Raw genomic sequence first — 55,577 nt, forward strand, 5'->3', positions numbered from 1 at the left:
CGGCGGACCCCGCCTTCGCGCGCGACCCCCACCCGTACTACGCGCGGCTGCGCGCCCGCGGCCCCGCCGCGCGGGTGGAGCTCGCCAACGGCACGCACGCCTGGCTCGTCACCGGCTACCGGGAGGCCCGGGCCGTCCTCGCCGACCCCCGCTTCTCCAACGTCCCGCCGCGGCGCGCCGGACGGCCCAAACCGGACTCGCCCGCCGAACGCGCCCGGGCCTGCCTCGCCCGCCACATGCTCAACTCCGACGCCCCCGACCACACCCGGCTGCGCCGCCTGACCACGGCCGCGTTCACCCCCCGCCGCGTGGACGCGCTGCGCCCGCGCATCGAGCGCCTTGCGGCCGGGCTGGTGGCCGGCCTGGCCGCAGAGCTGGAGCGCCACGGAACAGCCGACCTCGTCGACGCCTTCGCCTTCCCCCTGCCCGTCCTCGTGATCGGCGAAGTGCTGGGAGTGCCCGAAGCCGACCGGGCCGACCTGCGCGAGTGGACCTACCGCGTCGGATCGCCCGCCGACGCGCTCGCGCCCGGCGCCGTGGACGAGGCGTGGTCCGCCCTCCACGCCTACTTCACCGCCCTCATCGCGGAGAAGCGGCGCGCCCCGGGCGGCGACCTCTTCAGCGCCCTGGTGCACGACACCGACGAGGGCGGGCTCGACGACGCCGAACTCCTCGCGATGGCCTTCCTGTTGCTGTTCGCCGGCTACGAGACCACCATGAACCTCCTGGCGTCCGCCGCGCTCCTGCTGCTCACCCACCCCGGCGAGCGCGCCGCGGCCCTGCGCGGCGGGCCCCGGCGCTGGGCCGCCGTCGTCGAGGAGACGCTGCGGCACGCCAGCCCCCTGGAGGGCACCACATGGCGGCGCACGACCGAGCCGGTGGACCTCGGCGGGGGAGCGGTGCTGCCCGCCGGCGCGTCCGTCCTCGTCGTCCTCGCGGCCGCCAACCGCGACCCGCGGCACTTCCCCGACCCCGACGCCTTCCGCCCCGGCCGCCAGCTCCTCGGCGGTGAACGCCCGGCGCCGCACGCCGCGTTCGGCCACGGGCCGCACTTCTGCCCCGGCGCCCGGCTGGCCCGGCTGGAGGCGGCGATCGCCCTGCCGCTGCTCTTCGAGACCTTCCCGCACCTGACCCTCGCCGCGGATCCGGACGAACTCCCTTACCGGCCCGGTCTGTTGGTGCGGGGCCCGCGCCGGGTTCCGGTCACGCCGGGCCCGCGGGGCGGGGTGACCGGATTGCCGGGCCGGCCCTAACCTCGGGAAGTATGACCGCCGCCGCCCACGGCCGTTCCAGCATGGCCGAGGATCTGATGCTGCTCGCCCTCGAACCCGGGTCCGGCCGCGTGCGCGGCCGGCTGCGGACCCGCTACGCGCTGGCCGCCGCGGAACTGATGGAGAGGGAGCTCACCGGGAGCGTCCGGCCGGAGGCCGACGGCCGCAGGGTCGCGGTCACCGGATCCTCCGGCACGGCCGGCCGGGCCCTCACCCGCAGGTGGCTGGCCCGCCACGCCCGGGGCGGCGCGATCGCGCGGTACGGCGACCACCTGGCCGCGCGCGGACTGGTGCGGGCCCGGCGCCGCCGCCTCGCGGGCGTCCTGCCCGTCACCCGCTACCCGCTCCTCGGGCACGACGCCGTCGCGGAACTGCGGTCGCGGATCGAGGCGGCGGCACAGGGGGACGCCGACGCCACCGCCGACCTCCGGGCCCTGCGGCTCGGCGCCCTGCTGGCGGCCGTCGGGCTCGACGGCCCGGTCTTCCCCGGCCCGGCCTTCCGCGGTCTGCGCCGCCGGCTCGCCGAACGGGCCGCCGCGGACTGGGCGGCCCGCGAGGCGCGGCGCGCGCTGCGCGCGGCCATGGCGGCGGCCTCCGGCGGCGGGTGACCGCGCGGGACGCCCCGGGCGTGCCGGTTCACATCGGCCGCGGACGTCCCCTCGTGTCCTCCGCCTCGCTCTTGCGGTCGCCGCGCTCGCGCAGCCGGCGCGCCCGCTCCTGGAGGCGCTCGCGTTCGCCCGGATCCTCGGTCCGCCGCGCCCGCTCGTCCAACTGCCGGGCCTTGTCGCGGATCTGCTGAGCCTTCTCGGCGCTCTCGTCGGCGTCGCCCATGGTCACTCCCGGTGATGCGGAACGTGCGATAGAGACCTCCCGACAGCCAAGCACGAACCGGGCGGGCCCGCACGCCCAGGGCGCGACGGCGCTCACCGGGAGTGCGACGAGCCGTGCCGCCCGCTCCGCCCGGGCCCGTGCGCGGCCTCCCGCACGGCCCGGCCCCCCGACGCCAGCCGGCCCGCCGGCTCCCCCTCCAGCGCGCCCTCGACGGCGTCGCGCCACACCGGCCCGGCCAGGGTGCCGCCGAACGCCCGGTCCACCACCTCGCCGCCCACGCTCTGCCCGTCGAGGTCCCGGGGCCGGGCCGGGTCGCCGACGACCACCGCGCCGGACAGTTCGGGGGTGTAGGCGGCGAACCAGACCTGCCTGCTCGATTCGGTGGTGCCCGTCTTGCCCGCGCTGTCGCGGTCGGTGAGCGCGGCGGGCCGCCCGGTGCCGTCCTCGACGACGCCGCGCAGCATGCCGGTCACCGCGTCCGCCGTGCCGGCGGACATCGCCCGCCGGCAGCGGGACGGCGGCCCCGGCAGGGTGCGGCCCCCGGGGGTGCGCACCGAGAGGACGGCGACGGGGGAGCAGTACGTGCCGTGGGCGGCGAAGGCCGCGTAGGCGCCCGCGACGTCCAGCGGCGTGAGGTCGTTGCTGCCCAGGGTGAGCGAGGGCACCACCTGCAGGGGGCTGCCGTCGGCCCGGGCCGTGACGCCGAGCCGGCCCGCCATGGCGGCCACGTCGCACAGCCCGGTGTCGGCCTCCAGCCGGGCGAAGTAGGTGTTGACGGACTGGGCCATGGCCTCCGGCATGGTGTACGGGCCGGTCAGCGACCGGCTGTCGTTGTGGACCTCGCCGGCCTCGGGGAAGTCCCGCCCCCGGCAGTCCCTCATGGCCGGCCACGGCATGGCGTACGGCGAGGGGTACGTGCGCGAGGGCCGGATGCCGTTCTCCAGGGCCGCGGCCGCGACGACCGGTTTGAAGACCGAGCCCGTCGGGAAGCCCAGGCCGCCGCCCATCCGCCTGCCGACGGCGAGGTTGATGTGCGTCCGGTGGGCCCCCAGGCCGTAGTCACGGCTCTGGCCCATCGCCAGGATCCGCCCGGTGCCCGGCTGGACCACGGCCATCGCGGCGGCCGCGTCGTCGGTGGGCAGGACGTGCGAGGTGACGGACCGGTGCAGGGCCCGCTGGGCCTTCGGCGACAGCGTGGTGCGGATCTCCAGGCCGCCCCGCTGCCACAGGGCCTGCCGCTGCTCCGCCGTGCCGCCGAACGCCGGGTCGGCGAGGACGGCCCGGCGCACGTAGTCGCAGAAGAACCCGGCGCCGTCGGCGGCCGCGGCGCAGCCCTGGCGCGGCGCGCTGACGCGCAGGCCCAGGGGCGTGCCGATCGCCCGCCGCGCCTCCGCCCCGGTGACGGTGCCGTAGCGGGCCATCGTCCGCAGGACGGTGTCGCGGCGTTCCCGGGCCTCGCGGGGATGGGTGACGGGGTCGTACGCGGTCGGCGCCTGGACCAGTCCGGCCAGCAGCGCGGCCTGCGGCAGGGACAGGTCGGCGGCGTGCACGCCGAAGTACCGTTCCGCCGCGGCCTCGACGCCGTACGCCTGCTCGCCGAAGAAGGCGATGTTGAGGTAGTCGGTGAGGATGTCGTCCTTGGAGCGGGTCTTCTCCAGGCCGATGGCGTACCGCAGTTCGCGGATCTTGCGGTCGAGGGTCTGGCGGCGGGCCCGGCGCACGGCCGCGGCGTCGTCGCCCGCGGCCTCCACGAAGACGTTCTTCACATACTGCTGGGTCAGGGTGGACGCGCCCTGGGTGACGCGGCCGCGGCCCGCGTTGGTGCCGAGGGCGCGCAGGACGGCCCGGGAGTCGAGGGCGCCGTGCCGGTAGAAGCGGTGGTCCTCGATGTCGACGATCGCCCGGCGCATGACCGGGGCGATCCGGTCGCCGGGCACGACGGTGCGGTCGCGGGCGTACACCGTCGCGACGAGGCCGCCGTCGGCGTCGTAGATCCGGGAGGACTGGGTGAGGGCGGACGTCCGCAGGGCGGCGGGCAGGGCCTCGAAGTCCTCCGCGGCGGTTCTGGCGTACGCCCCCAGGGGGCCCACGACGGGCAGGGCGGCACCGGCGGCGAGGAGCCCCGCGAGGAGGGCGGTCGCCACGAACTGGCAGACCCGGAGCGGGCGTGCGACGGAGGGCATGACAGGACCGTACACGGAAAGTCTGAGAATTCCCTCAACTGCCGTTCTATATCCGGCAATTCCCGTCACCCGCGGCCGCTTCCCGGTCCCGCCCAGGCACCGCTTCCGGCCGTTCTGGCGCCCGGCGGCCTCCCGACGGCTGACGGAGGAGGGTCCGTCTTGTACACACGGAGCCACTCGGTGTGCGTCGGCGCACTCCCGACCCTCTGCCACGAGGTGACAACATGGCCGAGTTATCCCGGAGACGGCTCCTCGGATCGGCGCTGGGCGCGAGCGGTCTGGCCGCGGTGTCCTCCCTCTTCCCGTACCACCTCGGACGCGCGGTGGCCCGGCCGGCCAAGCGGCTGAGAAGCCTGGACGAGATCGAGCACGTCGTGATCCTCATGCAGGAGAACCGTTCGTTCGACCACTACTTCGGCACCCTGCACGGGGTCCGCGGCTTCGACGACCCGGACGCGGTGACCCTGCCGGACGGCCGCTCCGTCTTCCACCAGCCCGACCCCGCCAACCCGGAGGGCTACCTGCTGCCCTTCCACCTCGACACCCGCACCACCAGCTCGCAGGCCATCCCCTCCACCAGCCACGCCTGGACCGTCCAGCACGCCGCCGTCAACGGCGGGAAGATGGACAACTGGGTGCCCGCGCACCGCAAGGCCGACGGCGAGAAGCGCGGCCCCTACACGATGGGGTACTACGAGCGCGACGACATCCCCTTCCACTTCGCGCTCGCCGAGGCCTTCACCCTGTGCGACGCCTACCACTGCTCCGTACTCGGCCCGACCTGGCCGAACCGGCTCTACCTGTGGACGGGGACCATCGACCCGGGCGGCCGCCACGGCGGACCGGTCACCAGCAACGACATCCCCCGGCCCTTCCGCTGGACCACCTACGCGGAACGGCTCACCGCCGCCGGCGTCTCCTGGCACGTCTACCAGGAGGAGGACGACTACGGCTGCAACCCGCTGGAGTTCTTCCAGGCCTTCCAGGACGCCGGGCCCGGCGACCCGCTGTACGAGCACGGCCTGACCATCACCTCGGGGGAGGGCTTCGCCGACGACGCGCGTGCCGGCCGGCTGCCGACCGTCTCCTGGATCGTCCCGGCCTCCCCCCAGTGCGAACACCCCGACTACCTGCCCGCGGCCGGCGCCGACTTCCTGGCCCGGCAGCTCGACGCGGTCGCCGCCAACCCGGCGGTGTGGGACAAGACCGTCTTCATCATCAACTACGACGAGAACGACGGCCTGTTCGACCACGTCGTCCCGCCGATGCCGCCCCCGGGCACCCCCGACGAGTTCGCCCGCGGCGCGCCCATCGGCGCCGGGATACGGGTGCCCTGCTTCGTCGTCTCGCCCTGGAGCCAGGGCGGCTACGTGGCGGGCGAACCCTTCGACCACACCTCCGTCCTGCGGTTCCTGGAACGCGTCACCGGGGTGCGCGAACCGAACATCAGCGACTGGCGCCGGCGCACCTTCGGCGACCTCACCTCGGCGCTCGGCCTCCCGGCGGGCCGGCCCTTCCCCCGGCTCCCGGAGACCCGGGGTCCGCTCTGGCGCGCGGAGCACGACGTCGCCACGCTGCCGCCGGCGGCCTTCCCCGGCGAGGACCAGGAACCGCCGCACCAGGAGGAGGGCGTCGCGGCCGCCCGGCCCCCGGCGGCGTCCGGCGAGGCCGGGAAGCTGCGCGGTGCCCGCCCGTACGGCAGGAGCCGGCTCCTCGACGGCAGCAGCGGCGGCACGGGGGCCGTCTTCCCCCGCATCCAGGAGTCCGTGCCGAAACGCGCCCCGGCCAAGGGAGTTCACGTCTACGCGGCCGGCATCGTCAGCAACACCGTCTCCGTCGTCGACGCGACGACCCACAAGCTCGTCGCCGCCGTCGACGCCGGCATCAACCCGTACGGCATCGCCCGGACCCCCGACGGGCGCAAGCTCTACATCACCAACTCCGGTGCCGCCGACGTCTCCGTGCTCGACACCGCGCAGGGCCGCATCGTCTCCACCGTCACGGTCGGCCTCTACCCGCACGGGATCGCCGTCTCGCCGGACGGCGCGTACGCCTACGTGGCCGACACCGGGCCCGACGGCCCCGGCGGTTCCACGTCGGTCTCCGTGATCCGCACCGCCACCGACAAGGTGACCGCGACCTGGCACACCGGCCCCGGCCCCCGCGCCGTCGCCCTCGCCCCCGACGGCCGGACGCTCTACGTGGCCTGCGCCGACGGGCTGTTCGTCGTCGACACCGGCCACGGCGCCGTCCGGACCCGGCACCCCGGGCAGGCCCGCGCGGGCGGCCTCGCCGTCCATCCGGACGGCAGCCGGGTGTACGTCGCCAACACCTGGGACGACACCCTGTCCGTGCTCGACGCCCGGGGCGGCGGGGTGCGCGCGGCCCTGCGCGTCGGCCGCAACCCCTGGCAGGTCGTGCCCGCCCCGGACGGCGGCCGGGTCTACGTCACGAGTGCGAACGACGACACGGTGACCGCCGTGGACGCCGACGGCCGTCGCGTGCTCGGCACCGTACGCGTCGGGCACGTGCCGACGGGCATCACCGTCGCCGGCGGCACCCTCTGGGTGGCGACGAACGCCTCCAGCACGCTCGACGCGGTGGACGCCGCATCCCTCGCCGTGGTGGCCCGTACGCCGCTGGGGCTGGCGACGTCGCCCAGCGGGGTGGCGGTCGTCTGACGGGCCGCCGGTGATCCCTCGGCGCCGGGGCGGGGGTGTGACCCCGGCGCCGAGGGCCTCCGCGCCGCGATGTCCGCCACGGCGGACCGGCGGGGCATGGCCCGGAGCATGGTTCTCTGACTAAAGTCAGAGAATGAATGCTGAACGGGAAGCCGGGCAGATCGCCCGGGTCCGGCGGTTCAACCGCACCGTCACCGAGCGCGTCGGCGTGCTCCACGACCACTACCTCGGCCGCGACCGGCCCGTCGGAGAGGCCCGCCTCCTCTGGGAGATCGGCGACGAGGGCCGCGACGTCCGGGGCCTGCGCGACCGCCTCGGCCTCGACTCCGGCTACGTCAGCCGGCTCCTCCGCTCCCTGGAGGCCGACGGACTGGTCACCGTCGGCACGGCGCCCGGGGACCGGCGCGTGCGCACCGTCCGCCTCACCGAGGCCGGCCGCGCCGAGCGCGCCGCGCTCGACACCCGCAGCGACGCCCTCGCCGGCTCCCTCCTGCGGCCGCTCAACCCCGCCCAGCGCGCCCGCCTCGTCACCGCCATGGCCGAGGTGGAGCGGCTGCTGACCGCCGCGACGGTCGTCCTGGACACCCTCGACCCCGGCCACCCCGACGCCGTCCACTGCCTGCGCGCCTACGCCGCCGAACTCGGGGAGCGCCTCGACACCGGCTTCGACCCCGCCCGCAGCCTGCTGCCCGACCCCGGCGAACTCCGGCCCCCGCACGGCCTGTTCCTCGTCGCCCGGCTGCACGGCGACCCCGTCGGCTGCGCCGGCCTCAAACTCCCGCCCGGCGCCCCGGCGGAGGTCAAACGCATGTGGGTCGCGCCGGACGTCCGCGGCCTCGGCCTGGCCCGCCGCCTCCTCGCCGAACTGGAATCCCGCGCCGCCCGGCACGGCAGCACCCTCCTGCGCCTGGACACCAACAAGGCCCTCACCGCCGCCCTCGGCCTGTACCGCGCCTACGGCTTCGAGGAGGTCGAGGCGTTCAACGACGAGCCGTACGCCCACCACTGGTTCGAGAAGCGCGTCGCCCCGCCCGGGGCGGGGCCGGACGTCAGCGTCCCCGCGCGGTGAACGCCTCGTACGCCCGCTCGTCGAAGAGCACGAACCGCACCTCCTCGACCTCCGTCCGGGTGCCGCGCACCGTCTCCACCGCGATCCGCGCGGCGTCGTCCAGCGGCCAGCCGTAGGCGCCCGCCGACACGGCCGGGAACGCGACCGTACGGGCGCCGAGTTCGTCGGCCGCCCTCAGCGACTCGCGGTAGCAGGAGGCCAGGAGGGCGGAACGGTCCTCGGCCGCCGACCAGCGGGGCCCCACCGTGTGGATCACCCAGCGGGCCGGCAGACGGCCCGCCGTCGTGGCGACCGCGCGGCCGGCCGGCAGACCCCGGCCGTAGCGGGACGCGCGCAGGTCGCGGCAGGCCGCGAGGATCTCCGGGCCGCCCTTGCGGTGGACGGCGCCGTCCACGCCACCGCCGCCGAGCAGCGAGGAGTTGGCGGCGTTGACGATGGCGTCCACGGCCTGTTCGGTGATGTCGCCCCGGACGAACGTGATGTCGGTCATGGGGACATCATCGGGCAGCGGGCGGACGCGTCGTACGCTACCCGCCGGTGAAGGCGTCGACGTCGGGGAGAGACGGGCAGTGCTGATCGACACGGTGGCCTGGGTGCTGATCGACGGAGGGAGGATCCTGTGCGCCCGACCGCGCGGCAAGGACGTCTTCTTCGTTCCCGGGGGCAAACGGGAAGGCGCGGAGAGCGACCTGGACACCCTGGTGCGGGAGATCCGCGAGGAGTTGGACGTCGTCCTCGACCCGGCCTCGGCCGTGCACGTCGGCACCTACGAGTCCGGCGCCCCGGACCTCCCGGAGGGGGCGGTCGTGCGCATGGCCTGCTACACCGCCGCCCACCGGGGGGTGCCGGTGCCGAGCGCCGAGATCGAGGAGACGGAGTGGTTCTCGTACGGCGACCGCGAACGGGTGCCGCCCGTCGACCGGTTGCTCTTCGACGACCTCGTGGCAGCCGGGCGGCTCACCTGATCCGCTGGCGCAACAACGGCACGGAAGACGCCGGCGCCCCGCCGCCCGGCCGTGGCTGTGACGAGGAGCACAACGACCGTCAGGGGCCGGGTTCTTCACCCGCGTGACATCCTTCCGTCGCCTCCGCGCCCACCGGCCGTGCTGATCTTGCCGGAGGCACGCCCCCCACCGGAAGGAACCAGGCGATGTCCCTCACGAAGTACCGCCGTACCGCTCCTCTCGCCGCGCTGGCCGCGCTCGCGCTCGCGGCCGCGACGCCGCTCACCGCCGCCGCGGCGGAGGACGGGTCGTCCAAGGGCGTCCCCGCCTACGGCACCTGGCAGGCGGACGTGAAGAAGGCCGTCGGCCCCGCCGTTCCGTGGCTGCGCGACCGCGTCGGCCGCGGCGGCGGGAAGCAGGCCGTGGTGCTGGACATCGACAACACCGCGCTGGAGACCTCCTACCACCCCGGGCAGGCGAACAAGCCCGTGCTGGAGGTGGCCCGGTGGGCGCACGAGCACGACGTGGCCGTCCTCTTCGTCACGGCCCGCACGTCCTCCTCGTCCGCGCGCAAGCAGCTCCGCGCCGCCGGCTACCCGGTGGACGGCATGTGCACCCGCGACCACGGCGAGGACAAGGGCGAGGGCAAGGAGCGCTGCCGGCAGGAGCTCACCGAGGAGGGCTGGACGATCACCGCCAACATCGGCAACCGCTCCACCGACTTCGAGGGCGGCTTCTACGAGAAGGGGTTCAAGCTCCCGGACTACGGCGGCCGGCTCTCCTGACCCGCCGGTGGTCATGGATCGCCCCTGACCGGGTACCCACCACCTCGTCGGCAGACGGCACGAACGGGACGACCGCGAGCGAGGAGCCAGGGTGAGGGACACGAACGGTGCTCCGCTGACGGGCTGCGCGGCACTGGTGACGGGCGCGTCGAGCGGCATCGGGGCGGCCACCGCCCGCGCCCTGGCCCGCGAGGGCGCCTCCCTGGCGCTGACGGCCCGCCGCGCCGGACGGCTGGAGGAGCTCGCCGCCGCGATCGGCGCGGACGGCGGCACCTGCGTCGTCGTCCCGGCGGACCTGACCGCCCCGGAGGGCGCCCGCGCGGCCGTCGACGAGGCGGCGCGGCGGCTCGGCCGGCTGGACGTCCTGGTGAACAACGCCGGGTACGTGGTCCGGGGCGCCGTCGAGGAGGGCGACTCCGAGGAGTGGCGGCGGATGGTCGACCTCAACCTCATCGCCGTCCTGCGCACGTCACAGGCGGCGCTGTCGCACCTGCTCGCCGCGGCGGCGGACGGGCCGCGCGGCGTGGCCGACCTGGTGAACGTCAGCTCCGTCGCGGGCCGCATCCCGCGCAGGAACAACAGCGTCTACTCCGCGACCAAGCACGCCGTGTGCGCCTTCAGCGAGGCGATGCGCCAGGAGGTGACCCGCAGGGGTGTCCGGGTGGGCCTGGTCGAGCCGGGCATGACGGCGACGGAGATGACCGCCGGCGACGCGTGGGCGTCCCTCGACCAGGACATGCCGCCGGAGACCTGGCTGAGGGCCGGCGACATCGCCCGCGCCGTCGTCTTCATGGTGACGCAGCCGCCGCACGCGGCCGTCAACGAGATCGCGGTGCGGCCGGTCTCGCAGGAGGTCTGAACGGGCGGGCCGGGCCGCCCGCTCACCCGCCGTGCTCCTCAGCCGTCCTCGATGTCCGAGATGAGCCGGGTGCTCAGGTCGCTCTGCACGGCCAGCCGCGTGCGACCGGCGTCCGGGCCGGTGCCCCACGTCAGCGTGACCGTCGTGAACAGGTGCCCCGCCCCCGAGTCGTGGTAGCGGACCTCCCAGTGCGTCGGCACGTCCTGGGCGCGCAGGACGCCGTCCGCGTGGTTCGCCTCCTCCCAGGCGGCCAGGCGCTGCCGCAGGTCCTCGGTGAGGTAGTGCGCGCGCAGCTCGGTCGAGAGGTCGTCCGTGCCGTCGGAGACGGCGTCGATGTACGCCCCGTAGAAGTCCGCCACCCGGTCCACCGCGGAATCGGGACTGCCCTCCCGCACCACGCTTCCCGTGTTCCCCTGCCCGTCGTCCGGCATGAAGTCCCCCCTGATATCCGGAAGTTCCCTCAATCAGGGACATTCTGCCCGGAAGGGCGGACACGACACCGGTGGGCCCCCTCCGGTTGTCCCCAGGAAGGATCTGGTGCCGGCACCAGTGCCGGACGGCAACATGCGGACGATCATCTTCCTTGTCCTTGCGGCCAACGAGAAGGAGTGATCGGTATGACGGCCGGGCGGAAGTGGCTGGTGCTCGCCGGGGCGATGGGGGCCCTGTTGTCCCCGACGGCGGCCCGGGCCGCCCCGGAGCACGCGGCGGTGCGGCAGGCCATGGACGAAGCCGTCGAGCGGGGCGTGCCGGGGGTGACGGCGCAGGTGCGCGACGCGCACGGCCGCTGGGACGGCACGGCGGGCGTCGCGGACATCACGACGGGCCGTCCGCGCGGCGCGGACGAGCGGTACCGGATCGGCAGCATCACCAAGTCGTTCGTCGCCACCGTGATGCTGCAGCTCGAGGCCGAGGGGAAGCTCGGCCTCGACGACACCGTGGAGCGCTGGCTGCCCGGCGCTGTCCGGGGCCACGGTCACGACGGCCGCCGTGTGACGCTGCGTCAGCTGCTCGACCACACCAGCGGCATCCGCAACTACCTCGAGGACCCCGTCGTCCAGAAGAGGCTGACGACGAAGGAGTTCCTGGACCACCGGTACGAAACCTGGCCGCGGGAGCGGCTGTTGGCCGCCGCCCTGAACGGCCCGCCGGACTTCGCCCCGGGCACCGGCTGGCACTACTCCAACACCAACTACCTCCTGGCCGGACTGGTCGTCGAACGGGCCACGGGGCACCCGTACGCGGAGGAGATCGACCGGCGCATCATCAAGCGCCTGGGGCTGCGCTCGACCTCGCTGCCGGGCACCGACAGCCGCCTGCCGGGCCCCGGCGCCCGGGCGTACACGCGGTTCGGCGGGGGAGCGGGCGACACGATGTACGACATCACCGAGTTCAACCCCTCCTGGGCGGGCGCGGCCGGCGAGATGATCTCCACCTCCGCCGACCTCAACCGCTTCATCACCGCCCTGCTCGGCGGCGAGCTGCTCCCGCCGCGGCAGCTGAAGGAGATGAAGACCACCGTCTCGGCCGAGAACGAGTTCCCCGGTGAACGCCACGGCCCCGGCCTGATCCGCAAGCGGCTCTCCTGCGGCACCGTCGTCTGGGGCCACGACGGCGGCCTCCACGGCTCGCTCAGCCAGGTCGCCGCCACGGAGGACGGCCGCCACTCCATCGCGTTCAACTTCAACACGGACCGGGCGGGGGACGTCGGGGCCGTCCTGGACGCGGAGTTCTGCGGGCGCCGGTGACGGACGGCGCCGGCCCGACGTGCTCGGCCGGGTTGTGGGCGCGGCCCGGCCGACAGGCCGTTCGGCGGGGGCGTGGCCTCAGGCCCGCAGCCGGGGCAGGACCTCGGTGCGGTAGAAGTCGAAGAAGCCCCGCTGCTCGGGGCCGATCTGGCTGATGTGCACGCGGTCGAAGCCGGCGTCGGCGTAGGACTGTAGGGTCCGGATGTGGGCGTCGGGGTCGTTTCCGCAGGTCACGGCTGTGGCTACCTGGTCGGGGGTGACCAGTTGGGCGGCCTGGGCGAAGTGGGCGGGGGTGGGGAGCACCTGGTTGAGCTCGCCGGGCAGTTGTTCGACGGCCCACAGCCGGTGGGCGGTGCGGACGGCCTCGTCGCGGTCCGGGCCCCAGCACACCTTCACCCCGCCCAGCACCGGCTTGTCCTGGCCCCCGGCGTCGCGGAAGCGCGCCACGGACTCCCGGTCGGGCATGGTGGTGACGAGTCCGTCGCCCACGCGGCAGGCCAGCTCCAGGGAGGCGGGGCCGAAGGACGAGACGTCGATGGGCACCGGCTCGTCGGGGAGGGTGTAGAGGCGGGCGTTCTCGACGGTGTAGTACCGGCCGTGATGGCTCACGGCACCGCCCGCGAAGAGGGCCCGCATCACCTGGACGGCCTCCTCCAGCATCTCCAGTCGCACCGACGCCTGGGGCCACCGGTCGCCCAGCACATGCTCGTTGAGCGCCTCCCCGCTGCCCACCCCGAGCCGGAACCGGCCCGGCCCCAGCAGTACCGCGCTGGTCGCCGCCGCCTGGGCGGTGACCACGGGGTGCATGCGGACGGTCGGGCAGGTCACGGCCGTGAGGACGGGCAGCGAGGTGACCCGGGACAGGGCGCCGATCACCGACCACACGAAGGGGCTCTGCCCCTGCTCGTCCGTCCAGGGATGGAAGTGGTCGGAGATCCACAGCGAGGTGAAGCCCGCGTCCTCCGCCATCCGGGCCTGTTCGAGGAGGGCGGCGGGGCCGTGCTCCTCGCAGGACAGGAAGTAGCCGAACTCCGTCCGGGAGGGTCTTGCGGCGGCAGCGGTCATGGGGGCGGGGAGTCCTCTCCGGGAGGGGGCGGGGCGCGGTCAACCCCCACGTCTAACCGGGCGCCTCCGGAAGGAAACCTCCGGGAGGAGGCCGCCGCCCCGCCTCACACCGTCCGGTGCAGCAGGCCGGCCGCCACCAGCCCCGCCAGCCCCAGGCCGGCGTCGGTCAGTTCGCCGCCGAGAATGTGCGCCACGTACGCGGGGAGCGGCAGGGCGACGGGCTCCAGGAACTCCTCCGGGTCCGGCCGCGGACCGCCGACCCTGCGGCAGCCGCGCGCCAGGACCGCGTAGCGGAGCTGGGTGGCGTACGCGGCCTGGTAGGTGCGCATGACGATCTCCAGGGAGCCCGCCTCGTAGCCGGTCTCCTCCAGCAGCTCGCGGGCCGCCGCGTGCTCGACCGCCTCGCCCGCGTCCACCAGCCCGCCGGGCAGCTCCGCCAGGACCCTGCCCGGGCCCGGGCGGAACTGGCGGACGAGCACGCCGTGTCCGTCGTCGGTCAGCGCGACGACCGCGACGGCCGGCGCCCCGTCGAGGACGTCCCAGTCCGACTCCCTGCCGTCCGGCTGGAGGTAGGTGCGGCAGCCCGCCTTCAAGTAGCCCGCCAGCCCCGGACGTTCGGAGGTCAGGGTCCATTCCAGCGCGTCGCGCACCTCTGTCACGCACGGCATCCTATGCACCACGGAGGGTGCGCCCCGTGCCGGCGTCAACCCCGTGTGGACCGGGGGTGCCGGTCAGAGGCGGGACGCGGCCGCCTCGGCGCGGTGCACGAGACGGGCGATCGGCGGGATGATGCGGGGCCAGGCGCCCCGGGGGAAGTCGTGGCCCATGCCCTCCACGACGACCAGCTCGGCGCCGGGGACGGCCGCCGCGGTGGCACGCCCGCCGCTGATGTCGCACATGAGGTCGGCGGCGCCGTGGATGACGAGCGTCGGGACGTCGAGGCGGCGCAGCCGCGCCGTGCGGTCGCCGGAGGCCAGGGCGGCGACGGCCTGCCGCCGCAGGCCGAGGGGGTCGAGCCCGCGCTCGTGGGCGAGCCGGGCCCGCTCGGCCGCGGCGGCCTCGTCGTACGGGAACCCCGGGGAGCCGGCCACGCGGAAGGCCCGCACGAACCACTCGACGTAGCCCTGGCGGTCCTCCGGCGGCGCTCCTACGCCGGCCAGCACCGCGAAGTCCGGCTGCCCCACGCCGAGATCGCCGGTGGTGGACATCATCGACGTCAGCGACCGGACCCGGTCCGGGTGTTCGATCGCCATCGTCTGGGCGATCATGCCGCCCAGCGAGGCGCCGACGACATGGGCGCTCCCGAGCCCCAGGGCGTCGAGCAGGCCGACGGTGTCGGCGGCCATGTCCGACAGCGTGTACGAGACCGACGAGAAGTCACCCGCCAGCGCCGCCTGGAGATCGGGCACGGGCGCGTCGTGGAAATGCGTCGAACGGCCGCTGTCGCGATTGTCGAAACGGATCACCTGCACACCGTGGGCGACGAGTTCCGCGCAGAATTCCACCGGCCAGTTGATCAGCTGTCCGCCGCCGCCCATCACCAGGACCACCGGCGGTGCGCCGGGGTCACCGAAGCGCTCGTAGGCCACTTCGATACCTGCCGGGCCGACGTTCAGGGCCTTCTGCTCGCTCACCGTCTCACCAACTCCCCACAGGAACGGAAGGGGAAAACCTATCGGAAACCGGCGCGGCGGGAAATGCGCACAGGTGAATTTTTCGGGGAAATGGCGGTGGGGCGGGGGATCCGTATTCCGGGAAAAGGGAAAGCTGAGGAAAACGAGCCCGACGGGGCCGCCCGCGCGGCGGCCCGAGGGAGGTGCCGATGGCGTACAGCACGGCGGTGGACGGCTTCCGCCTCGCCTACGAACGGACCGGTGCCGGGCCCACGGTCGTACTCCTCCACGGCTGGCCGGGCGACCGGACCGACTACCGCGACGTCGTCCCCCTGCTCGCCGCGGCCTGCCACGTCGTCGTCCCCGACCTCCGCGGCTTCGGCGCCTCCGACAAGCACGCGCCGCACGACGCCCGCCCGTACGGCGCCGCCGCCCAGGCGCGCGGCGTGGTCGCGCTCCTCGACGAACTCGGCCTGCGGCGGCCCGTCCTGGCCGGCTACGACATCGGCGGCCGCGTCGCCCAGGCGGTCGCCAGGGACCACCCCGGCCGCGCGGGCGCACTGGTCCTCTCGCCGCCGCTGCCCGGGATCGGGGACCGCATCCTCGCCCCCGACGCGCAGCGGGAGTTCTGGTACCAGACCTTCCACCGGCTGCCACTGGCCGAGCAGTTGATCGACGGCGACCCCGCGGCCGTGCGCGCGTACCTGCGGCACTTCTGGTCCCACTGGTCCGGCCCGGACTTCGTCCTCGCCGAGGCCGCCCTCGACCACCTCGTCCGGGTGTACGGCGCGCCCGGGGCCTTCGCCGCCTCCACCGCCTGGTACCGGGCGGGCGCCGGCGCGGTCGCCCTCGCGCAGGAGGAGCGGCCGCCCGCGCGCGGGGCGCGGATCCCCGTCCCCACCACCGTCCTGTGGCCGGAACACGATCCGCTGTTCCCCCGGGCGTGGGCGGACCGGCTCGACGACTTCTTCCGCGACGTGCGTGTCGAACCGGCCGACGGCGTGGGCCACTTCGTACCGGTGGAGGCACCCCGGCGGTTCGCGGCGGCGGTGCGCCGAGCCACTCTTCAAATTTGACTAGTGGGTGGGAGGGTCCTATCTTCGTCCGCACCCACCCGAGCACCGCGCTCCCCGGCCGCTACACGATCGAGGTCCCATGCCCGTTCCGCCCGACACCGGCTACCGCCCCACCGACGAGGAAGTCGCCGGCGTCCACGCCTGGTTCGCCGCCTACGACGCGGCCGCCGGCCGGCGCGACGTCGAGGCCATGGCGGACCTCGCGGTCTTCCCGCTCAACCTCGTCAGCGACCGCTCCGACGGACAGGGAGCGAGCGCCCAGTGGGACCGCGAGCGGTTCGTCGCCACCATGAGCCGGGTCATGGGCGACGGCGACGAGGACATCACCTTCGAGTCGACCCGGACCCCGGTCTTCCTCGGCCCGTCCATCGTCGTGGTCTTCACCGACTCGGTCATGACGGCCGGAGGCGGGACGCAGCGGCTGCGCTACGCCGACGTCCTCGTCCGCCGGGGCGACTCCTGGGCCTTCCAGACGATGCTCCAGGGCGGCTGGGGCGACCAGCTCTGACCACCCCCGGGCGCGGCTCAGCCGCCCAGCGCGCGAGCGGCCAGCGCCGTGCCCTCGATCCGTGCGCGGATCTTGGCGAAGGCCGTCTCGCGCGAGGTGGAGACGTCGTCGGCGAAGGGGGCGAAGCCGCAGTCGTCGCACGTGCCCAGGCGGTCGAGGGGCAGATGGCGGGCGGCGGCCAGGACGCGGTCGCGGACCTCCTCGGGGGTCTCCACCCGGGGATCGACGGGGTCGGTCACGCCGACGAACACCCGGGCCTCCGCGGGGAGATGCCCGGCGAGCACGGCCAGGGCCTTGTCCGGCTCGGGCTCGCTCGCCAGCTGCACCCAGAAGATGCCCGCCTTGACGCGCAGCAGCGCGGGAAGCAGGGCGGCGTAGTCCACGTCCAGGCTGTGGGTGGAGTCCTGGTCCCCGCCGGGGCAGGTGTGGACGCCGATCCTCGCCCGTTCACCGGGGGAGAAGCGTTCCAGGACACGGTTGTTGAGCGCGACGAACTCCTCCAGCACCCCGCCGCCCGGATCGATCTTCAGGGCCAGGCGCGCCTCGGTGAAGTCCAGTTGGACGCTGTGCGCCCCGGCCTCCAGACAGCCGCGGACGTCGGCCTCGGCCTCGGCGACGAGGTCGTCGAGGAAGGCCTCGCGGGGATAGCCCGCGACGCCCTCCGGCGGGTACAGCAGACTCAGCGCCGACGGGGCGACGACGGCCTGCTTGACGGGCACGGAGGCGTGCCGGAGGGCGGCCCGCAGATAGCGGTCGGCCCGCACGCCGTACCGCAGGGGGCCGGCCGTCAGCCGGGGCAGGCGCCGCTGGTGCCCGTCGGCGAACGGGATGACGACACCGTCCGGCGCCAGCCCGTCCACGCCCGCCAAGGGGTAGGTGACGAAACTGGGCTTGGCCTGCTCGCCGTCGGTGACCACCGGGGAGCCCAGCTCCTCCAGCCGCCGGACGGTGTCGCGCACCGCCGCGTCCCGGACGGCCGCGAGCCCTGCGTCGTCGATCCGTCCGGCGGCGTGGTCGGCGACGGCCGCCAGCAGCTCGGGAGGGCGCGGAATACTGCCGATCGGTTCGGTGGGCAGGATCATGGTCCGACCTCCAGCTGCGCGCCGCCCTCGCTGCCCTGAAGTCCCGACGTCAGGCAGTCCGTGGGGAGCTGGCCGGTCAGCGCGGGCACCGTCCGGTGCGCGGGCAGCCCCTCGCCGCGGCCCTCGACGACCCGGCCGCTCAACCTGACGAACAGGGCGTTCGCGACGCGGACGCTGGTGCCGCCGTCGTAGACGATCAACGCGCCCTCCCCGTCGGCGTAGTGGAGGCGCTCGGCGATGCGCGGAGCGTCCCACTGGACGCAGGAGGCCGCCGGGGACACGCCGTCGAGGTCGCCCGTGGCCCGCACGGTCCGCCCCGGCGCGACGGTGCAGGTGTACTCGGCGCGCGTGCGGACCCTGACGGACCGGGACGCGAGCGTCAGCGGCGGGTCGTACGTGCTCCGGCTGCCGCCCGTGCACAGCACACCCCCTCCCGGTCTGCCACCGTGCGCCGCTCCGGCCGGCGCCCAGGCCAAGGACGCCCCCAGCAGCACCAGGGAACTCAACACCGTCGCCACTCCACCCCTGCCCCGCACATGCCCTCCAGAGACCGATCCACTGCGCCGGGGGCTGACTACCCGGCGACATGGACGCCACCCCGAGGCCGTTCCGGCTCCCCGCAGCGCGCCGGCGGCGCTCGACCGCCCCGCACGCGGGGGACGGGCGCCCTCCGTGCACCCGGCGGCCCGGGTAGGGCGGGCGGCGCCGGGACAGAGAACCGGCATGGACGACATGGCCGCGAAGAGACTCGTCTTCGCCATGCTGGACACCGACGGCGACGGGACCGTCTCCCGCGCCGAATACGCCGCGCGGGCCGAACGCGTGGCCCGGGCGACCGGCCGCGCCCCCGACGACCCCCTCGTCGTCCTCGCCCGCACGGCCGGTGAACGCGCCTGGGAGGCCATGGACGCGGACGGCGACGGAGGGATGACCTTCGACGAGTACGCGGCCTGGGCGGGCGCCGAGGCGTTCGACACCGTCTGCGCGCCGGTGCTCGGCGCCCTCTTCGACCTCGCCGACACCGACGGGGACGGCGCCCTGTCCCTCGGGGAGTTCACCGCGCTGCGCACGGCGCTGGGCAACCCGGCCGGCAACGCGGAGGCGGCGTTCGCCGTGCTGGACGCCGACGGGGACGGCCGCGTGGTCCGCGACGACTACATCGCCTCGGTCCGCGCCCACGTCATCGGCGCCGGCTCCCCGATGGGGGAGGCGCTGTACGCCCGGCCGCTCGCCGGGAACACGGCCTGAGCGCAGGTCCCCGCGCCGTCGCGGACGCCCCCGCCGTCACCGGGTGAGGAAGGCGTACCGCCGGTCGCGGGTGTGGAATTGGAAGGCCAGGGCGGCGAGGAGGACCGCGCCGAGGAACCACACCGGGCCCAGCAGGAGGTAGCGCACGGGGACGGAGTCGCGGAAGCCCGCGGTGGCGGCCACCTGCATCGCCCCGTACGACGGCAGGAAACGGATCAGGGCCTTGTCGGCGACGGGGTTGGCGATGGGGCTCTGCAGGCCCGTGTCGATGATGCTCGTCATGATGATCAGCAGCATGCCCGCCAGCTCGCTACGCAGCATCGCGCCGAGCATCACCCCGAAACCGCCGTAGGTCAGCGCCCCGCTCCCCAACGCCAGCCCCAGCAGCACCGGTTGGCGCGGCGGCCAGTAGAAGCAGACCGCCAGCGTCGCGTAGGCGCAGGTCACCGCCGCCACGACCACCAGCGCGGCGAACTTGGCCGCGACGAGGTGCCGGCGCGGGTACCCCGCCATCGCCAGCCGCTGGTCGAAGCTGCCCGCCTTGAACGTGACCGAGAACATCATGAATCCGACGATGAGGGTCACCGCGTTGAGGGCCCCGGAGATGTTGCTGAGGTCGTTGCCGTGCGCGGTCACCGTCGCGTTCACGGCCCGCAGCAGGAACCGCACGCCGGCCCGGTCGACCACCGCGTGCCCGAGCGAGATCCACAGCGGGACGAACACCACGACCAGGACGAGGGCCAGCCGGTTGCGGGAGTGCTCGAGCAGCGCGTAGCGGGCGGCCGTCGAGAAGTACGTCCAGGGCGTGGGCGTCACCGTGTCATCCCTCCCCGGCGGGGTCGTGCGCGCGGCGCGCGTCGTCGACCAGCCGCCCGTCCTCCAGCCGCCACAGGCGGTCGAAGCGGCCGGTGTCGAAGGCGATGTGGGAGACCACGAGGAACGAGCGGCCCGCCGTGCGCAGTTCGCCGGCCAGCTCCCAGAAGCGCTGGTACGCCTCCCAGTCGAAGCCCTGGTACGGCTCGTCGAGCAGGAGCAGCGGCGGGTCGTGCATGAGGGCGAGGACGAGGTTGAGCTTCTGCTGGGTGCCCCCGCTGAGCGTGCCGGTGCGACGGCGCCGGCAGTCGCTGAACCGGAGCGTGTCCAGCAGCTCGTGGGCCCTGCTCAGGTCGGCGAGCCGGTAGGCCACGCGGAACAGCTCCAGGTGCTGGTCCACGGTGAAGGCCGGGTTGAGCACCGTCTCCTGGGGGCAGTAGCCGAGGGGGCCCCGGTACGAGACCGTCCCGCGGTCCGGTCTGAGCCGGCCGGCCAGGATGCGCAGCAGCGTGGTCTTCCCCGACCCGTTCTCGCCCACGACGCCGGCCAGGCATCCGGCCGGCAGCTCCAACGAGGCCCCGCGCAGCACCCGGTGCCGGCCGTACGCCCGGTGCACGTCGTGGACGCGCAGCACGGGTTCCTCCCCGCGAACGGGCTCCTCGCGCACGGCCTCGTCGTCAGGCACGGGCTCCTCGTCAGGCACGGGCCCGCCCGGCGGGAGCGGGGGCGAGCCGGTGGCGCTGTGGCGTCGGGGGCGGGGCGGGTCCGGGCACGCGGTCTCCTCGGGGGAGCAGCGGGGCGGGGCAGTGGGCCGGCGGTGAGCGCGAGGGCCGGGCAGCGGGGTCGGCGGCGGGGGCGGTGTGAGCGGTGGTGCCGGAGGGGCGATGTCAGAGGGGAGTCCCATACTTATCACCGATGCCCGGCCCGGCGGCCTCCGCCGGCGGTGGGCCGATGGGGTGGTGCGTGTCGTCGCCGCAGCGGGGGCGGGGAGGGGTGGGGTTCATGCGTGTGGTGGTCCTGGGGGAGTTCCGGTCCGACCGGGTGGTGCCCGTGCTGCGCTCGGGCGGGGCGGACGTCGTCGTGCTGGGGTTCGCGGACCCCTCCGCGCTGCTGGGGGACGGCGTGGTGTGCGGGCGGCTGCCGGAGGACGTACGGGAGGAGCCGCTGTTACGGCTGCTCGACGGCCTCGGCGCGGACGTCGTCGTGGCGAACCCCGGGTGCCCGGGGCAGGAACAGTTCCTGCCCGTCTACGCCTCCGTGGCGGCCCGGTGGCGGGAGGCGGGCGGGGCGGCGCCGGTGCACCCGGCGGGATTCGCGGCGCTGGCCAGCGACAAGGTGGTGCTGCACCGGGTCGCGGGGGAGCGGGGCTGGCCCGTGCCCCGGGGGGCGGGTCTGCGACGGACCGCGGGCGGTGCGCCGGGCCGTGGCGGAGCTGGGGCTGCCGGTGCTGGTGAAGGAGGCGCGCAGCGAGTTCCACGCCGGGCGCCACTACGTGCGGGATGAACGGGAGTTGGGCCCGCTGTGCGCCGGTGCCGTCTTCCCCCTGCTGGTCCAGGAGGCCGTGACCGGCGAGGAGTTCGCGGCGGAGTTCCTGTCCGGGCCCGGCTCGACCGTGGCCTGGCCGGTGGCGTCCCTGGGGCGGCTCGACGAACGCTGCGCTCCCGGGCGGCGGGTGCGGGTGGCGCCCGCGGCCCCGCCCGCCGGGGCGCGGCGGGAGCTGGAGGCCGTGGTGCGGGATCTGGAGCGGGCGTTCGCTCCCCGGGGCCCCTGGCAGATGGACTTCGCCGTCACCGACGCGGGGCGGCTCAGGGTCATCGAGCTGAACGGCCGCTTCGGCGGCGTGTCCAACATGAGCTGGGCCTGTACGGGCCTCGACCCCCACGCCGCCCACGCCCGCGCCGTGCTGGGCCGGCACCCCGGGCCCGCCCCGGCGGCCCACCGCGTCGCGCTCGAACTCCCGGTGCCCGGTGAGGCCGTGCCGCCGCCCCCGCCGCCCGGCACCGAACTGCTGCTCTTCCCGGGGAGTCCCGCCAACCCCGGTCCCCGCGTCGGCGGATTCCACCGGTGCGTCCTCGGCGTCCCGCCGGGCCGGGAAGAGGCGGCGCGCGACTGGCTGGCGGCACTGCCGCCGGGCACGCTGCCCGGCCCGTGGCAGGAGGCGGCGGCCCGGCTCGCCCGCGGCACGGCCGCGCTGCGGATCACGCCAGGAGGTTGGTGATGAGCTTGCGCACCCGCCCCTCGACGACGGGGAGGACGCCGTGGACCAGCTGGGTGCCGTAGACGACGAGCGTGCCGGGCGGCGGCGCGCACGTCCACCGCGTGTGCGGCACGTCCGCGAGACGCACCGGCCCCCTCCGGGCGGTGATCTCGTGGACGAACCGCGTCCCCGGCCCGTACGCGCCGCCCGCCGGCGCCCTGACGTCGCTCCACAGGGCGTCGGCCGAGCAGGTGTCCAGGTAGAACTCCCCGCCCTCCTCGGCGTCCTGGAGGTTGAAGGCGACGCGCGCGATCCGCTGCGGGCGCGCCGCCGGGTCGCCCACGCCGTGGACGTGCGGACGGATCCTGTCCCCCGGCCGGAGGTCGTGGTAGAGCCACGGATCGACGCCGGTGGCCGACGGGAAGGCCCGCCGCAGGGCGGGCAGCGCCCGCCGGACGGCCCCGTCCAGCAGATCCTGCACGGGCCGCGGCGGCGTCGTCCCCTCGCTCGGGCGCGCGGGAACCCAGCCGGTGGCGGCGAGGTGCTCGTCCAGCAGCTTCACGAGAGCGGTGGTCTCCTCGGCGGTGAGGAACCCCTCGACGGTCTGCAGGGCCAGGGTCTCGGTCATGTGGATCACGGCGCGGCTCCCCTCGCGGTGCCCGGCGGTCGGCCGTCATTCCAGTACGGGACACCGGCGGCCGCCAAGCACGCGTCCGGCCAACATCGGCCGCGGGGCCTCCCGTTGGCGCAAGGGACGCCGTTGACCGGACCCGTCCGGCCGCCCGAAGGTGGGGATCCCTGGCGTTCCCGAGGTGAAGAGGTGACACGCGTGGGCGGACGCCCGGACACCGACGTGCTCGTCGTCGGCGCGGGGCCCGTGGGGCTGCTGCTGGCCTGCGAGCTGGCCCTCGCGGGCGTCCGGACCGTCGTGCTGGAGCGGCGCGCCGGAGCCCACCGCGAGTCCCGCGCGCTCAACCTGCACCCGCGCAGCCTGGAGCTGCTCGGCATGCGCGGCCTGGCCGGCCGCTTCCTCGCCGCGGGCCGGACCGTGCCCGGCTGGCAGTTCACCGCCACCCTCCGCCGTCCGCTCGACTTCCGCGCCCTCGACACCCGTCATCCCTACGCCCTGCTGCTGGCCCAGTCCCGCACCGAGGAACTGCTCGCGCGGCGCGCGGCCGAACTCGGCGTCCCCGTACGCCGCGGACACGAGGCCGTCGCCCTGCGCCAGGACGCCGACGGCGTCGAGGCCGACGTCGACGGGCCCGGCGGCCGGACCGTGCTCCGGGCCGGGTACGCGGCCGGCTGCGACGGCGGGCGCAGCCTCGTCCGGCGGGCGGCGGGCATCGGCTTCCCGGGCACCGCCGAGTCGATGACCGCGGTCGTCGGGGACTTCGCCGTGGCCGACCACGGAGCCAACGAGCGCGCCCGGCGGCACGGCGTCCTCGTCGCCCGGCTGGAGGCCGGGCTGACCCGGTACGTGGTCATGGACCCGGCGCGCCTCCGGGTGCCCTCCACCGAACCCGTGACCCTCGAGGAGTTCCGCACGTCGCTGAGACACGTGTGCGGCACGGACTGCGGCATCGGGCGGCCGCGCTGGCTGTCGCGGTTCGGCAACACCACCCGCCTGGCCGGGACGTACCGCCGTGGCCGGGTCCTGCTCGCCGGGGACGCCGCCCACGTCCACTTCCCCGTCGGCGCCCAGGGCCTGAACACCGGCCTCCAGGACGCCATGAACCTCGGCTGGAAGCTCGCCGCCACGGTGCGCGGCTGGGCGCCTCCCGGGCTCCTGGACACCTACGACGGCGAACGCCGGCCCGTCGGCCACGCGGTCACCACCCTGACCCGGGCCCAGACGCTGCTGGTCGAACTGCCGCTCACCGCCGCCTACGGCGAACCCGCCGCCCTGCTCTGCGAACTCCTCGACGGCCTCCTCGGCATCGAGGGAGCCAACCGCCACCTGGCCGCGCGGCTCTCCGGGCTCGCCACCGTCTACCCGCCCCCGCAGCCCGACGCCCACCCGCTCGTCGGAGCGCGCATGCCCGACATCGCCGTCACCACCGGTCAAGGCGTCGCGCACGTCCACGACTTCCTCCACGGGGGCGGCTTCGTCCTCCTGCTCCTGGACGGCGGCGGCCCCCCGGAGCGCGGCACGGCGGGCCCGGTCACCACCGTCCGCGCCCGGCGGCACGAGGAACACCCCCGCCTCGACGGCGCCACCGAGGTGCTGATACGCCCCGACGGCCGCGTCGCCTGGGCCACCCGCGCCACCGGCCACGGGCCCCGCGCCGCCGAACGCGCCCGGGCACTGGCCTCGTGGACGGGAGCACGCGAGACGGGAGCACGCGAGGGAGGCCCATGAGGAGGGCTCGCTGCGCCGGTCCTCGTGGTCGAGGCCGTCGGCGACGGCGGGCAGGGGCCGGCGCGAGCGGAGACCCTGTCCCCTGTCAGCCGGTCCGTTCGCGTTCGCGGTCCGCCCATCCCGGCAGGCTCGCCAGCGGCGGCAGCTCCGCCGTCCGGGCCGCGCGGGGGACGACGTCACCGGGCCGCGCACCGGGGGTGATGACCACGCTGCCCCAGTGGCCGGGCAGCTCCCGGCCCTGGGCCCGCAGCTCGGTGCGCAGGGCCACGTAGAGCAGTTCGAAGGCCTGCAGGGAGATGTGGGCCCAGTCCCCCTTCGTGTGCTGCTTGTACTCCAGATCCGTCTGGCCGATGGCCGGGGCGCCGTGCCGCCGGCTGATCTGGTCGAGGATGCTGAACTCCGTCCCCCACCCGACCGGGAAGACCAGCTCCGCCAGCGTGGTGCGGCGGCTGGCGTGCTCGCCGCTGAGCGGCTGACGCATGCCGGCGAGTTCGGGACGGAGGAGGGAGAGCACGGGGCGGGCCATGGCCTCGGTGGTGCGACCGCCCTCGTAGGTGTCGTAGAAGCCGCGGACGTGGTGGAGGGCGGGGTCGCGCAGCAACGGGCCGATCAGCCGGGAGACCTTCGAGGAGTCGAACCTCAGGTGATCCCCGTCGATGAACACGACGATGTCGCCGTCGCTGGCCCAGATGCCCTTCCACATCACCGACCCCTTGCCGGAGTCCGGGATCCGTGTGATCGGTCCCGCGGCCGAGAAGTCGATGACGCGTGCTCCGGCCCGGGCCGCCAGCCGGGCGGTGTCGTCCACGGAGTCGTGGTTGACGACGATCACCTCGTCGACGGCACCGACGGCCAGCAGGTCGTCGACGATCGGCGTCACCACGCCCTCGATCGTGCCGGCGCAGTTGCGGGCGGGGATCACCACGGAGACGCGGAGGGCCGCACCGGTGGGCGCCGCGCTGTCCCGTTTGACGGAGGCCAGCTCATGGGGGCGAACCGCGTCGGAAGCGAGGAAGGTCTTGATCGTCACTGCTCGGCCCTTCGCTCCTCGGTCGGGCGTCCCCCTTGCGGCGGCGGCTCCCACCGCTCCTGGCCCAGCATGGACGACCGCACCGCCGCGCGCTCCCTGGACTGCTCCAGGCGCGTACGGCCACGGGACCGCAAGCGCCGGGCGGCCGCGCACGCCCGCGGGCGGGGCCGACGGGTCCGCCCGCGGCGGCGCCGGACAGGGGCCGCCCGGCAGGACGGCCGGGCACGGATTTGCACCGGGCCGGGGGCGGTGTGCCACAGTGGGCCCACCGGCTCGCCGGCCGCTCCGCCGCGTGCGCGACGGCCGCCGGAATCCCCACAACTCCCATCCCCGACCGACGGTTCCGGCCCGCCCCGCGCGGATCCGGACCGTCCGCCCGCCCTTCCGCCCTCCTCCCCAGAGGAACCCTTCCCCAGAGAACCATGCAGGCGACGACCCTTCCTCCCCGGACCGCGGACCTGTTCACCCAGGGCCTGGAGACGCAGACCGGCTCGGCCCTGCTGCGCTTCGGCGCCGCGCGGCCCCGCCCGGCCGGCCGGATCGGCTGGTCCGGCGACGGCGCGGTGGCCTGGCTCGACGAGCCGCGCGGCCACTTGTGGAGCGTCGGCGAACCGACCGCCGCAGCCGGTCTCGCCCTCCGCGCCGCCCACCAACTCCCCGGAAGCGTCCGGGAGTTCACGGGACCACGGGGCACCGACGTGCTGCTCGGCCGTCATCTCGCCGTGGCCGACCCGGTCGCCTGGGTCTTCCGCTGGACGCTCGACGAGCCGCCGCTCCACCCGGCGGAGGAGCGGGTGACCGAGCTGGACGAGACACACCACGGCGAACTGCTCGCCTTCCTCGGCGAGCACAGCCCGGCCCACTCGACCGGACCCGGCTCCTCGGACGTCACCCTCTGGGCGGGGATCCGGGACGCGGACGGGCGCCTGGTGGCGTGCGGCGCCATGAGCAGCCTGCGGGACAGCGGCGCGCCGCTGATGGCGTCCGTCGCCACCGACGCGGCCCTGCGCGGCCAGGGGCTCGGCGCGGCACTCACCTCGTGGCTGACCCGGTACGCCGTCCGCCGGTACGGCTTCTGCACCCTGTGGCAGCTCGCCGACAACACCCCCGCGGACCGTCTCTACACCCGCCTCGGCTACCGCAACGAGGACCCCTGCGTGGCCGCGCGGATCGTCACCCGCTGACCGGCAGGCACCGACCGGACCGCGCTCGATGCCCTGCGTTGTGCGGGCCCATGTCGCGGCCGGGGCGCGGGGAGGAGCCCGCGGCTTCCCGGGGCCGCCTCAAGCGCCGGAACAGCGCGGGGACTTGGCGCCGGCGTGCCGCCGCGCCCCCGTCGCGGTGCGCCGATCGCGCCCCGGGCGCAGGGGGCGGCGGGCGCTGCGTCGCGCGTCCGTCCGCCGGAAGAGGAGCCGTCTCTTCTGGGCAGCCTCCGGCAGGAGGACGGCGACCACACCGAGGAGGGGACTATGACGGGACTGCGGGCGGGCGTCATCACGGTGGGTGCGGTGAGCATGCTGGTGCTGGGCGGTACGGCGACCGCCGCGGCCGACACCACGATCAGCGGCGGGGTGCTCGGCGACAGCCGGATCGTCCTCCCGTCGATCTCCCGGTCACCGTCACCGGGGACGCGTCCGGCCTCGCGGGAATCCGTGTCGAGAGTGACGCGGAGGGGTGACGGCGGACGCCGGGGTCGTGCCGGCCGCGCCGCACCCACGCACGAGGGGGGACCGCGGATCGCCCGGCTGCCGGGTCAGCGGTCGGGCGTGTCCCCCGAGTCCGGGGCGGGCTGCGGGGTGAGCAGGTCGCGGACGGCGGCGAGGAGTTCGTCGGGGGTGGCGGCGGCGAGTTCGGTGAGTGTCGAGGCGGTGTGGCCGAGGACGATGCCGGCCAGGGCGGCGACGGCGAGTTCGGCGCGCAGGCGCGGCTGCGGGACGCCGTCGCGGGCGAAGCGGTCGCTGAGCGGGGCGACGAGGCGCGTGTAGAGGTGGGTGCGGGCGGCGTCCTGGACGGCGGGGTCGTCGTGGGGCATCACGGCCGTGCGCAGGACCGGCCCCAGTTCGCCCCGGTCCGCCCTGCTCAGCAGGGTGTGGAGGCGGTCCCCGGCCAGCAGGTCGGGGGGCGTGCCCTCGGCGCTCCGGGCGGTGAGGGTGGCGAGGTAGAGCTGGGTCTTGCTGCCGAAGTAGCGGGCGATCAACGCCGGGTCCACACCGGCGCGTTCGCCGATGTCGCGGGTGGTGGTGCGGTCGAAGCCCTTCTCCGTGAAGAGGTCGCGGGCCGCGGTGAGGAGGAGTTCGCGGCTGCGGGCCGAGTCGTACGCGCGTCGCACGGGCGCCTTGCCGGTACGGGCGGGGCGGGAGCCGGTCATGGTGTCCTCCGTGCGGGCACGGCCGCCGGGCCGCGCCGGTCTCGCGTCGTCTCTCGCGTCGTCGGCTCCTCTTCCGCGGCCGGGGCGGGGCCGTCGTGGTTCCGCCGCCGGGGGAGGAGGGCTGCCATGACGATAGCGATCACCCATACCGCGCAGCCCAGCAGGGCGCCCGTCCGGTAGCCGTCGGCGGACGGCAGGGTACGGCCGGGGGCGGTGTGCGCCTGGAGGACGGCCGCGCTCAGGGCACTGCCCGCGGCGTAGCCGATGCAGCGCAGCAGCTGGTTGAAGCTGATGGCGCTGCCCGTCTCGTGCGCGGGGACGGCCTGGACGACGAGGGCCGGCATGACGGCGAGGACGGTGCCGATGCCCAGGCCGGAGATCCCCATGGCCAGGAACAGGTACCCGAGGCTGCCGTGCACGAGGCCGAAGCTGAGCATCGACATCAGGGACACGCCGCACCCCAGGCCCAGCACGAGCCGCACCGGCAGACGCCGGGTGAGCCGTGGCGCCAGCTTGCCCGCCGCGACGCCGGCGAGGGAGAAGGGGACGAGGACCAGGCCGGTGACCGCCACCGACGCGCCGAAGCCGTAACCGGCCGCGGCGGGGGTCTGCGCGAAGCGCGTGACCATCGACATCAGCAGGTACATCCCGACCCCGGCGACCAGGACGACGAGGTCGGCGGCCAGGACGGACCGGTTGCGGAGCAGCCGCAGGTCCACCAGCGGATGCTCCGTCCGCAGCTCATGGACCGCCCATCCGGCCAGCAGCACGAGCGAGCCCCCGAGCAGGGCGAGCGTGCGCGCCGAGGCCCAGCCCCATCCGCCGCCTTCGCCCAGGGCCAGCAGCAGGCCCGTGACCGGCGCCGCGAGGAGCAGGACGCCCGTCGTGTCCAGCGGACGCCGGGGCAGATGGGCGCTGGAGGGCAGGACCAGGACGGCGACCGCCAGCGTCAGCGCGCTGACGGCCGCGCCGAACCAGAACGCGGCGTGGATCCCGGAGCCCTGGGCTATCAGCCCGGTCAGCGGATACCCCAGGCCCACACCGGCCGCGGTGGTGATCGACAGCACGGCGAGCGCCGGGCGCGACCGTTCCCGCGGCAGAGCGTCCCGCGCGGTGGTGATGGCCAGGGACACGAGCCCGGCGCCCACCCCTTGCAGCGCCCGTCCCGCGATCAGGAAGCCGAAGCCGAGCGGCAGCGCCGCCAGCACGGCGCCCGCCAGGACGACGGCCATGGAGGCCAGCGTCACGGCCCGCCGGTGCGGGCCGTCGCCGAGCCGTCCAAGGACGGGGGTGGAGACGGCCCCCACCAGGAGGGTGACCGTCAGCGACCACTGCGCGTCCGAGACGGACACCTGATAGGCGTCGGCGATCCGGGGGACCAAGGGCGCCCCCAGACTGCTGATCACGGCCAGCGCCATGCCCGTGAAGATCAAGGCGGGCGCGAGCAGGGCCTGCCGGCGTGAGGCTGTCGATTCCATGACCCGGTCCTTTGTCATCGCGTGATGTCATTGGATGATGACATTCGGGGGATCGTGAAGGCAAGCGGGTGCACCGGGCGTTCGCAGGCTTTACGGGCGGGCGGCCGGGGGCAGGGGGACGGCGCCCACCGCGTCCTCGGTCAGGCTGCCCAGGTAGAGCCGGCCCTCGTGCTCGCACACGCTGGTGACCATGCGGAAGTCCCTGCCGGGGCGCTGGAGGTCGTGGACCGGGCGGCCGGAGGCGTCGAAGGCCATGGCCCAGGCGGTGGGGGAGGGGTCCGGGTGGAGGGAAGCGGGGAGGGACCAGAGGGCGCGGCGGAGGGCGGGGTGGGTGCGGTGGAGAAGGTCGAGGGCGAGGCTCCGGGGGGCGGCCAGGGCCGTCCAGACGAGACCGGTGGGGCCGGTGGAGAGGTTGTCGGGGAAGCCGGGCAGACCGTCGGCGAAGATGTCGTCGCGGCCCGCGCGGGGGCCGGTGAGCCACAGGCGGCGCAGGCGGTACGCGCCGGTTTCGGCGACCACGAGGAAGGACGCGTCGGGGGCCAGGGTCACGCCGTTGGCGAAGTGCAGCCCGTCGAGCAGGACTTCGGCGTCGCCGCCGTCCGGAGCGCAGCGGACCAGGCGGCCGGTGCCCGAGTGTTCGAGCAGGTCGCCCATCCAGTGCCGGAGGGGGAAGCGGCCGCTGGAGTCGGTGACGTAGAGGGTGCCGTCGGGGGCCGCGGCCGCGTTGCTGCACAACTGGAGGGGGCGGCCCGCGACTTCACGGAGGAGGGGGTGGACGCGTCCGGACTCCGACTCCACGCGCAGCAGTCCGCGTTCGGCGTCGCAGACCAGAAGCCCGCCGTCCGGCAGGGGGCACAGGCCGAGGGGGCGTCCGCCGGTGTCGGCGAGGGTGCGGGGCGGGCCGCCGGACGGGTTCAGGGCGAGGACGCGGCCGTCGGACACGCCGGTCAGGACGCGGCCGCCGGCGTCGACGCGGACGTCCTCCGGGCCCGTGCCGCCGCCGAGGGAGAGGCGCCGGACCGGGGGCATCGGGACGCGGCCGGTCCGTGAACGCGCCCTGCGGGGGCGGCGCGGCGGACGCCACACGACGGGCCGCAGGGCGGGCTTGTCACGCATGGGTCACCGTCCCCTCGGGCCCGCTCCACGCCTCCCGCTCCGCGCGCGCTGGCCCGTCCGGATAGCACTCGGCGAAAATGACGCGCCCGGCGCCGGCGCGAGCGCGTGCACCCCCTTGCCCACGGTCGTCACCATGCCCACGCTACCGAGCCCGCCGGCCGTCCGTCGCGCCGGTTTCCGCCAAGACGGACGGGAACCCAGTGGCGGGGCGGGCCCGTCACGGGGGCGCTGTCCGTCAGGCGCATCCCGGCGCGGGCGCACGCGTGGGCCGGGCAACGGGCGTCGCGCGAGGCGTCGTCGCGCTGCCAGAAGCGGTACAGCCAGGACTCGACGGGGTCGTCGGACGAGGCGTCGAGGCCGATCTCCTCCTCGTCCTCGGCCCGCCCGTCCCTGGCCAGGGTGCCGAACACGCCGCCCGCGGCGTCGAAGTGGACGCCGTAGGCGACCGTGCCGGCGGACAGCCGCTCCAGCACCGCCGCCTCCGCGGGCAGCCGGCCCAGGGGCTGCGCGACCACACAGCCTCCCGGCACACCGGTGACGCCCACGAAGGGCGTCGACGCCCCGGCGTCGTCCGGGTCGGGGCCGTCCGCCCCCTGCGGGCCGGCGCCCAGGCGCCGTATCGCCTCGTCCTCGTCGATCCCCGCGACGAAGGCGACGCCCAGGCCCGCCGCGTCCACACCGGAGAACACCGCCGTCAGACGGTCGGCCGCCGCCTGCGCGGCACGCTCACCGCGGGCCGGCCGCACCGCGCCCGGAAGGTCCGCGTCCCGGCCGGCACCGTCCCAGCCCGGCGGCGCCGGGACGGCCGACGCGGGAGGTGCCGCCCCCGCGGGGCCGGACAGCTCGGGCCAGACCTCCGTCGCCCCGAGCGCGGCCTCCGCCAGTCCGCCGGTGTCCAGCACCGTACGCGTCTCCGGCACGCCCTCCTCGGGCCACTCGACGACCAGCACCGTGGGCCCCTCGGGCGGCAGTTCCGACAGGGCCAGGACGAGCGTGCAGTGGAAGCCGCCGCCCCCGGAGCCGGACTCCCGCAGGGCCAGGGGCCGTCGGCCCGGCGGCGGGGGCGGCCACGGCTCGGGGTCCAGCGTGGTCACCCGGCGGCCGTCGGCCAGGAGCAGGCCCACCCGCAGGGCCTCGGGGCCCGGCGGCCCGAACCCGGCGGCGGGGAACGCGCCGTCGGCCCGCTTGCGGCGCCAGAAGACATCGAGCCGGAACTCGGCCATGCCGGGCCACACCGTCCAGCCCGTGAACATCAGGCGCACATGCGGGCCCGCCCCCACCCGCGCCACCCGCGGCAGGACCGTCGGCAGACACCGGTCCTCCGGCGGCCCGTCGTCCGCGTGCCCCGCCGTGCGCGGCGGCAGGTCGACGAACTCCACCGCCCCACCGGCCTGCTGACCCACCACCAGCGGCTCGTCGAAAAAACCCATGCCGATCCCTCCCGCACCCGCCCTCGCGGATGCCCACCCGTCGATCGTGACAGAGGGGTCCGACAACGGCCCTTGGCAGCGGGCGGCCGCGCTGCCATAGTCCGTACCCGGCCGCGCCCCCGACCCGGCGGCCCCAGGAGGTGCCCCCATGCGCGGAACCCTCGCCGCCGTCCTCGCCGGCCTGCTCGGCGCCACGGCCGTGCCCGCCGGGGGAGTTGCCGCCGCACCCGCACCGGATCCGGTGGTCCTCGTCCACGGCCGGAACGCCGGACCCGGCGTCTGGAACACGATGACCGACCGCCTCGCCGCCGCGGGCTATCCGCGGGACCGGCTCTTCGCCTGGTCCTACGACACCGCCGCCTCCACCAACGAGACGCTCGCCGCCCGGCTTTCGGACCACGTCGACACGGTCCTGGCCCGCACCGGCGCGTCCCGCGTGGACCTCGTCGCGCACAGCCTGGGCAGCCTCCCCACGCGCTGGTACGTCAAGTTCGGCGACGGCGGGCGCAAAGTGGCGCACTGGGCCTCGCTGGCCGGCCCCAACCACGGCACGGGCGTCGCCCGGCTCTGCGCCCTGTGGGACCAGGGATGCCGGGACATGACGCCCGGCTCCTACGTCCTCACCCGCCTCAACGAGGGCTCGGAGACGCCCGCTCCGGTGGCGTACGCGACCTGGTGGTCGTCCTGCGACGAACAGGTCGACCCCGTCTCCAGCCCCCGCCTGGCCGGCGCCGTCAACACGGAGACCGGCTGCCTGCGCCACAACGATCTCCTCTCCGACCCCGTAGTCGCCCGCCAGGTACGCGACTTCCTCGCCCGGTGACCGGCGCGCGGCCGCTCGAAACGCCCGAAGATCCGGCGGAGCACCAGCAGAGCCAGGGCGAAGACGGGCAGCCACGCCAGCCGGGCCGCCAGCCAGCCGGGGCCGTCGGGCGCGGTGTGCAGGCCGGGCACGGGCCCCGCCGCCAGGGCGGCGGCCGTCACCGCCATCATCGCCGTCTGGTGCCACAGGAAGACCGTCATCGCGGACAGGTTCGTCAGCGCCACGGCCGCCCAGGGCAGCGGCCGCCGCAGCACCCGCCGCAGCGGCGCGCGCAGCATCAGCGCCAGACCGCACTGGGCGAGACCGAAGCAGACCGCCGCCAGGGTCGGCGGGCTGAGGTTGGAGACCGCCGCCCCCGGCACGCCGACCATGCTCGCCGGGTAGCCGCCGTACCGCACCAGCACGGCCGCCGCCAGCAACCCCCCGGCGAACAGCGGCAGTCCGGAGCGCCCACGGGCGAACCGGCCCCGGGCGCAGGCCGCGCCGAGGGCGTACGGCACCAGCCAGCCGGCGGCCAGATTGGTCCAGCCCGTCCACGACGGCCCGCCGAGGCCGAAGCGGACGGCGTCCACCGCAGCGACGACCGCCAGTGGCACCAGCGGATGCACCCGGACGGCCAGCGGCGTCGTCGCCGTGAGCGCCGCGAACACCAGCAGGAACCACAGCGGGGACACCACCAGGCCCGCCAGCGTGCGCAGCGCGGCGGGCGGGGCGCCGCACGCCAGGGCGACCGCACAGGACACCGCCCAGACGCCCAGGACCGGCAGCACGGGCCGGCCGAGACGGACGAGCCGGCCGGCGAGCCAGCTCCGGTACGCCGTGCCCCGGGCACGGGCGGAGGCGTGACCGCGGGCGCCGCAGACGCCGCCGACGAAGAAGAACAGCGCCAGCGTCTGGAACGCCCACGAGACCGGGGCCAGCCACGGCATGTGCCGCAACGGGCTGTCCCCGTCCAGCGTTCCGCCGCCGGCGACGAGCGCGGTCACCAGCCAGTGGCCCAGGACCACGCCGAGGATCGCCAGGGCGCGCAGGGCGTCGAGGGAGCGGTCACGGTCCGGCGGGGTCGCCGCGTCGAGGGCGCGGGCCAGCGCGCGGGGTCCGGGCATGGTGTCTTCCTTCCGACTGCGCGCGGGACGCGCGGTGGAGGGAAGGTAGGGAGCCGGAACCGTGCCGGGCGTCATACCGCGGAGCCAACCCGTGCCTGCCCCCTGGGTACGAGAGGTACGGGAGGGCTACGCGCCGAACGTCACGGCGCGCACCTGCTCCCGCGTCGTACGGTCCAGCAGGACCACCGACGCCGCCTCCGCCAGCGCCCGCGGCACCGGGCGGCCCCCGCACGCCGGCGCGCCCGGCGCGGGCAGGGCCGACAACAGGCGGGACAGGCCGCGGTGATGGCGGACGAAGACCCGGGGACGGGTGCGGCGGCCGCGGGCGCGCTGCCCGGCCAGCGCCTCGGCCGGGCCGACGTCCAGCAGGACGAGGTGCAGCTCCCGGCCCCGGCGGCCGGCGGAGCGGGCGAGCAGGCGGCGCAGCCACGCGCGGCTGCCGCAGTCGTGCACCAGCAGGGGCCCGCCGGCGCGCACGCCCGCGCGCAGCCGCCGGGCGTGCGCCAGCCGGGCCCCCGGGCGGTAGACCGCGTACGGCAGGAAGCCCGGCATCACGGACGCCCAGGCGACGTGGGAGTCGCGGGGATCGACGACGCGGCCGGCCCCCGACCACCGGCGCAGCAGGGTGCTCTTGCCGCTGCCCGGCAGACCGGAGACGACGACCACCGCGCCGGGCGGGTACGCCAGCACCTCGGGGGCGCGTCCGCGCCCGCGCAGGTCCACCAGGCCCCGCGGTGCCGTCGTGCCGCCCATGCCGCCGTCCGTCCCCACGCTCTCCGCCTCCGCGCTCCGGTCCTGTCCGCCCTCGGCGGGCGGGGTCCGCGCGGGGTGTGCCGCGCGGCTCCGTACAGGACGCCGGACGGCCGGCGCGGGTTGCTCGCCGGACGGGCCGGCCGGCCCGCGTGGGGGCCGTCCCCGCGTACGGCGCACGTGCGCGGCCCCGATGGCGGCCTCATCGGGCACCGGCCGCACGGGAGTTGAGGGGCGGCGGCACGGGGAGAGCGCCGGCCGCCGCCCCGGCGCCTCACATGTGGACGTCCACGCAGGTCCGGCCGACGGACCGCTTGATCTCGCCGGAGACCGTGTACTCCCAGCCCTCGGCGCAGAACTTGGTGTGGTTGTTCACCCCGTGCCCCACCCCGACGCCGTACCGCGAGCCCTTGTGCCAGTTCATCAGCGCGCTCTCGCCCTTGATCCCGGGCCCCGTGAGGTGGAAGCGGCCGTAGAACTTCGAGCCGGGCGCCGGGGTGACCGTCAGCCGCGCCACGTACAGCCCCGAGCCCTCGACCTCCAGACAGGTCTGGCCCGAACAGCCTCCCCAATTCGCGGACGCCGGCGGCGCCGTGACGGTGAACAGGGCCACGGCGCCGGCCGCCACCGCGACCGCGCGCAGGTACCGTCGGGTTCTCACAGCGATGCGCTTCATCTACTCCGCTTTCCTCGGCATGATGTCGGATTCGCGCGCCACGTCCCGGATTTGACGGGCGCCCGTTCACGTTCGCCCCCCGCCGTCCGGGGCCGCAACCGAACCCGGCGAGGTTCACCCGCATGCCGGGGCTCGCGAGGTCACGGGGACGGCGCGCACCGCAGGTGGCACCGCGTCACCGTGCCGTCCGGACCGGTGTACGTCCGCACCAGGTCGCTCAGCGCGTGGACGAGCAACAGCCCCCGCCCGCCCGGCACTCCGTCCCGCGCGGGACGGCGCCCGGCCAGCGGGTCGCGGATGTGCCCGCCGTCGCTCACCTCCCACACCACCCGGCCGCCCTCCGCCCAGACCCGCACGGTGCCCCTCCCGCCGCCGTGCTCCACGCTGTTGGCGGTCAGCTCGGCGACGGCCAGCGCCAGGTCGTCCCACCGCTCGGGCGCCAGGCCCAGTTTCGCGGCCCGCGTCACCACCAGGTGCCGGGCGTCGGGCAGCAGCGTGTCGTCGAAGCGCAGCGACAGGACGTCCGCCCCCCGGGGCGGCGGGGGCAGCGGCCGGTTGTAGGCGGCGACCATGTGGTCCGGGGCGTAGGAGGCGCTCGGCGCGCCGCGCCCGCCGTCGATGACGAGCGGATGCGTGGCGTGCGCGTCGGCCACGGCCCGGGCGGGGAGGCGGGACGCGTCGTACGGGCACAGGATCGTCACCGCCCGCCCGGTGAAGGCGTGGTTGATGAGGGCCTCGTGCTGCACGCACGCCGGGTACTCGGCGGCCGAGCGCCCGGCCCAGACCGGTTCGCCGACGATGCGCACCCGCCGGCCCGGGTGGGCGTCGGCGAAGGCGCGCAGGACGCGGGGGATGATCCGGCCCGGATTGCGGCCCGCCTCCTCCATGTCCGTGAACCGCACCGCCCCGGCGTCGCCGCCCAGTTCACCGCGGAGCAGCTCCAGGCCGGCGCGGGGGACGGCGACCGCCACGGGCTCGTCCGCCACGAGCCCCTCGCGGACGAAGGCGGCGACCGCGGACAGGTACTCGTCCCGGTCCCGGTAGAACAGCGCGGGATGGACGAACGGTTCGTCCGCGGCCGTCATGTGGTTCACAGCGTCACCTCGTTCCCCGCGGCGCCCGGGTCGCGGCACGCGGTCATCCGCGCGCGCCGGGGCCACCGTCCCCCGGAGTGCTACCCACCCGCCGGGGGCGCTCCCCCTGCGGAGCGCGCGCCGTTCCGCCTCGGTGGTCCCGCCCCACACCCCGAACTCCTGTCCCGTCGCCAGCGCCCAGCGCAGGCACGGCTCGCGCGCCGGGCAGCGCCGGCACACGGATTTGGCGCCCTCCGCCTGGGCCAGGGCGGGGGCGCCCGAGCCGACCGGGAAGAACAGATCGGGATCCTCTCGGCGGCACGCGGCGTGCCCGCGCCAGTCCTCGCTCATGGTGGACCTCCGTTTCCGGGTGGCTTTCTCCCACGCCTCGCCCGGAAACACGCGGTCAACCCTGCCCGGGCCCCCTGTCCGCGCGGTGCACGGGGAACGGCCGTGCGTCACGCCTGGGCGAGCATCCGGGTGCGCAGCCGGGCGAGGATGCGGCTCAGCAACCGGGAGACGTGCATCTGCGAGATGCCCAGGCGTTCGCCTATCTGCGACTGCGTCAGCTCCTGGCCGAAGCGCAGCTCGAGTATCAGCCGCTCCCTGTCGTCGAGTTCGCGGATGAGGGGCTTGAGGTCCTGGAGGGACTCGACCTTCTCCAGGCTCTCGTCGGCGGCGCCGATGCGGTCGGACCACGCGCGCGGCCGGTCCGGGGCGCGGGGGCCGCTCTCGGCCGGCGCGTCGAGGGAGTGGGCGGTGTAGCCGTTGCTGGCGACCTGCGCCTCGATCACCTCTTCCTCGGACAGGTCCAGCGCGGCGGCCAGTTCGCGCACCGTGGGGGAGCGGCCGAGCCGGCCCGAGAGCTCCTCGGTGGCCTTGACGAGCTCGACGCGCAGCTCCTGGAGTCTGCGGGGAACGTGCACGGCCCAACTGGTGTCGCGGAAGAAGCGCTTGATCTCGCCGGTGATGTAGGGGATGGCGAGGGTGGTGAACTCGACCTCGCGCGTCAGGTCGAACCGGTCGATCGCCTTGATCAGGCCGATCGTGCCCACCTGGACGATGTCCTCCATCTGGTCCGCCCGGTTGCGGAAGCGCCCGGCGACGAAGCGCACCAGGGAGAGGTTCATCTCGATGAGGGTGTTGCGGACGTACTGGTATTCGTGCGTGCCCTCCTCCAGGACCGCCAGGCGGCCGAGGAAGAGCGAGGTCAGGGCCCGGGCGTCCTGCGGATCGACCGCCCCCGCGTCGTCCACCCGCGGCAGACCGTCACCGACGGGCCCGCACGCAGCAGTGCCGTTCCGCGGGGCCGGTGCCGTGCGCGTCACGCCTGTGCTGGTCACGTGCGTCCTCCTTGTCGGGTGTTCGTCGCTGCGGCTCCTGCCCTCGGTCCGGTGGGGTATTCCCCCGCGGTGGGAATGATTCCGGTCGGGGCCGGGGGAGGCGTCCGCCACCCGGTACGGGAGTTGCGGCCCGTGAAGAAGGCCATGCATGAGGGGGAGAACCGGTCATGGGGTACGACGAGCATCCCGGCTTCCTCGCCCTGTCCGCCCGGCTGACCGGGCGGGGCGAGGACGAGCTGCGGGCGACCGGGCTGGTGGCGCGTCACCACGCCACGACGCTGGCCCGCGCGGGCCGGGCGGCGGTGGGCCGTTTCGTCGACGACCTCGCCGCCGCCGGCGGGGATCCCGGCCGGCTGGCCGCGCCGGAGTCGCGCGAACTCGCCCGTGCCGTCACGCATCTGTGGCGCACGGGCCGCTGGCCGGGGGAGGGCTGACTAGGGCCGGCCGAGGGCGGGGTCGCTCACGCCCGGGGCCCCGGTCTCCACATGCCCGGCGAAGCCGCGCCGGAAGGCGGGATCCTCCCGCGAGGTCACCGTCACGTCGTACCAGCGCCCGGCGGCGCGCGGGCGCACCGTGTGCCGTACGGCGGCGCCCGCGCCCACCGTCAGGGTCTCGGCCGGGGCGCCGTAGGCACAGGTCACCGTCAGACGACGGGCCTCCGGGCCGGGGTTGGCCAGCGTCAGCACCAGCCCGCCGGTGGCCGCGTCATGACGGGCCGTCACCTCGGGGCCGGTGCTCCTCCCTTCGCCGCGGAAGGTCCGGAAGAACCCGTTCGGGCCGTGCACGGTCAGGTCGTAGACGCCGTGCGAGTACGCCGTGTTCCAGGTGTCCTCGATCCGCCGGCCGGCCCCGGCGGTGTAGGTCCACGGCCCGTCCGTCCGGTTGCCCGAGGTGACCAGGAACTGCGCGCCCGCGTCGGGGCCGCCGCCGAAGGCCAGGGTGATCCGGCCCGTGGCGGGGGCCGTCGTGGCGTCGGTGAACGGGGCGTAGCGCAGCGGCCGGGCGGGGCGGGTGCCCGGCTCCTGGCGGGGCAGGGCGCCGACGGCGGGTGGCCTGGGGACGTAGTCGGGGTGACGTGTGCGGTCCGGCGGCTCGTACCCGGCCGTGGACGGCAGCGAGGCCGGTGCCGTGTGCGCCCGGCTGAAGTCGAAGGCCGAGGTCAGGTCGCCGCACACGGCCCGCCGCCAGGGCGAGATGTTCGGCTCGCGCACGCCGAAGCGGTGCTCCATGAAGCGGATGACGGAGGTGTGGTCGAAGACCTCGGAGCACACGTAACCGCCGGTGCTCCAGGGCGAGACGACCAGCATCGGCACGCGCTGGCCGAGCCCGTAGGGGCCCGCCACGTGCCCGAGGTCCCCCTTGAAGAGGTCGGCCGTCACGTCCGCGGTGGAGCGGCCCCGGTCCGCGTTCGCGGGCGGGAACGGGGGGACGACATGGTCGAAGAAGCCGTCGTTCTCGTCGTAGGTGATGAACAGCACCGTCCGGCTCCACACCTCGGGGTCGGAGGTGAGCGCGTCCAGCACCTGCGCGATGTACCAGGCGCCGTAGTTGACCGGCCAGTTGGGGTGCTCGCTGAACGCCTCGGGGGCGGCGATCCAGGAGATCTGCGGCAGCCGGCGGGCCTTCACGTCGGCTCTGAGCACGTCGAAGAGTCCCTCGCCGCGCTTGGCGTGCGTGCCGGTGCGGGCCTTCTCGTACAGCGGGTCGCCGGGCTTCGCGCCGCGGAACGCGTCGAAGTACAGCAGCGAGTTGTCGCCGTAGTTGCCGATGTACGGGTCGCCCGTCCAGCCCCAGTGGCCCGCGGCGTCCAGGCCGTCGCCCGCGTCCTGGTAGACCTTCCAGGACACGCCCGCCTTCTCCAGGCGCTCGGGGTACGTCGTCCAGCCATAGCCCTTCTCCTCGTTGCCCAGGACCGGGCCGCCGCCCTTGCCGTCGTTGCCGGTGTATCCGGTCCACAGGTAGTAGCGGTTGGGGTCGGTGGAGCCGATGAACGAGCAGTGGTAGGCGTCGCACACCGTGAACGCGTCGGCGAGCGCGTAGTGGAAGGGGATGTCCTCGCGCGTGAGGTACGCCATGGTGGTGGCGGTCTTGGCGGGCACCCACCGGTCGTACCTGCCGCCGTTGAAGGCGCGCTGCCCGCCGGCCCAGTCGTGGTTGAGGTCCTGGATGAACTGCATCCCCAGGTTGTCCGCCTCGGGCCGGAACGGCAGCACCTCGCGGGCGCCGTCCGGCTGGTGCCACACCGGCTTTCCCGTCGGCAGCGTCACCGGGTGCGGGTCGCCGAAGCCGCGCACACCCCTCAGCGCCCCGAAGTAGTGGTCGAAGGACCGGTTCTCCTGCATCAGGACGACGATGTGCTCGACGTCGCGGACGCTGCCGGTGCGCCGGCGGGCGGGGATGGCGGCGGCGTGGTCGATGCTCTGCGACAGGGCGGCGAAGGCGGCCGTCCCGCCGGCGAGCCGGAGGAAGCGCCGGCGGTCGATCTCTCCCATGGGCAAGGTGACCTCTGTGGTGTCGGGGGACGGAAGCGGAAGAAGCGCCCCCAGGACAGCGGGACATGCCGAAGGGGCAGTGGCCTCACTGTGACGCCGGACGGTACGGGAGGGGAACAGGGAGTTTCGGCCCGTCGCTCAGGCGCGCCCCGCCGCGGCGGGGCCGCACCTCGTCACGGCCCCGCGCGCTCTTCCCGCCGGCGCAGGGCGCCCGCGACGACCGCCGTCACGGCCTGGCGGACGTCCTCGGCCCGTGGCGGGGTGCCCGTGCGGTCGGCGAAGAGCAGGTGGCCGGTGCCGACGAGGGCGGGTGCGAGGACGGCGACGTCGGCGTCCGCGGCGAGGCGGCCCGCGTCCCGCTCGGCGGCGAGGTAGCCGGCGAGCACGGCCGTGGCCTCCGTGAGCAGCGGGATGCCGGCCGGGGTGACCGCGCGCAGCCGGGCGCGCAGGCCGTCGCGGGAGGTGACGAGGCCGACGATCGCCACGGCGACCGACTCGAACAGCGTCGTGAGCGCGTCGGTGAGGTTGCCGGCCACGGTGCCGGTGCCGGTGGCCGCGCGCAGGGCGGCGGCCAGGTCGTCGAGGCGGGCGACGCGGTCCCGCACGAGCTCGGCGAGGAAGGCGTCGAAGTCGGGGAAGTGCCGGTGCAGTACGCCCTTGGCGCAGCCCGCCTCGGTGGTGACCGCCCGGCTGGTGAGGGCGTCGGGCCCGTCGCGGAGCAGGACGCGCTCGGCGGCGGTGAACAGTTGGCGGCGCGGGTCGCGGATGGCCACTCCGGTCGGCACAGGTCTCCCTCATGTCGTCTGCGGTGCCCGGTCGTTGACGAGTGGGCACCTGTCCATCATAGTGGGCGCATGCCCACGATACCTCCGGACCGGACCCCGCCGTCCGGCCGTTCCCCCGAAGCGTCCCATCAACAGCGGGACATGGCCGAGTCGTTCGGCTCCGACGCCGAACGCTACGACCGCGCCCGGCCGCGCTACCCCGACGCCCTGATCGAGCGGATCGTCGCGGGCAGCCCCGGCCCCGCCGTCCTCGACGTCGGCTGCGGCACCGGCATCGCCGCCCGGCAGTTCCGGGCGGCGGGCTGCACGGTCCTCGGCGTCGACGCCGACGCGCGCATGGCCGCGTTCGCCCGCCGCGCCGGGCTGGAGACCGAGGTGGCGCCCTTCGAGACCTGGGACGCCCGCGGCCGGGTGTTCGACGCGGTCGTCGCCGCCCAGACCTGGCACTGGATCGACCCCGTCGCCGGAGCGGCCAGGGCCGCCGCGGTCCTGCGGCCCGGCGGCCGGCTCGCCGCCCTCTGGAACGTCTTCCGGCCGTCGCCCCGCGTGGCGGAGGCCTTCGCCGCCGTCCACCGCCGCGTCGTCCCCGACGCCCCCCTCAACCCCTGGACCGCAACAGCCCCCGACGCCCTCCTCGACAGGGCCGCCGACGGCATGCGCCGCGCCGGCGCCTTCGGTGCGCCGGAACGCTGGTGCGTCCCGTGGGAGCGCCCGTACACCCGCGCGCAGTGGCTCGACCAGCTCCCCACGAGCGGTCTCACGGCCCGGCTCTCCCCGGCCGCCCTGGAGGAACTGCTCGCCGCCACCGGGGCGGCCGTCGATGCCATGGGGGGCTCCTTCACGATGCGTTACGAGGCGATCGCGGTCACCGCCGTACGAACCGGCGCACCCTGACCCGGCGTTGACCGCCCCCGCCCAACTCCATCCGGCGGATACCGAGTTGCCGGACGCTCTTGCTACACAGGAGGTGACCCCCCGCGGCCGATGTGACCTTTCCGGCCGCATAAGTGATCATTTACGGGTCGCACCGTTCCGTTCCACCGAAGTGAGGCCCCGTGAAATCCCGTACCCCCGGTGTCGTGTGCACCGCCGCGCTGCTCGCCGTCGTCGTGACGGGATGCTCGGGGTCCCAGGACGACAAGGCCGGCGGCGGCGCGCCCGCCGGGACCGCCCGGGCGGCGCTGGACACCCTGGCCGTCAAGGCGCCCGCGTCCAAGGCCGGTTACGACCGCGAGGGCAAGTTCGGCCGGGCCTGGTCCGACAAGACCGACGCCCCCGGCTCCGGGAACCGCTGCGACACCCGCAACGACATCCTGGCCCGCGACCTCGTCGGCGCCCGCAACGACGGCTCCTCGGCCTGCGTCATCGCCTCCGGCACCCTCGACGACCCCTACACCGGCCGGAAGATACGGTTCAAGCGCGGCACCGGCACGTCCTCCGCCGTGCAGATCGACCACGTCGTCGCCCTCGGCCAGGCATGGGTCTCCGGCGCGCAGAAGATCGGCCAGCGGAAGCGCGAGGCGCTGGCCAACGACCCGCTCAACCTGATAGCGGCCGACGGGCCGGCCAACGGACAGAAGTCCGACCAGGACGCCTCCAGGTGGCTGCCGAAGAACACCGCGTTCCAGTGCGCCTACGTGGCCCGCCAGATCGCCGTGAAGAAGAAGTACGGACTCACGGTCAACCCGGGGGAGAAGGACGCGATGGCCCGCGTCCTGAAGACCTGCCCCAACGAGAAGCTCCCGGCCGACGGCGCCGCCGGCGTGGCCCTCAAGCCCGTCGGGAAGTAGCCCCGGCCCACGGCCCGCCCGGCCGGACCGCCGGATCACCGCCCGGTGTCCAGCAGATGCGGCAGACCCAGCCGCCAGCGCTCCTTGTCCACCGCTCTGGCCAGGGCGAACTCGGGTGCCTCGTAGCCCTTGAAGGTGCGCACCCCGGCCCCGTCCGCGCCGCCCGCCGCCGCCAGCACACCGGCGGCGGCCCGGCGGCCCGCCTCGTTCGCCGTCTCCATCGTCGCGAAGTCGACGTTGCTGTACGTGCGCACCCAGTCCCCGGCCAGGAAGAGGTTGCCGACCGCGGTCACGGCCTCCGGGCGCAGGTCCCAGGAGCCGGTGGTGTTCATCAGGAACGGGTCGTCGTTGCGCAGTCCGTCGGCGCCCTCGGAGATCGCCTCGTCCAGGTACCAGGAGTGCAGCGACGAGTCGGGCAGGACGGCGGCCCCGAGGTGCGCCCGCAGCTGCGCCCACACCTCGCGGGCGACCTCGGCGCGCGTGCACTGCCGGGCCGGCCTGCCGTAGAGGACGCCCGGGGTGTCCCAGTCCGAGACGACCACCGACAGCGACTCCCGGGCCAGTCCGTCGCCCCACGTCCGCTCGAAGGGGGCGCGCCACAGCTTGGACTGGTCGATCGAGACCAGCTTCCAGGGCGAGTCGACGTGGGCGACATGACCGGCGATGACGTCCGCCGGACGGCGCAGGAAGAACTGCACGCCGCTGCACCACGTCTGCTGGAGCCCGTCCATCGCCGCCAGCCGGGGGTCGGCCGCACGCAGCGCCGGGTTCCACAGCCGCACGGCGCGGTCGGACGGCACGGCGACGACGAACCAGTCGGCGTCGACGCGTTCGGTCCCGCCGCGGGCGGTGCGCGTGGCCGCCCAGGCGACGCGGCCCCGCTGCGGCTCCAGCCGCTCGACGGCGCTGCCGAAGACGAAGCGCACGCCGAGCGCGCGCAGATGGTCCACCCAGGGGTCGATCCACGCCTCGCTGGTGGGCCCGTCGAGGACGGCGTCGGCGGGGCCGTCGGTGCCGCGCCCGAGGGCGTCGTAGAGCAGGGCCTCGTACCCCTGGCCGCAGGTGCGGCTGCTGGCGGTCGCAGGACGCAGCGCCTGGAGCAACTGGACGTTGCCGCCCAGCACTTGCTGGTACTCCCGCGACATCCGCCCGGCGCGGATGAAGTCCCACCACGGGACGTACTCCCACTGCCCGAACAGGCGCTCGCGGCAGCTGGTGAAGAGGATCACGAGCTGCCGGGCGTAGAACAGGGTCTCCCCGGGCGGGAGCGCGAACGCCTCCTCCAGCGCGCCGGCGAGCGAGCGCACCAGCAGCCCGGGGTCGGACAGGGCCGCGGTCCACGGCCGCAGGGGGAGGGTGACGGAGCGGCGGCCGCCGGCGCGGGCGAACTCGACCCGGTCGACGGCCACGAGGTTGCCGTGCACCGTCCCGCCGCCGGCGAGCGGGATGCGCCGGAGCGTGTCCGGGAGGTTGTGGTAGAAGCCGAAGACGGCGCGGAGGCCGTGCTCGCCGGGCAGGCCGCGGCGGCCGCCGGTGCCGCTGTGCGGGACGTACAGCGAGCGCGACTTGCCGCCGGCGACGGAGCGGCGCTCGTGGACCGTCACCTCGAAGCCGCGCTCGGCCAGTTCGTGCGCGGCCGTCAGCCCGGCGACCCCCGCGCCGAAGACCGCCACCCGCCGCCCGCCGCCTTCCGCGGCCCGCGCGCGCCGGGGGCGGGCCAGCCCCAGCCCGGCCGCCCCGCCCGCCAGCACCGCGCGCCGCGGGATCCCCGTCTCCTCCGCTGCCTCGGCCATGTCCCCTCCACCCCTGCGGCCGCCGTGGTCGCCACGACGCTACGGGCGGCTCCGGCCGGCCGGGACGGCGTCGGCGGCGGGTCCACCGAAGGGGTGGCGCGGGCGGGTGGGGCGCGGCCGCAAACGGCCCCGTTCGGGGAGACCTAGGCCCGGCGGCTGACGCGCGGTGCAGGCTTATGCCGGAAGAGGCTGATGAGGCTGGTGTGACAAGGTGGACGCATGACACACACCTGGCCCGACCATCTCGCCGTGGGCGCCGTCCGGTTCGCCCGCCCCACCGCCAACTACGCGGCCGTCCTGGCCTTTTACGGTGACGACCTGGGCCTGCCGGTGCTCGCCTCCTTCCGCGGCCACGCGGGCTACGACGGCGTCGTCTTCGGCCTGCCCGGCACGCCCGTCCAGATGGAGATCACCCAGCACGGCACCCCGCCGCACATCCCCGACCCCGACCCCGAGAACCAGCTGGTGCTCTACCTGCGCGGGACCGCGGCGCGCGACACCGCCGCGCGCCGGATGCAGGAGCGCGGACACCGCCCCGTCGAGGCGGCCAACCCCTACTGGACCGAACACGGCGCGGTGCTGTTCGAGGACCCGGACGGCTGGGTCGTGGTGCTCGCGCCCTGGGTGTTCGGCGAGGACCCGGCGCCCGCGGCCGGCGCCTGACGCGGACGCCGTCAGCCGCGGCGCTCGACCGCCACGACGGCCACGTCGTCCCCCAGCGCCCCGCCCGCGTGCGCCAGCAGGTCGTCGTGGATGCGGCGCACCAGCCGCCGGGGGTCGGTCTCCCGCCAGGAGGTGACCCGCTCGACCAGCGGGTAGAAGCGCCCCCGCGCGTCGCGGGTCTCCACGGCGCCGTCCGTGTACAGCAGCAGGAGGTCGCCGGGGCGGTAGGCGAAGGTCTCGGCCGCGTAGTCGTCCTCCGTCACGTCCGCCCCGCCCAGCCCCAGGGGCAGCGCCGGGTCCGTGACCGCCAGCGGGGTGGCGTTCCCGTCGCGCAGCAGCAGCGGCGGGAGGTGGCCGCAGTTGATCAGCCCGAGCACGGGCTCGTCGTCGGGGATCTCCAGGACCGCGGCCGTCACGAACGCCTCGGAGGCCTCCGGCCCCGCCTGCGGGTCCGCCGCGTCCCAGTACACGGTGTTGTGCAGGTGCGCCACCAGCCGGGGCAGCGGCGGGACGCGGTGGGCGGCCGCCCGGAAGGCGCCCAGCAGCAGCGCGGCGTCCCCCACGGCCGTCAGCCCCTTGCCGCGCACGTCGCCGATGATCAGCCGGGTGCTCCGCCGGGCCCGCGCGGCCGCGTACAGGTCGCCGCCGATCCGCGCCTCCTCCTCGGCGGCCGCGTAGAAGGACGCGATGCGCAGCGGCCCGCTGTGCGCCGGCAGCGGGCGCAGCAGCACGGACTGGGCCACGTCGGCCACCGAGCGCACCCGGACGAGCTCCCGGCGGTGGCGCTCGTGGACGCGGCGGAAGACGACGATGAACACGGAGATCACCAGGAGGGCGGCGATCTGCGCCTCGTGGTTGGAGGTGGTCAGCCCGCCGTGGAAGACCGCGATCACGACCTGGGCGGCCACGGCCAGCGCCCCGACGCAGCCGGTGGCGAACGGGCCCGCGAACGTGGCCGTGATCGCGGGGGCGACGACCAGCAGGGGGCCCAGGTGGATGTCGGGCCCGGTCAGCAGGTCCACCACCGTGATCACCACGACCAGGCCGACGGGCACGGCCGCCAGCGCGGGGTGGTGCCGGATCTCCCCGAATCCGGATGTTCGGTGCGTACGGCGCATGTCTCCTGCTTACCCTCCCGGCGGACCGGGTGCCCGTCCGGGGAGCGGGACGGGCCGGCCGCCGGGCGGGCCCCGGGGCGGCCCGATCCGCAACGCCCGCCCTTGCCGCTGCCGGGCCGTGTCCCGCAGGATCTCCCTATGATCTCGAACTCGGAGCGGAACGACGCCGGGACCGGATCGCCGGCCGCGGCCCCCGTGGTCATCGGCGAGGCGGGCAAACGCTTCGGCCTGAGCGTGGCCACCTTGCGCTACTGGGAGGAACGCGGGCTGATCCAGCCGACCGAGCGGCGCGGCGGGCGGCGGTTCTACGGGCCCGAGCAGCTGCACCGCATAGGCCTGGTGCAGATGTGGCGCGAGACGGGGCTGATGAGCCTGGACGAGATCGCGGTCGCCCTGGCCGGGGAGTCGGCGGAGCGGGACTGGCGGGAGGCGGTGCAGGGCCGCATCGACGCCATCCAGGAGCAGGTCGCCCGGCTGACCATGGCCAAGGAGCACCTCGAACACCTCCTGAGCTGCCCCTGCGACGACCCCGCCGCGGAGTGCACCTATCTGAGCCGGGTGGTGACCGAGCGGATGCGCGGCAACCGGATCACCCCCGCCGACCTCCACGAGCGGCCGCCGCACGGCCGCGACCGGGGGACCGGCCGCGGCCCGCGCGGCCGCGTCAGCGCAGGCTGACCCGGTAGACGCGCAGCCACTCGGCGATCTGCAGCAGCGTCGCGAAGGTGTCCGCCGTCCGCCACACCCCCCGCGGCGGGGCGCCGTCCCGCAGCAGGGCGTCCACGGCGGGCCGGTCGAGCAGGGGCGTCAACGGCGAGGCGGGCGAGGCGAGTTCGTCCCTCAGCTCGGTGCGCAGCGCGGCCTCGTAGCCGGGGTGGACGTTGACGGGGAAGGACGTCTTGCGCCGGCGCAGGACCTCCTCCGGCACGGCGCCGGCCATGGCGTCGCACAGCAGGCCCTTGACCCGGCCGTCCGGCGTCTTGAAGTGCCAGGGCACGTTCCACAGGTAGCCGACCAGGCGGTGGTCGCAAAAGGGGACGCGGACCTCCAGCCCCGTGCGCATGCTCATCCGGTCCTTGAAGTCGAGCATGAGGGTGAGCCAGCGGGTGAGGTTGAGGTGGAAGAGCTCCCGGGCGCGCGCCCCGGCGGGGTCCTCGCCGCACAGCCGGGGCACCTCGGCCAGCGCCCGCTCGTAGTCGTCGACCAGGTGGTGCTCCACCCGCCGGCGCAGCCCGGGTTCGAGGACGGCGGCGAGCGCCGAGGGCAGGGACGCCCACGGGTGGGCGCGGGCCGCGCGGGCCGCGTCGGAGTGGAACCAGGCGTAGCCGCCCAGCGACTCGTCCGCCGACTCACCGGAGAGCGCGACCGTGACCTCCTCCCGGACGGCGCGGAACATCAGGTACTGGGCGGCGTTGATGTCCGCGAACCCGGGCAGGTCCCGGGCGCGCAGCACCTCCGAGCGGTGCCGCACCACCTCCTCGGTGCTCAGCACGATCGCGGTGTGCTTGGTCCGCAGCCGCTCGGCCACCAGGCGGGCGTACGCGTCGTCCTGTTCGGGACGGGTGGCGTCCGGGGTGAAGTACCGCTCCTCGTCCTCGAACCCGACCGAGTAGGTGGCGACCGGGCCCGCGTACCGCCGGTGCAGGGAGTCGGTGGCCAGCGCGGTGACCGTGCTGGAGTCGAGGCCGCCGGAGAGCAGCGTGCCGACGGGCACGTCGGAGACGAGCTGGCGCTCGACGGTGTCGGTGAGGATGTCGCGCACGGTGCGCACGGTCGTCGGGTAGTCGTCGGGGTGCTCGTGGCTCTCCAGCCGCCAGTAGGGGCGTTCGGCGCAGCCGCCGGCGCCGGCCAGGACGTAGTGGCCGGGGCGGACGGCGCGGATGCCGCGGAAGACCTCGCGGGCGGGCGTCTGGGCGAAGGTGAGCATCTCGGCCAGGCCGTCGGGGCCGACCTCGGGGCGGGCCAGGGGATGGGCCAGGATCGTCTTGAGGTCGGAACCGAAGATCAGGCCGCCGTCGTAGGCGAGGTAGTGCAGCGGCTTGACGCCGAGCCGGTCGCGGGCGAGCAGCAGGGTGTGCCGGCCGGGATCCCAGATGCCGAAGGCGAACATGCCGTTGAGGCGGTCGAGGCAGCCCTCGCCCCACTCCAGGTACGCGCGCAGCAGCACCTCGGTGTCGGAGCGGGTGCGGAAGCGGTGCCCCCGGTCGCGCAACCGCCCGCGCAGCTCGCGGAAGTTGTAGACCTCGCCGCTGAAGGTGATCACGCAGGGCTCCTCGGCGCCGCGGGCCGCCCGCATCGGCTGGGCGCCGCCCTCGATGTCGATGACGGCGAGCCGGCGGTGGCCGAGGGCCGCGTGCTCCGACAGCCAGGTGCCGCCGGCGTCCGGGCCGCGCGGGACGAGGGTCCGCGTCATGTCGTCGAGCACCCGCCGCTCCGCGCCGAGGTCGCGCCGCCAGTCGGCCCATCCTGCGATGCCGCACATGTCCATCACTTCCTCGTGCCGGGGCTGTGGGGGGAGGGATCCCTTCCGGCCCCGGGCCCCGGAGCCGGAAGGGTCCATTCCTGCGGAGGCTCGCACCTCAAGTCGGCTTGACCGCAAGCGGTACTCACCCGATCGGGACAGGGCAAAACGCGCCCTTGACCTCAAGCCGCCTTGAGGTGGCAGGCTTATTGCCAAGGAAAATCAGTTGCAAGTCATCCGCAACAGGCCCCGTGCCACAGCGTCAGGCCAGGAGGAACGTCCCGGTGACCCGCGCCCGCACCACCACCCTCCTGGCCGCCCTCTACCTCGTCCAGGACATCGCGTACTCCTTCTTCTTCCTGGCCCTGGTGGTGATCCTCCGCCGGCGCGGCGTCTCCCTCGAACAACTGGCCCTGGTCAACCTGCTCGGCCTCGCCTGGGCCGGCAAGTTCCTCCTCGCCCCGCTCGTCGACCGCTTCGGGCTGCCCCGCCTCGGCCACTACCGCTCCTGGCTCCTCGCCACCCAACTCGTCACCGTCGCCGCCCTGCTGAGCCTCATCCCGCTCGACCCGGCCGGGCACCTGCCGCTCGTGCTCGCCGTCATGACCGTCGTCCTGCTCGCCTCCGGCGCCCACGAGGTGGCCATCGGCGGACTCGCCGTCCGCCTCCTGCCGCCCGGCTCCCGCGGTGTGGCCGGCGCCCTCCAGACCGCCGCCATCAGCATCAGCATGGTCATCGGCTCCAGCGGCTCCCTGCTGCTGTACGAGCACGCCGGCTGGGGCGTCGCGCTCGCCGTCCTCGCCGCGGTCTTCGCCCTCCCGCTCGCCCTGCTCCTGCGCTTCCCCGAACCCCCCGCCCCCGCCCGGCCGTTCGCGCCCGGACGGGCCGGCGCCGCCCACGGCCTGCTCTCCTTCCCCCGCCGCCCCGGCGCGGCCCGCTGGATGCTCCTCGTCATCCCGCTCTACACCTGCGGCGTCTACGTCGCCGAGGCCGTCGTCCCCACCATGCTCGTCGACGCCCACTGGTCGCTCTCCCGCATCGCGCTCGTGCAGGGCACCCTCGGCGGCCTGGCCGCCACGGCCGCGGCCCTCGGCGCCGGAGTGGTCACCGCCCGCGTCGGCCGCGGCACGGCCCTCCTCCTCTTCGGCCTCGCCCAGTCCTGCGCCCTGCTCGGCCTGCTGCCCCTCGCCGGGGGCGGTGACACCCGCGCCCTGGCCGGCGCGTCGGCCGCCCTCCTCACCACCGCCGTCGTCGTCGCCGTCCAGGCCCTCAACACGGCCGCCAGCACCGCCGTCTACACCATCGCCATGGACCTCTCCCGCCCCGGCACCGCGGCCACCGACTTCGCCGTCCAGGTCGCCGTCCTGGGCATCCTGCGGCTCGCCGCCAACTCCACCGGCCTCGCCCTCGCCGGCCTCCTCGGCTACCTCCCCCTGATCGCGGCGTCCTCGGCGGCGGCCGCCGCCGGGGCCCTCGCCGCGGCCGGCTGGGCCCGCACCCACCACCCCCGGCTCGCCGCCGCCGCGGCCCCGGCCGACAACCGCCCCGCAACGGTCTGAACGGCGCACCGCGCCGGACACCCGGCGCCCGAGAAACGAAGGAAACGAACACGACGTGACCACGACCGCCCAGGAACAGCCCGTCCGCACCGACGCCCCCGCGCCACCGGTCCGGCCGACGGGCGCCCCCACGACGGGCCGGCTGGTACGGACCGGAGCGGCCGCCCGCATGCTGCGCCCCGTCCGCGGACGGCTGATCACCGCCGCCCTGCTCTCCGGGCTCGGCGCCGCCGCCGGCCTCGCGCCCTACATCGCCGTCGCCGAACTCGCCCGCACCCTCCTCCTCCACGGCACCGGGCACTCCGCCACGGTGTGGACCTGGGTCGCCGTCGGCGCCGCCGGAGCCCTCGTCCGCCTCCTCGCCGGCGCCCTCGGCAACGACCTCGGCCACTACGCCGACGCCGAGATGCAGCACGGCATCCGCTCCCGGCTCGTCCGCCACCTCGGCACCCTGCCGCTCGGCTGGTTCCGCGACGCGGGCGCCACCGAGGTCCGCAAGGCCCTCACCGACGACATCGAGGAGATGCACCACCTCATCGCCCACGCCGTCGGCGAGACCGCCGCCGCCCTCACCGTCGTGCTCGCCGGCCTCGGCTACCTCTTCTCCGTGGACTGGCGCATGGCCCTGATCACCGCCGCCGTCCCCGCCCTCATGGCCGCCTCCTACCGGCTGTCCATGCGCTCCGTCACCGCCCACGTCCGCCGGCTCACCGCCGCCGAACGCAAGGTCGCCGCCGCCACCGTCGAGTACGCCGACGGCATCGCCGTCGTCAAGACCTTCGGCACCGAGGGCGGCATCCTGCGCCGCTTCTCCGACGCGGTCGACGAGCAGACCGAGGCCCTGCGCGTCTGGGTCGCCGAGACCCGCCACAGCTCCGCCGCCGGCCGCGTCCTGCTCTCCGAGGTCACCGTGCTGGCCGTGGTCCTCGCCGCCGGCACCGCCTTCGTCTCCGCCGGCACGCTGACCGTCACCGACCTGCTGCCCTTCCTCGTCGTCGGCATCGGCCTGCCCACCCCGGTCCTCCCCGTCATCCAGAGCTCGCAGACCCTCCGCAAGGCGCGCATGGCCGCGGCCCACCTGGAGGACCTGCTCGCCGTCCCCCCGCTCCCCGAACCCGCCGAACCCCGCCTCCCCGACGGCGCCGCCCTCGAACTCGACCACGTCACCTTCTCCTACGACGGCGTCCGCAACGCCCTCGACGACGTCTCCCTCGTCTGCCGCCCGGCACCACCACCGCCGTCGTCGGCCCCTCCGGCTCCGGCAAGACCACCCTCGCCATGCTCCTGCCCCGCTTCCACGACGTCACCTCCGGTGCCATCCGCCTCGGCGGCACCGACGTACGCGCCATCCCCACAAGCCAGTTGCTCTCCCGCATGTCCCTCGTCTTCCAGGACGTCGTGCTGCTGCGCGACACCGTCCGCGAGAACATCCGCGTCGGCCGCCCCGACGCCACCGACGAACAGGTCCGCGAGGCCGCCCGCGCCGCCCGCGTCGACGACGTCGTCGCCCGCCTCCCGCACGGCTACGACACCGTCCTCGGCGACCGCACCGCCCAGCTCTCCGGCGGCGAGCGCCAGCGCCTGACCATCGCCCGCGCCATCCTCTCCGACGCCCCCGTCGTCGTCCTCGACGAGGCCACCGCCGCCATCGACCCCGACAACGAGGCCGCCGTCCAGGAAGCCCTCTCCCGGCTCACCGCCGGCAAGACCCTCGTCGTCATCGCCCACCGCCTGCGCACCATCGCCGACGCCGACACCATCGTCGTCCTCGACCACGGACGCGTCGCCGAGACCGGCACCCACGCCGAACTCCTCGCCCGCGACGGCCGCTACGCCCGCATGTGGCGCGCCCAGCGGGCCGGGGAACAGGCCGCCGCCCAGGGGAGGACCGCGTGATCCGCCGACTGCTCCGGCTCTGGCCGCACCGCGGCATCCTCGTCCGCCTCGGCCTCCTGCACGTCACCCTCTCCGTCCTCCAGGGCCTCCTCCTCGCCCTGCTCGTCCCCGTCCTCCACGCCCTCGTCGCCGGCCCGCCCGACCTGGCCGCCGCCCGCCCCTGGCTGATCACCGGCGCGATCGGCACCCTCGTCTACTGGGCCCTGACGGTCCACGCCACCCCCGTCGGCTTCGCCGCCAGCATGCGGCTCACCGCCGACGCGCGGCGCCGGCTCATGGAACACGTCACCACCCTGCCGCTCGGCTGGTTCGGCTCCGCCAACAAGGCCCGCCTGACCCGCACCGTCGTCACCGCCACCGGCGACCTCGGCCGCCTCGTCGCCCAGCTCGGCCCCCAGGCCGTCTCCGCCACCGTCGTCCCCGCCACCCTCGTCGTCGTCATCGGCCTCCTCGACTGGCGGCTCGGCATCGTCTTCCTCGTCACCGCGCCGCTCGCCGTCCTCGCCCTGCGCCGCTCCGGACGCATCGCCGCCGAGACCGACACCGAGATGGACCGGGCCGCCACCGAGGTCTCCGGCCGCGCCGTCGAACTAGGCCAGGCCCAGCACGTGCTGCGCGCCGCCGGCCAGGGCGCCTCCGGCGGCGCCCGGCTGCGCGAGGCGCTCGACGAGCACCGCGCCGGCTACCGGCGGGCCCTGCGCCGCTCCCTGCTGCCCGGACTCGGCTACGTCGGCGTCGTGATGGCCGCGTTCGTCGTCGTCCTCGCCCTCGGGGCGCGCTTCCTGCTCGACGGCAGCCTCGCCGCCCCCGACGCCGTCGCCCTCCTCGTCCTCTCCGTGCGCTACCTGGAGTCGCTCGGCTCGCTCGGCGGACTCGTCGGAGGGATCCGCGCCATCGAGAACGCGCTGGTGCGCGTCGAGACCCTGCTGGCCACCCCCGCCCTGCCGCGGCCCGCCCGGCCGGTGCGCGAACTCGCCCACAGCGGCATCGAGTTCGACGGCGTCACCTTCGCCTACGGCGCCCCAGGCGAAGGGACGGGCGGCGAGGGGACGGGCGGGGCGGCACAGGACGCGCGGCCCGCGCTCTGCGACGTCTCCTTCCAGTGCCCGCCCGGCTCCACGACCGCCCTCGTCGGCCCCTCCGGCTCCGGCAAGACCACCGTCACGCGCCTGGTCGCCCGCTTCCACGACGTCGACGCCGGCAGCGTCCGGGTCGGCGGCACCGACGTGCGCGACCTGGACCACGACACGCTCATGCGCTCCCTGGCCATCGTCTTCCAGGACGTCCACCTCTTCGACGGAACCATCGAGGAGAACGTCCGCATGGCCCGGCCCGGCGCCACCGACGCCGAGTTCGCCGCGGCCGCCCGCGCCGCCTGCCTCGACGAGGTCATCGCACGGCTGCCGGACGGACCGCACAGCCGCGTCGGCGAGGGCGGCGCCCTGCTCTCCGGCGGCGAGCGCCAACGCGTCTCCATCGCCCGGGCGTTCCTCAAGCAGGCCCGCATCGTCCTGCTGGACGAGGCCAGTTCGGCCCTCGACCCCGAGAACGAGGGCGCCGTCCAGCGGGCCGTCGCCAACCTGTGCGCCGACCCCGACCGCACCGTCGTCGTCATCGCCCACCGCCCCGCCACCCTCGCCGCCGCCGACCGCGTCATCGCCCTGGACGGCGGCCGCGTCGTCGAGAGCGGACCCATGGACGAACTCCTGCGCGGCGACGGCGTCTTCGCCCGCCTGTGGCGGGGCTACGAGGAGGCCCGCGGCTGGCGCGTGGCCACACACGGCTGACCGCCCGGTCCTCCCCTCCGCCGGCCCCGGGGGCTCCGCCCCGGGGCCGTGCCGTGCGCGGGGCGCGCGCGTGGAGCGCGATATTCCCCTCACCTGGTACTACGGGGATGTAAACCCCTCTATACCTTTCAGCCAGTACGTTCGCCGCCTTCCGGGTGCCAGGGTGGGGACGTGACCGAGAAGCGACGCACGGCCGAGATCGCGGGGGCCGGATTCGCCGGCCTGACCCTGGCCGCCGAACTCGCCCGCCGCGGATGGCGGGTCCGCGTGCACGAACGGGCCCCCGAACCCCGCGCCTTCGGGGCGGGCATCTTCCTCTGGGAGAACGGACTGCGCGTCCTGGCCGAACTCGGCGCCCTCGACGCCGTCCTGGCCGACAGCCACGAGGCGCCCCACTGGCAGGAACGCGACTCCGACGGCGCCCTCATCGGCACCCGCCCCCTCCCGCTCCCCGGCGGACTGCGCATGATCACCCTGACGCGGCAGACCCTGCACACCGCCCTCCACGAGGCGGCGCGCGCCCACGGCGCCGAAATCGTCGCCGGATCCCGGGTCCTGGGCGCCCACCCCGACGGAGCACTGCGCACGGAGGACGGCTGGATCCACGCGGCCGACCTCGTGGCCGGCGCGGACGGCATCCGCTCCGCCGTCCGCACCGCCCTCGGACTCGACGGCGAGCACCGGGAGTTCCCGGTCGGCCTCTACCGCTTCCTGGTCCCGCTGGACCGCGCGCCCGGCACCGACGGCCAGTGGCGCGACTACGTCAACTACTGGAACACCGAACTGTCCCGGCGCGTCCTCTACGTGCCCTGCGACAGCCGCCACCTGTACCTGCTGATCAGCGCCGTCGACGGCGACGCCGCCCTGCGCGCGCCCCTCGACCCGCGGGTCTGGTGCGAGAGCTTCCCGGTCCTCGGACCGCTCCTCGCCCACCTGCCCGCGCACCCGCGCTTCGACCGCTACGAACTGATCCGGCCGGCCCGCTGGTCCGCCGGGAGCGCCGCGCTCATCGGCGACGCGGCGCACGCCATGCCACCGACCATCGGCCAGGGCGCGGGCACCGCGATGCTCAACGCCCTCGACCTGGCCCGCGCCGTGGCGGACGCCGCCGACGTTCCCGCCGCCCTCCGGGCGTGGGAGACGGCGAACCGCCCGGCCACCGAGCGGACTCAGGACGAGTCCCTCACCGCGCTGCGGGGGCTCTTCCCGCGCACCGGGGAACGCCGGGACGAAGCGTGGACCGAGGGGACGCTGAGCGCCGCCCGTGCCGTACCGAGCAACGGACAACAGGGGGAACCGGGATGACCGAGAAACTGCACATCGAGGAGTGGGGAAGCGGGGAGAAGACCGCCGTGCTGCTGCACGGCATCATGGGCAGCTCGCGCACCTGGTGGGAGCTCGGGCCGGCGCTCGCCGCCCGCGGCTACCGGGTGCTCGCCCCGGACCTGGCCGGCCACGGCAAGAGCCCGCGGCGCGACCGCTACAGCCGGGAGTCCTGGGCCGACGACCTGCTCGACAACCTGCCGACCCGGCCCGACGTCGCCATCGGCCACTCGCTCGGCGGCACGCTCCTGGCCATGATCGCCGACCGGCTCAAGCCGGCCCGCGCGGTCTACGAGGACCCGTCCTGGTACGTGACCGAGGGCGGCTTCGGCAAGGTCATGATCTGGATGCGCGAGATGAAGAACTGGACCCTGGACGACCTGCG

52 protein-coding genes and 4 pseudogenes (2 of these 56 only partly in view) are annotated in these 55,577 nt (G+C 75.3%); 28 read left to right on the plus strand and 28 right to left on the minus strand.

The features are described 5' to 3' along the window. Both AC230_RS21220 and AC230_RS21225 read left to right on the plus strand, forming a co-directional pair. On the plus strand, positions 1–1,253 hold the 3' portion of the coding sequence (locus AC230_RS21220) for a cytochrome P450 family protein (RefSeq protein WP_049718060.1). The gene continues 19 nt to the left of window position 1, outside the view; 1,253 of the gene's 1,272 nt are visible here — the last part of the coding sequence; its start codon lies beyond the left edge, outside the window; the stop codon is at positions 1,251–1,253. Positions 1,254–1,264: 11 nt separating this feature from the next. Further along, positions 1,265–1,879 (plus strand): GPP34 family phosphoprotein, encoded by a 615-nt coding sequence (locus AC230_RS21225; RefSeq protein ID WP_049717914.1) that lies wholly within the window; start codon positions 1,265–1,267, stop codon positions 1,877–1,879. 28 nt (positions 1,880–1,907) lie between these two features. Here AC230_RS21225 and AC230_RS21230 read toward each other — a convergent pair whose 3' ends face one another. Together AC230_RS21230 and AC230_RS21235 are read right to left on the minus strand one after the other, a co-directional pair. After that, positions 1,908–2,102, minus strand: a complete 195-nt coding sequence (locus AC230_RS21230; RefSeq protein WP_049717915.1) for a DUF6381 family protein — start codon at positions 2,100–2,102, stop codon at positions 1,908–1,910. 92 nt (positions 2,103–2,194) lie between these two features. Then, positions 2,195–4,285, minus strand: coding sequence for a transglycosylase domain-containing protein (locus AC230_RS21235; RefSeq protein ID WP_053161317.1), 2,091 nt, complete (start codon positions 4,283–4,285; stop codon positions 2,195–2,197). A 224-nt stretch (positions 4,286–4,509) separates the two neighbouring features. Between AC230_RS21235 and AC230_RS33905 the strand changes: the two are divergent. From AC230_RS33905 to AC230_RS21245, 3 genes and pseudogenes are all read left to right on the plus strand, one after another. Then, a pseudogene (locus AC230_RS33905) lies at positions 4,510–5,916 on the plus strand (alkaline phosphatase family protein); the annotation flags it as partial. A 135-nt stretch (positions 5,917–6,051) separates the two neighbouring features. Continuing rightward, the gene (locus AC230_RS33910) at positions 6,052–6,966 is read left to right on the plus strand and encodes a YVTN family beta-propeller repeat protein (protein WP_277816928.1); all 915 of its coding nucleotides are present in this window, start codon (positions 6,052–6,054) and stop codon (positions 6,964–6,966) included. A 133-nt stretch (positions 6,967–7,099) separates the two neighbouring features. Next, positions 7,100–8,035 (plus strand): bifunctional helix-turn-helix transcriptional regulator/GNAT family N-acetyltransferase, encoded by a 936-nt coding sequence (locus AC230_RS21245; protein WP_049717917.1) that lies wholly within the window; start codon positions 7,100–7,102, stop codon positions 8,033–8,035. Here AC230_RS21245 and AC230_RS21250 read toward each other — a convergent pair. Next, a complete protein-coding gene (locus AC230_RS21250) occupies positions 8,016–8,525 on the minus strand; it encodes an O-acetyl-ADP-ribose deacetylase (protein WP_049717918.1) in 510 nt (169 codons plus the stop codon). The genes AC230_RS21245 and AC230_RS21250 overlap by 20 nt on opposite strands. Before the next feature lie 79 nt (positions 8,526–8,604). On the opposite strand from AC230_RS21250, the gene AC230_RS21255 reads away from it, so the two are divergent. From AC230_RS21255 to AC230_RS21265, 3 genes are all read left to right on the plus strand, one after another. Further along, positions 8,605–9,000 (plus strand): NUDIX hydrolase, encoded by a 396-nt coding sequence (locus tag AC230_RS21255; RefSeq protein WP_049717919.1) that lies wholly within the window; start codon positions 8,605–8,607, stop codon positions 8,998–9,000. A gap of 185 nt (positions 9,001–9,185) precedes the next feature. After that, positions 9,186–9,764: an HAD family acid phosphatase gene (locus tag AC230_RS21260; protein WP_049717920.1), complete on the plus strand. Its 579-nt coding sequence runs from the start codon at positions 9,186–9,188 to the stop codon at positions 9,762–9,764. A gap of 91 nt (positions 9,765–9,855) precedes the next feature. Next, positions 9,856–10,623, plus strand: a complete 768-nt coding sequence (locus AC230_RS21265; RefSeq protein ID WP_049717921.1) for an SDR family oxidoreductase — start codon at positions 9,856–9,858, stop codon at positions 10,621–10,623. Positions 10,624–10,661: 38 nt separating this feature from the next. Here AC230_RS21265 and AC230_RS21270 read toward each other — a convergent pair whose 3' ends face one another. Then, positions 10,662–11,054, minus strand: coding sequence for a hypothetical protein (locus AC230_RS21270; protein ID WP_049717922.1), 393 nt, complete (start codon positions 11,052–11,054; stop codon positions 10,662–10,664). Between the two features lie 186 nt (positions 11,055–11,240). Here AC230_RS21270 and AC230_RS21275 point away from each other — a divergent pair, with 186 nt between their 5' ends. Next, positions 11,241–12,371, plus strand: coding sequence for a serine hydrolase domain-containing protein (locus AC230_RS21275; RefSeq protein WP_053161319.1), 1,131 nt, complete (start codon positions 11,241–11,243; stop codon positions 12,369–12,371). A gap of 78 nt (positions 12,372–12,449) precedes the next feature. Here the strand turns inward: AC230_RS21275 and AC230_RS21280 are convergent, their stop codons facing one another. The 3 genes from AC230_RS21280 to AC230_RS21290 form a co-directional block, all read right to left on the minus strand. Beyond that, positions 12,450–13,436: an LLM class F420-dependent oxidoreductase gene (locus AC230_RS21280; protein ID WP_049717923.1), complete on the minus strand. Its 987-nt coding sequence runs from the start codon at positions 13,434–13,436 to the stop codon at positions 12,450–12,452. Between the two features lie 104 nt (positions 13,437–13,540). After that, positions 13,541–14,104, minus strand: a complete 564-nt coding sequence (locus AC230_RS21285; protein WP_049717924.1) for an NUDIX hydrolase — start codon at positions 14,102–14,104, stop codon at positions 13,541–13,543. Between the two features lie 63 nt (positions 14,105–14,167). Then, the gene (locus AC230_RS21290) at positions 14,168–15,070 is read right to left on the minus strand and encodes an alpha/beta fold hydrolase (RefSeq protein ID WP_049717925.1); all 903 of its coding nucleotides are present in this window, start codon (positions 15,068–15,070) and stop codon (positions 14,168–14,170) included. Positions 15,071–15,258: 188 nt separating this feature from the next. Between AC230_RS21290 and AC230_RS21295 the strand changes: the two genes are divergently transcribed. Both AC230_RS21295 and AC230_RS21300 read left to right on the plus strand, forming a co-directional pair. Continuing rightward, positions 15,259–16,125 carry an alpha/beta fold hydrolase gene (locus AC230_RS21295; RefSeq protein WP_049717926.1) on the plus strand — a complete coding sequence of 289 codons (867 nt, stop codon included), beginning with the start codon at positions 15,259–15,261 and terminating at the stop codon, positions 16,123–16,125. Between the two features lie 79 nt (positions 16,126–16,204). Then, positions 16,205–16,633: a DUF4440 domain-containing protein gene (locus AC230_RS21300; protein ID WP_049717927.1), complete on the plus strand. Its 429-nt coding sequence runs from the start codon at positions 16,205–16,207 to the stop codon at positions 16,631–16,633. Between the two features lie 17 nt (positions 16,634–16,650). On the opposite strand, the gene AC230_RS21305 is transcribed toward AC230_RS21300, so the two are convergent. Together AC230_RS21305 and AC230_RS21310 are read right to left on the minus strand one after the other, a co-directional pair. Beyond that, complete coding sequence (locus tag AC230_RS21305) at positions 16,651–17,715, minus strand: cobalamin-independent methionine synthase II family protein (protein ID WP_049717928.1); 1,065 nt, start codon at positions 17,713–17,715, stop codon at positions 16,651–16,653. After that, on the minus strand, positions 17,712–18,224 hold the full coding sequence (locus tag AC230_RS21310; protein WP_157868635.1) for a hypothetical protein: 513 nt from the start codon (positions 18,222–18,224) through the stop codon (positions 17,712–17,714). The genes AC230_RS21305 and AC230_RS21310 overlap by 4 nt, the downstream gene beginning before the upstream one ends. Before the next feature lie 223 nt (positions 18,225–18,447). On the opposite strand from AC230_RS21310, the gene AC230_RS21315 reads away from it, so the two are divergent. Further along, the gene (locus AC230_RS21315; protein ID WP_241833318.1) at positions 18,448–18,963 is read left to right on the plus strand and encodes an EF-hand domain-containing protein; all 516 of its coding nucleotides are present in this window, start codon (positions 18,448–18,450) and stop codon (positions 18,961–18,963) included. Between the two features lie 36 nt (positions 18,964–18,999). On the opposite strand, the gene AC230_RS21320 is transcribed toward AC230_RS21315, so the two are convergent. Together AC230_RS21320 and AC230_RS21325 are read right to left on the minus strand one after the other, a co-directional pair. Next, complete coding sequence (locus tag AC230_RS21320; protein ID WP_049717931.1) at positions 19,000–19,779, minus strand: membrane protein; 780 nt, start codon at positions 19,777–19,779, stop codon at positions 19,000–19,002. A gap of 4 nt (positions 19,780–19,783) precedes the next feature. Beyond that, on the minus strand, positions 19,784–20,461 hold the full coding sequence (locus AC230_RS21325) for an ATP-binding cassette domain-containing protein (protein WP_422125615.1): 678 nt from the start codon (positions 20,459–20,461) through the stop codon (positions 19,784–19,786). A 317-nt stretch (positions 20,462–20,778) separates the two neighbouring features. On the opposite strand from AC230_RS21325, the gene AC230_RS21330 reads away from it, so the two are divergent. Together AC230_RS21330 and AC230_RS32700 are read left to right on the plus strand one after the other, a co-directional pair. Beyond that, positions 20,779–21,279, plus strand: a complete 501-nt coding sequence (locus tag AC230_RS21330; protein ID WP_157868636.1) for a hypothetical protein — start codon at positions 20,779–20,781, stop codon at positions 21,277–21,279. Then, positions 21,200–21,994, plus strand: a complete 795-nt coding sequence (locus AC230_RS32700) for an ATP-grasp domain-containing protein (RefSeq protein WP_157868637.1) — start codon at positions 21,200–21,202, stop codon at positions 21,992–21,994. The genes AC230_RS21330 and AC230_RS32700 overlap by 80 nt, the downstream gene beginning before the upstream one ends. On the opposite strand, the gene AC230_RS21340 is transcribed toward AC230_RS32700, so the two are convergent. Beyond that, positions 21,975–22,610 carry a 2OG-Fe(II) oxygenase gene (locus AC230_RS21340; RefSeq protein WP_049717934.1) on the minus strand — a complete coding sequence of 212 codons (636 nt, stop codon included), beginning with the start codon at positions 22,608–22,610 and terminating at the stop codon, positions 21,975–21,977. The two genes, AC230_RS32700 and AC230_RS21340, sit on opposite strands and share 20 nt — an antisense overlap. Positions 22,611–22,802: 192 nt before the next feature. Between AC230_RS21340 and AC230_RS21345 the strand changes: the two genes are divergently transcribed. After that, on the plus strand, positions 22,803–24,332 hold the full coding sequence (locus AC230_RS21345) for an FAD-dependent monooxygenase (RefSeq protein WP_049717935.1): 1,530 nt from the start codon (positions 22,803–22,805) through the stop codon (positions 24,330–24,332). A gap of 85 nt (positions 24,333–24,417) precedes the next feature. Here AC230_RS21345 and AC230_RS21350 read toward each other — a convergent pair whose 3' ends face one another. Then, entirely contained in the window at positions 24,418–25,362 is a 945-nt protein-coding gene (locus tag AC230_RS21350; RefSeq protein WP_049717936.1) for a glycosyltransferase, read from the minus strand. Positions 25,363–25,784: 422 nt separating this feature from the next. Between AC230_RS21350 and AC230_RS21355 the strand changes: the two genes are divergently transcribed. Beyond that, on the plus strand, positions 25,785–26,546 hold the full coding sequence (locus tag AC230_RS21355) for a GNAT family N-acetyltransferase (protein ID WP_049717937.1): 762 nt from the start codon (positions 25,785–25,787) through the stop codon (positions 26,544–26,546). A gap of 569 nt (positions 26,547–27,115) precedes the next feature. Here the strand turns inward: AC230_RS21355 and AC230_RS21360 are convergent. The 4 genes from AC230_RS21360 to AC230_RS21375 form a co-directional block, all read right to left on the minus strand. After that, positions 27,116–27,730: a TetR/AcrR family transcriptional regulator gene (locus AC230_RS21360; RefSeq protein WP_078871463.1), complete on the minus strand. Its 615-nt coding sequence runs from the start codon at positions 27,728–27,730 to the stop codon at positions 27,116–27,118. Then, positions 27,727–29,208 (minus strand): MFS transporter, encoded by a 1,482-nt coding sequence (locus AC230_RS21365; protein WP_241833319.1) that lies wholly within the window; start codon positions 29,206–29,208, stop codon positions 27,727–27,729. Before AC230_RS21365 ends, AC230_RS21360 begins: the two co-directional genes overlap by 4 nt. A 90-nt stretch (positions 29,209–29,298) precedes the next feature. Beyond that, complete coding sequence (locus AC230_RS21370; RefSeq protein ID WP_049718066.1) at positions 29,299–30,237, minus strand: SMP-30/gluconolactonase/LRE family protein; 939 nt, start codon at positions 30,235–30,237, stop codon at positions 29,299–29,301. A 215-nt stretch (positions 30,238–30,452) separates the two neighbouring features. Further along, positions 30,453–31,754 carry a hypothetical protein gene (locus AC230_RS21375; RefSeq protein WP_049717938.1) on the minus strand — a complete coding sequence of 434 codons (1,302 nt, stop codon included), beginning with the start codon at positions 31,752–31,754 and terminating at the stop codon, positions 30,453–30,455. A 148-nt stretch (positions 31,755–31,902) separates the two neighbouring features. Between AC230_RS21375 and AC230_RS34715 the strand changes: the two genes are divergently transcribed. Then, positions 31,903–32,577, plus strand: a complete 675-nt coding sequence (locus tag AC230_RS34715; RefSeq protein ID WP_049717939.1) for an esterase/lipase family protein — start codon at positions 31,903–31,905, stop codon at positions 32,575–32,577. On the opposite strand, the pseudogene AC230_RS21385 reads toward AC230_RS34715, so the two are convergent. The 6 genes and pseudogenes from AC230_RS21385 to AC230_RS21405 form a co-directional block, all read right to left on the minus strand. After that, a pseudogene (locus AC230_RS21385) lies at positions 32,541–33,683 on the minus strand (acyltransferase family protein); the annotation flags it as partial. The gene AC230_RS34715 and the pseudogene AC230_RS21385 overlap by 37 nt on opposite strands. A 126-nt stretch (positions 33,684–33,809) precedes the next feature. Further along, positions 33,810–34,454 (minus strand): ATP-binding protein, encoded by a 645-nt coding sequence (locus AC230_RS21390; protein WP_241833320.1) that lies wholly within the window; start codon positions 34,452–34,454, stop codon positions 33,810–33,812. A gap of 253 nt (positions 34,455–34,707) precedes the next feature. Beyond that, positions 34,708–35,109 carry a hypothetical protein gene (locus tag AC230_RS21395; protein WP_049717940.1) on the minus strand — a complete coding sequence of 134 codons (402 nt, stop codon included), beginning with the start codon at positions 35,107–35,109 and terminating at the stop codon, positions 34,708–34,710. A 140-nt stretch (positions 35,110–35,249) separates the two neighbouring features. Then, entirely contained in the window at positions 35,250–36,194 is a 945-nt protein-coding gene (locus AC230_RS21400) for an anti-sigma factor RsbA family regulatory protein (RefSeq protein ID WP_049718069.1), read from the minus strand. Positions 36,195–36,299: 105 nt separating this feature from the next. After that, positions 36,300–36,533, minus strand: a pseudogene (locus AC230_RS32705) (WhiB family transcriptional regulator); the annotation flags it as partial. 107 nt (positions 36,534–36,640) lie between these two features. Next, positions 36,641–37,525, minus strand: a complete 885-nt coding sequence (locus AC230_RS21405; protein ID WP_049717941.1) for an RNA polymerase sigma factor SigF — start codon at positions 37,523–37,525, stop codon at positions 36,641–36,643. A 167-nt stretch (positions 37,526–37,692) separates the two neighbouring features. On the opposite strand from AC230_RS21405, the gene AC230_RS21410 reads away from it, so the two are divergent. Beyond that, on the plus strand, positions 37,693–37,959 hold the full coding sequence (locus AC230_RS21410; protein ID WP_049717942.1) for a hypothetical protein: 267 nt from the start codon (positions 37,693–37,695) through the stop codon (positions 37,957–37,959). On the opposite strand, the gene AC230_RS21415 is transcribed toward AC230_RS21410, so the two are convergent. After that, on the minus strand, positions 37,960–40,017 hold the full coding sequence (locus AC230_RS21415) for a phosphocholine-specific phospholipase C (protein ID WP_049717943.1): 2,058 nt from the start codon (positions 40,015–40,017) through the stop codon (positions 37,960–37,962). A gap of 173 nt (positions 40,018–40,190) precedes the next feature. Next, a complete protein-coding gene (locus tag AC230_RS21420; protein ID WP_049717944.1) occupies positions 40,191–40,802 on the minus strand; it encodes a TetR family transcriptional regulator in 612 nt (203 codons plus the stop codon). Between the two features lie 69 nt (positions 40,803–40,871). Here AC230_RS21420 and AC230_RS21425 point away from each other — a divergent pair, with 69 nt between their 5' ends. Together AC230_RS21425 and AC230_RS21430 are read left to right on the plus strand one after the other, a co-directional pair. Then, positions 40,872–41,696: a class I SAM-dependent methyltransferase gene (locus AC230_RS21425; RefSeq protein WP_078871467.1), complete on the plus strand. Its 825-nt coding sequence runs from the start codon at positions 40,872–40,874 to the stop codon at positions 41,694–41,696. A gap of 161 nt (positions 41,697–41,857) precedes the next feature. Beyond that, complete coding sequence (locus AC230_RS21430; RefSeq protein WP_049717946.1) at positions 41,858–42,592, plus strand: HNH endonuclease family protein; 735 nt, start codon at positions 41,858–41,860, stop codon at positions 42,590–42,592. A gap of 35 nt (positions 42,593–42,627) precedes the next feature. On the opposite strand, the gene AC230_RS21435 is transcribed toward AC230_RS21430, so the two are convergent. Next, positions 42,628–44,385, minus strand: a complete 1,758-nt coding sequence (locus AC230_RS21435; protein WP_049717947.1) for a hydroxysqualene dehydroxylase — start codon at positions 44,383–44,385, stop codon at positions 42,628–42,630. Between the two features lie 219 nt (positions 44,386–44,604). Between AC230_RS21435 and AC230_RS21440 the strand changes: the two genes are divergently transcribed. Then, a complete protein-coding gene (locus tag AC230_RS21440; RefSeq protein WP_049717948.1) occupies positions 44,605–45,048 on the plus strand; it encodes a VOC family protein in 444 nt (147 codons plus the stop codon). A gap of 11 nt (positions 45,049–45,059) precedes the next feature. Here AC230_RS21440 and AC230_RS21445 read toward each other — a convergent pair whose 3' ends face one another. Continuing rightward, positions 45,060–46,166: a PP2C family protein-serine/threonine phosphatase gene (locus tag AC230_RS21445; RefSeq protein WP_049717949.1), complete on the minus strand. Its 1,107-nt coding sequence runs from the start codon at positions 46,164–46,166 to the stop codon at positions 45,060–45,062. A gap of 138 nt (positions 46,167–46,304) precedes the next feature. Between AC230_RS21445 and AC230_RS21450 the strand changes: the two genes are divergently transcribed. Further along, the gene (locus tag AC230_RS21450) at positions 46,305–46,844 is read left to right on the plus strand and encodes a MerR family transcriptional regulator (RefSeq protein WP_049717950.1); all 540 of its coding nucleotides are present in this window, start codon (positions 46,305–46,307) and stop codon (positions 46,842–46,844) included. On the opposite strand, the gene asnB is transcribed toward AC230_RS21450, so the two are convergent. Continuing rightward, the gene (gene asnB, locus AC230_RS21455; RefSeq protein ID WP_049718070.1) at positions 46,831–48,648 is read right to left on the minus strand and encodes an asparagine synthase (glutamine-hydrolyzing); all 1,818 of its coding nucleotides are present in this window, start codon (positions 48,646–48,648) and stop codon (positions 46,831–46,833) included. The genes AC230_RS21450 and asnB overlap by 14 nt on opposite strands. Before the next feature lie 263 nt (positions 48,649–48,911). Between asnB and AC230_RS21460 the strand changes: the two genes are divergently transcribed. The 6 genes and pseudogenes from AC230_RS21460 to AC230_RS21480 form a co-directional block, all read left to right on the plus strand. After that, positions 48,912–50,186, plus strand: a complete 1,275-nt coding sequence (locus AC230_RS21460) for an MFS transporter (protein ID WP_049717951.1) — start codon at positions 48,912–48,914, stop codon at positions 50,184–50,186. A 169-nt stretch (positions 50,187–50,355) separates the two neighbouring features. Continuing rightward, positions 50,356–51,120: pseudogene (locus AC230_RS33920) on the plus strand (ABC transporter transmembrane domain-containing protein); the annotation flags it as partial. A 281-nt stretch (positions 51,121–51,401) separates the two neighbouring features. Continuing rightward, the gene (locus AC230_RS33925) at positions 51,402–52,082 is read left to right on the plus strand and encodes an ABC transporter ATP-binding protein (RefSeq protein WP_241833334.1); all 681 of its coding nucleotides are present in this window, start codon (positions 51,402–51,404) and stop codon (positions 52,080–52,082) included. Continuing rightward, the gene (locus AC230_RS21470) at positions 52,079–53,869 is read left to right on the plus strand and encodes an ABC transporter ATP-binding protein (RefSeq protein WP_049717952.1); all 1,791 of its coding nucleotides are present in this window, start codon (positions 52,079–52,081) and stop codon (positions 53,867–53,869) included. The genes AC230_RS33925 and AC230_RS21470 overlap by 4 nt, the downstream gene beginning before the upstream one ends. A 171-nt stretch (positions 53,870–54,040) precedes the next feature. Continuing rightward, complete coding sequence (locus AC230_RS21475) at positions 54,041–55,174, plus strand: FAD-dependent oxidoreductase (RefSeq protein ID WP_053161321.1); 1,134 nt, start codon at positions 54,041–54,043, stop codon at positions 55,172–55,174. Beyond that, positions 55,171–55,577: the 5' portion of an alpha/beta fold hydrolase gene (locus AC230_RS21480; protein WP_049717953.1), read on the plus strand. The gene runs 292 nt beyond the window's last position; only the first 407 of its 699 coding nucleotides appear in the window; the start codon lies at positions 55,171–55,173; its stop codon lies off the right edge, out of view. Before AC230_RS21475 ends, AC230_RS21480 begins: the two co-directional genes overlap by 4 nt.

It is taken from the genome of Streptomyces caatingaensis (genome assembly GCF_001187435.1).
Classification (GTDB): domain Bacteria; phylum Actinomycetota; class Actinomycetes; order Streptomycetales; family Streptomycetaceae; genus Streptomyces; species Streptomyces caatingaensis.

Bases quoted from the DNA above. Each gene is read 5' to 3' on its own strand.
- AC230_RS21225 (WP_049717914.1), top strand. From the start codon at position 1,265: ATGACCGCCGCCGCCCACGGCCGTTCCAGCATGGCCGAGGATCTGATG.
- AC230_RS21230 (WP_049717915.1), bottom strand. From the start codon at position 2,102: ATGGGCGACGCCGACGAGAGCGCCGAGAAGGCTCAGCAGATCCGCGAC.
- AC230_RS21235 (WP_053161317.1), bottom strand. From the start codon at position 4,285: ATGCCCTCCGTCGCACGCCCGCTCCGGGTCTGCCAGTTCGTGGCGACC.
- AC230_RS21245 (WP_049717917.1), top strand. From the start codon at position 7,100: ATGAATGCTGAACGGGAAGCCGGGCAGATCGCCCGGGTCCGGCGGTTC.
- AC230_RS21250 (WP_049717918.1), bottom strand. From the start codon at position 8,525: ATGACCGACATCACGTTCGTCCGGGGCGACATCACCGAACAGGCCGTG.
- AC230_RS21260 (WP_049717920.1), top strand. From the start codon at position 9,186: ATGTCCCTCACGAAGTACCGCCGTACCGCTCCTCTCGCCGCGCTGGCC.
- AC230_RS21270 (WP_049717922.1), bottom strand. From the start codon at position 11,054: ATGCCGGACGACGGGCAGGGGAACACGGGAAGCGTGGTGCGGGAGGGC.
- AC230_RS21275 (WP_053161319.1), top strand. From the start codon at position 11,241: ATGACGGCCGGGCGGAAGTGGCTGGTGCTCGCCGGGGCGATGGGGGCC.
- AC230_RS21280 (WP_049717923.1), bottom strand. From the start codon at position 13,436: ATGACCGCTGCCGCCGCAAGACCCTCCCGGACGGAGTTCGGCTACTTC.
- AC230_RS21285 (WP_049717924.1), bottom strand. From the start codon at position 14,104: ATGCCGTGCGTGACAGAGGTGCGCGACGCGCTGGAATGGACCCTGACC.
- AC230_RS21295 (WP_049717926.1), top strand. From the start codon at position 15,259: ATGGCGTACAGCACGGCGGTGGACGGCTTCCGCCTCGCCTACGAACGG.
- AC230_RS21300 (WP_049717927.1), top strand. From the start codon at position 16,205: ATGCCCGTTCCGCCCGACACCGGCTACCGCCCCACCGACGAGGAAGTC.
- AC230_RS21305 (WP_049717928.1), bottom strand. From the start codon at position 17,715: ATGATCCTGCCCACCGAACCGATCGGCAGTATTCCGCGCCCTCCCGAG.
- AC230_RS21315 (WP_241833318.1), top strand. From the start codon at position 18,448: ATGGCCGCGAAGAGACTCGTCTTCGCCATGCTGGACACCGACGGCGAC.
- AC230_RS21330 (WP_157868636.1), top strand. From the start codon at position 20,779: ATGCGTGTGGTGGTCCTGGGGGAGTTCCGGTCCGACCGGGTGGTGCCC.
- AC230_RS21355 (WP_049717937.1), top strand. From the start codon at position 25,785: ATGCAGGCGACGACCCTTCCTCCCCGGACCGCGGACCTGTTCACCCAG.
- AC230_RS21360 (WP_078871463.1), bottom strand. From the start codon at position 27,730: ATGACCGGCTCCCGCCCCGCCCGTACCGGCAAGGCGCCCGTGCGACGC.
- AC230_RS21365 (WP_241833319.1), bottom strand. From the start codon at position 29,208: ATGGAATCGACAGCCTCACGCCGGCAGGCCCTGCTCGCGCCCGCCTTG.
- AC230_RS21370 (WP_049718066.1), bottom strand. From the start codon at position 30,237: ATGCCCCCGGTCCGGCGCCTCTCCCTCGGCGGCGGCACGGGCCCGGAG.
- AC230_RS21375 (WP_049717938.1), bottom strand. From the start codon at position 31,754: ATGGGTTTTTTCGACGAGCCGCTGGTGGTGGGTCAGCAGGCCGGTGGG.
- AC230_RS34715 (WP_049717939.1), top strand. From the start codon at position 31,903: ATGCGCGGAACCCTCGCCGCCGTCCTCGCCGGCCTGCTCGGCGCCACG.
- AC230_RS21395 (WP_049717940.1), bottom strand. From the start codon at position 35,109: ATGAAGCGCATCGCTGTGAGAACCCGACGGTACCTGCGCGCGGTCGCG.
- AC230_RS21400 (WP_049718069.1), bottom strand. From the start codon at position 36,194: ATGACGGCCGCGGACGAACCGTTCGTCCATCCCGCGCTGTTCTACCGG.
- AC230_RS21410 (WP_049717942.1), top strand. From the start codon at position 37,693: ATGGGGTACGACGAGCATCCCGGCTTCCTCGCCCTGTCCGCCCGGCTG.
- AC230_RS21415 (WP_049717943.1), bottom strand. From the start codon at position 40,017: ATGGGAGAGATCGACCGCCGGCGCTTCCTCCGGCTCGCCGGCGGGACG.
- AC230_RS21425 (WP_078871467.1), top strand. From the start codon at position 40,872: ATGCCCACGATACCTCCGGACCGGACCCCGCCGTCCGGCCGTTCCCCC.
- AC230_RS21435 (WP_049717947.1), bottom strand. From the start codon at position 44,385: ATGGCCGAGGCAGCGGAGGAGACGGGGATCCCGCGGCGCGCGGTGCTG.
- AC230_RS21440 (WP_049717948.1), top strand. From the start codon at position 44,605: ATGACACACACCTGGCCCGACCATCTCGCCGTGGGCGCCGTCCGGTTC.
- AC230_RS21445 (WP_049717949.1), bottom strand. From the start codon at position 46,166: ATGCGCCGTACGCACCGAACATCCGGATTCGGGGAGATCCGGCACCAC.
- AC230_RS21450 (WP_049717950.1), top strand. From the start codon at position 46,305: ATGATCTCGAACTCGGAGCGGAACGACGCCGGGACCGGATCGCCGGCC.
- asnB (WP_049718070.1), bottom strand. From the start codon at position 48,648: ATGTGCGGCATCGCAGGATGGGCCGACTGGCGGCGCGACCTCGGCGCG.